We start from the raw sequence: 57671 nt of genomic DNA on the forward strand, positions 1-57671 counted from the left end.
AAAAAAAGTGGTGTTATTCGATGTTGAAAAACCACAAACAAAACCTGAGCTATTAGTAAATGAACCTGGTTTTGAGTTTTGGTTTAAACAAGACAACACATTTAGAGTAGCAAAAGGTCATTTTTACTTAGCAATGGACTCAGACTTTGCAGTAAAAGATGTAAAGCACATGGCATTAACACGTTTATTTACAGATTTATTTATGGATAGTGTTGGTGAGCAATTTTATCCTGCAGAGCTTGCTGGCTTAAGCTATCACTTAACCTCACACCAAGGTGGATTAACGCTGCATACTGCTGGGCTATCTTCTAGCCAGCTTGAGTTAGTAGATCAACTCATCGATGCGCTTTTCAATGTCGAAATTTGTGCCAAACGTTTTGCAGAATATAAAAAGCAACTAGTAAGGCATTGGCGTAACAGTAATCAAAATAAACCCGTTAGTGAGCTCTTTAGTATTTTAAGTGCCAAAATTATGCCTTGGAACCCGCAACCAAGGGAACTTGCATCTGCATTAAAAAATACAAGCTTTCAGCAATTTAACGAATTTAGACGCGACTTTTTTAAAGCTCTCCATGTTGAGTCGTTTTTACATGGTAATTGGCAACAAAATGACGCGCTTGAGTTTCAGAAAAAAGTAGCGGGTCATTTAAAAAATGCGACAACAATTGATGATTTAAGACGCCCCCTCTTTGAAATAAATAAAGTAACACGTTATGAGTTAGAGCTTCCTTGTAGTGACCATGCAATGGTTATTTATTACCAAGCAAAAACAGGAGACGTAACCGAAAAAGTAAAAATGATGGCGCTTAATCATTTAATGAACCAAGACTACTTTAACGAACTGCGAACAACTCAGCAGCTAGGCTATTTAGTGGGTGCCGGATATGCACCTTTTAATACTCGAGCGGGTATTGCCTTTTACGTACAATCACCTAAGTTTGATGCTAAAACATTAATACATAGGCATAACAGATTTATTAATCAATATTTAAATAATATAGATAAGCTTGATGAAGAAAATTGGCAACAACAAAAACACGGGTTAACTACACATATAGCCGAAAAAGATAAAAATTTACGTCTGCGCTCTCAACGTCTATGGCTTGCTATAGGTAATAGAGATCATGAATTTAATATGCAACAAAGATTACTTAATGCATTAAATGAGTTAACGCTCCAAGATCTAAAAAAATATGCACTCAACCTTTTTGATGAGAACCGGTCAAGATATGAACTACTAAGTTCAGCTAAAGTTAATAAGCAACAAAATACGCAGATTTATTCGCATTCCCTTTGACTCTTGATCAGCCTTGTTTTAAATTATCATTTGTAAATTTGAAGTAATAAAAAATGATAAAAATAATAATAAAAATAAGTTTGTCACTTATATTACTTGCTTGCTCATTTAAGCTTTATGCTTTTGAGTTATCATTTAATTACGACTCCGATACAATACTAATACTAGCAAGTGCAGTAATTGCACTTGCTTTGCCCTACCTGCTATTTGTGATCCATAAACTGAGGCGATCTCGTCGTCAGTTAAGCTTGTCTGAAAAACGCTTAAAAAGCACCGTTGAAGGCAGCGGCGATACCCTTTGGGATTGGAATATAAAAACAGGTGAAGTCATTCGTATTAATGATAAATACATGATGAATTCGACTACTCTAATTGGTTTTCCACCTAATAAAAGCCTTATTCACCCTCATGATTTAATGAATGTTGAGCACTTACTTAAAAAGCATTTTGCCGAGAAAACCGTTTTTTTTGAAGCAACTTATCGAATTAAAGACACATTTGGGCGTTGGCATTGGGTACTCGACCGCGGAAAAATAATTGAAAAAGATGCCAACTTATCACCACTTCGAATGACTGGCACTGTACGCGATATATCACAATTAAAGTCGACAGAAGAGCGCCTAAATTTATTTGCTAAATGTGTCGAATCCCTTACTGATGCCTTAGCCATTTATGATAAAAACTTTAAATTAATAGATATAAACCCAAGCTTTTTAACATTGTTTGGCGGCGTGCGTGAGCAATACCTTAATAAAGATTTTAACCTTCCTGGTTACGATCAGAGTTACGTAAATAATATTATAGAAATAGTTAAACAAACCGACCATATTCAACAAGAAGTTAAACTGCGTAATAGCGAACGAGTGTTGTTACCTATTGAAATATCTATTGATGAAATTAAAAACGATCAAAACCAAATTACTAACTACGTTATTGTTTACTCAGATTTAACCGAGCGTAAAAAAGCAGAGTCACAATTACACAATCTATCTAACCGCGATCGTACAACTAGCTTACCTAATCGTAATTTATTTTTTACTGATTTACATAAACTCGTTAAGCTTAACTCCCACCATGCGTTGTTAGTGTTCGACCTAGATAATTTTAAAAAAATAAACGATTCTTTAGGGCACCAGCTAGGCGATAGCTTACTTGCCAAGCTCGCTATGCGCTTAAATAAGCTAACCCGAGAGAACGATGTATTTTATCGTTTAGGGGGCGATGAGTTTGCTTTGGTGATGTCTGACACTAACGACATACACGTGATAACACGTATGGCAAAACAATTTTTAGCGGCTATTGCTACACCGTTTAAAATGGCTGGTCACGAACTCGCAATTACCTCAAGTGTCGGTATTGTACTGTTTCCCGAAGACGGTAACACCCCAGAGTTACTTTTAAAAAACGCTGACACTGCTATGTATCATGCTAAAAAGAAAGGTAATAGCTACTTATTCTTTAACGATACAATGAATCGCCAAGCGGTTAAGCGCCTACAAATAGAAAACTTAATGCGCTTTGGTTTAAAACGAGATCATTTTGAAGTTTATTATCAACCTAAAATGAATATTCGAACCGGTAAATTAACGGGTATGGAGGCATTAGTACGCTTTATTACCCCTAAAAAAGACATTATAAGTCCAGGTATATTTATTCCCATAGCAGAGGAAACCGGACAAATAATCGAAATAGGTGAAGTGGTATTAAATAAAGCATGTAGAGACGTTAAAGAGTGGCTTNTAGCCGTTAATTTATCCGCAAAACAATTTAGCCTACCGGATTTAACTTCTCGTATTGACGTTATTTTACAAAAAAACGAATTACCTTCGTACTTTCTAGAACTTGAAATAACCGAAGGCACTGTAATGGATGACCCTAAAGAAGCCATTGCAATTATGCGCTCGTTAAGTGCCCGAGGAATTCATCTTGCTATGGACGATTTTGGTACTGGCTATTCCTCTTTGGCGTATCTAAAACAATTTCCACTGAACACGCTAAAAGTGGATAAAGCGTTTATTGATGATATGAAAAATGAACGCGGTCGTAATATGGTTGACTCAATTGTCACGATTGCACATAACCTTGATTTACATGTAGTAGCTGAAGGCGTTGAGCAAGCAAGCCAAATTGAAATACTTAAAAAGCTTAACTGCGAAACCGTGCAAGGCTATTACTATTCCAAGCCGTTATCTAAAAAAGAATTTACCGAGTTTTTAAAACAGCAACAAAGTAAAGCAGCGCCAAGCTTAATTAGAATTACTAACAATGCAGCATCAATAAATTAAAAATGCCAAATACATTCTTTTAATACTCAGCGACGCTTTAATAATACCGATGCGTTAAATTAGTTCTCTATTATTGCAATGAGAAGATAACTCCTAAACGAGACGAAATTGTGAAATATCGTTGTCACCACTAATTGTTCCCTAAATTGATCTACTTCCTGCCCCCATACTAACGAATTAAATAACTAACTAACTTCGTTATAAATTATTTAACTCGCTAATATAATCATGTTTTTTATAATATTAATATAATTATAACAAAGCATTATGCTTATTTTCAGGCAATTAATAAAATAGTAATGGTGGCTTAGTATACAAAAAAACAAACTATTGTTATTATGTACCTAGCCTATGGTCACAGAGCTATTTAGGTAAGGAATTTAAAGATAATATAGGAAATAGTAATGTCTGAAGGTACAGAAAATATATATGAAGCACCCGAGTCAAATCTTTCACAAGATAATGATTCAAAAAACAAACCTATACTAGAATTTGAACGTTTTTCTGCTTGGGGAGTGTTTTTCTTAACCCTTATTACACTTGGAATTTATGGTGTATATTGGTTATATTCACGAATTAACAAAGCAAATACACTAGCAAAAAACAAAGTAAATAAAAACCTTTTATATGGTTACTTAGCTATGTACGTGATTAACTTCGCGCTTTCATTTGCAACCATTCCACCTATGCTATCAATAGTTATTTCGTTAACATCGATGGTTTTAGGTCTTGTTGTTATATTTAGTCTTCGCTCATCATTTATTGAGCTAATAAACGAAGGAAGTAAAGAGCCGGTTAAATTAGGTGGTATATTAACCGTCTTCTTTAACATCATTTATTTTCAATATAAAATTAATGAAGCTATAGATAATCAAAAGTAAACTTTACTTTTTACCTTGAATATCAAAAAGGCATTAATTTTAATGCCTTTTTTGTTTTTTAACGTTTATAAGACACCAGAGTGCTTAACATTTAAATACGTATTAATAACGTTAGGCAAAAGCTGTTCAGGTTTACTATCAATTGCAATAACGCCTTCTTTACGTATCTTTGCCATACTTTTTTTGTGTGAATTTAACATACCTAACGCTGCACAATGCTTTGTCGCATCTCGGCTTTCTAAAATCGGTTCTTCAATAACCTCATTTAATGCACGGTTATCAATATTAATCAACGCGACTAAATGATGCCTTTGTAATAGTTTTATCGCAGGTAATATTTCATCAAAACCTTGCTCATCAAGTGTTGTAACTAGCAGTACAAGTGAGCGTTTACTGCGTTTAGTTATTAACTTATTAGCAGCAACTATGTAATCGCTGCTACTTTGGTCAGGATATAGGTCATAAAAATGATTCATGATCCTAGACACATTTTGAGATCCCTTCACATCTGGCAACCACCGAACCTCTTGGTTAAAGCTTTGCATGCTAAACCAATCACCCTGCTTCAAAACTCTATGGGCAAGCAGAAGTAATGCATTAAGTGCATGGTCAAAATGGTTTCCTTGCACAGCTTCAATATTCATTTTCTTAGAGGCGTCCAACATCACCACTACATGTTGATTTTGCTCTTCTTGATACTCTCGTGAAATTAATTTGCGCTTTTTACTTGTAGCCTGCCAATCTATTTGACGAACACTATCACCTTGACGGTACTCTCTGAGCTGATGAAATTCGATGCCTGAACCGCGTTTTTTTGTGAGCTTAAGACCATTAATTGATTTCTTACTTATCCCGTTTAAATATTGATGTGGTCCCATAGCACTAAAGTCAGGATAAACCTTAAGTGAAATAGCTTGCTCTATTAACCAACTCGTTTGCCAAAACCCGAAAGGTGAATCAACTCTAAGCTCTACGCTATTTAAAGCCGCATTTCCTCGATGATGGGCTCTTAGCCTAAAAGACAAACGTGCTTTTTCATTACTTGCCAACTCGACTCTTTTTACAGGGTTTTCTAACTCAATAAAATTACTTAAGTGTAAACTCACATCCGTTTTTAACGTTTGTTTTGTATTGTTGAAAAGAAACAGTTCAGCCATTTGCCAGCGTGATAGAGCCATATTTTGACTTGTCTGAACTGTTAGTTCAATATCACGAGAAAAAACGGTTAAAACAAGATCAAGTAATATTGATGCTGCAACTCCAGCGAGTACCACAGTAATAAGCATATCGCTCAGTGTGAGTAATGCACCCACTAATACGAATACAACTAAACAAAAAATTAGTTTAACGCATCTTTTTGCTGGGCGAAGCTTAGTGCGGATCATGAACGCGGCGCTTCAATACTAGCTAAAATAGAGTCTATAATCTGCTCATGCAAAACGTCTTCCAGTTCTAGATCAGCCGACAAAATTAAACGATGACGTAGAATATTAGGAGCAACGAGCTTAATATCGTCTGGGATAACAAAATCTCGATCATTAATTAAAGCGGTAACTTTCGCTGCTTTAATTATATTAATTGAAGCTCGAAGACCGGCGCCATGAATAACCCCTTGCCAAGTACGCGTACTGCGAACAATATCAACAACATAATTTATTATTTTTTCATCCACCAAAATTGAGGCACATAACTGTTTTATTTCTATAATTTCATCCCCAGATAAAACAGCGGGTAAATTATCCACACTCGATTCATTTGAAATAATTTGAGTATTCAATTTAAGTAATGCTATCTCGGCTTCATAAGAAGGAAAGTCTAATTCAACCTTCATCATGAAACGGTCTAACTCAGCTTCAGGTAGTGGGTAAGTACCTTCTTGATCTAACGGATTTTGTGTTGCTAAAACCATAAAAGGTGATGATATCTTTAAAGACTCACCATCTAACGTTATCTGTTGTTCTTGCATAACTTCAAGTAACGCAGATTGAGTTTTTGCTGGTGCTCTGTTTATTTCGTCCGCCAATAGAATATTAGTAAACGCAGGCCCTTTCTTAATTGTAAACTCGCCTGATTTCATATCATATAAGCTATTACCAAGTACGTCTGAAGGCATTAAGTCTGGTGTAAATTGTACTCGAGAAAAAGAAACGTTGAGGCTTTTAGCCAACGCTCTTACAAGCAAGGTTTTACCCAACCCCGGCACCCCCTCTAGTAACACATGCCCTCCAGCAAACAACACTGTTAATACATCTTCGACAATTTCATCTTGCCCAACTAAAACACGAGAAATATTTGCTTTTACCTGCTTTATTGCTGATGACGCTTCAGTTAAGCCTATTAGTCCTGAGGCTGATTCACTTGTCATAGGGCATTCCTTAATTGTTTAAATCGCTTAATATATTCAGTTCGTTGTTGTTCTGATTCTGGAAGTTGGCTAGACAACAATTGAGTGACGTTTTGTTGATTAAAGCTAGTTAGCTGTGCAATTGTATTTACTTGCTGTTCATTTGTGAGCTTTTTAAAATTAGGTACTCTGAGCTCTACTTGACTGTAAAAATCGCGGTGTAAAGCATCAATAAGTATTTTTTCATGTCCATGCCCAATTAAAAAATTAGCCACTGCTTGAATATGGTTGTTAAAGCTCGCTTTAATTAAAGTATCAGGTGAATAAGCTTGACCAATACGGCTACTTACATACCAAACCCAAAGAACGATTAGCACAAACAACGTCATGACCAACTGCCAACTCCAGCCCCAAAGCTTTGCAAACCAGTTTGAATAACTTAAATAGGGAATATAAGTTATGTTACTCGCATCACCTGCAAGCCAAAGTAACAAACTACCATGGTCTAAATATCTAAGATTATTATTTGTAAATGGTGCTAATGAGGGTAATACAGTAACTCGGCCATCACCTAAATTCATATCGCAAATAACAACCTGCTCTGCGTCATTTTTAACTTCTCTTGCGGGGCAATTCTCTATACTGTACTTCTCACTTATTTTAAGCGTAAGAATATTGTCTGAATTAAGCGCTAAATCAGTATTTTTATTAGGTTGAGTATTTGTTGAAAACGAAAGTGTAGCTTCATTCTCTTTCACATTAATAGTAATACCTAATGCTTGAAATAAAGTACTGTTATCAATACCCAGTACATTGCGTTGGGAGGATAAAACATAGACTAATTCCCCTCCCCCCCTAATCCAAGTTAATAACTGCTGATTAAGTTCATAGGATTCGCTCAACGCAGCTTCGTCTATAATCAGTTTTGTACCTTCATTAATTGTTAACGCCCCTGCATCGGCTTCAGCGGCAAACTGCTTATATTTAAACCAACTTATTTCATGTCGATCTAATAATCGCTGCGCCATTGTAAAACTATCTTTAGCAACACTAGGGTGAAAACCAACTTCAACTTCTTGCTCTTGCCAGTTCAGCGAAAACAGCGTTTTCGCCACCAAGGCAATTAAAATAACAACAACACCTATAACAACTATAACTGGGCGTTTCATGATGTAGGCTCCTGAGCATCCTTGCTTTGTAACGAATTAATTGCATCAACTAATTCATCAAAATCAAATTCAGCATCTTGGTGTGCCCAAGCCACCCGTACCCAACACTTAAACAAGCGTTCAAAAACAACTTGCTGTGATACTGGTATTTGTTTATTAATGGCTTTTAGGCACTCTTTTTCAGTCATGGAATGATGGAGAACTATATTGTGCTTTTCTTGTAACCAAATAAGAGAAAATTGCAGCAAGTAAGCAAGCGTCAGCCTTATATTTCCTTCTTCATAAGCTTGTTTAGCTGCCAACATAAGATCGCTGGGTGTGTCAGCCTGTTTTATATCTGTAAATAAGGTAGGTATTACATGCTTGACGCCTTTATTAATTTTTTCTGTTGATTCTCTATTTTTAAAAAAACCTTTATGTTTATAAGCATAATAAACAAGTAACAGAGCTAATCCACCGACTAAAAACCAGGCAAAATAACCCAGTCCTAATCCTATCCAACTAAAAAAAACTAAAAACGGTGATGTAGAGTTATCCTCGTCGTTCTCTTTAAGTTCTTCAAAATCGGGGAACCAAGTAGTCTTCTTCTCAATTACATCTTTTTCTGCGTATAAAGAAGTTACTTCATCTTTAATAGTTTCTTTATCAATCGCTTGAGCATACGTTTTAGGTGTAGCTGTTATAAATAAAGCACTAATTAACAGGCACAATACAGGTAATATATTTGTAAGCCGTGAGCGCATATTTTTAAACTTCAGCTCTAAATCCCAGCCCTCTAACTCTATGCGCCGGTGTAGATACGCTAAAAAGCCTCCCGTTACAAACAAAGGAGCAATTAACGAAATACTTATAATATAGATAAAATTAAAAGAGATACTTACCCATGTAGGATCACTTTGAAATTGATACAACTGGTCCTCTAATGAAAAGGAATCAGGTGTTAAAGCAATTACTAGCCCAGTAATACCAGTCATTAAAATTAGTTCTAAATGAACACAAAATAACATCCATAGGGTTTGCTTAGGTTTATTTGACGAAAAAAGTAGCATCTTACGCGCTTTTTTACGCTCACCACTTAAGTTTTCAAGCTGCTCAACTGGTGCCAATAAAGCCCTATTTGGGCTTAAGCGCAAAAAGGTAAGGTGTGTTAAAGCATTTACTAGCGATAACTTAAAAATGGCTTTAATGCTAGAGCGAATACTTGCACGTTGGTTAAATATAACCTTCGAGAGATAATCTAATAAAGGTCGCTCGAAAAGAGGTTTGAGCCACCACACTATAAATACAGACCAAGACCAGCCAAGCAATAGACCAAATATGAAAAAAAATGGGAAAACTAAAGTAAAATAAATGCTAAATAATGCGACAAAATTCTTTTTTGTTAGCAAAATAGCTAAATCAAATACTTCATAAGATGAACGACTACGGGGATTAAAGTCCAGGCGATTAAGTTCCATAGCGCATTCCTTTATACAGTCGATAAATCACGTATGACCAACAAATTGCGCCCGTAGCAAACTTAAACTCATAAGCGATGTCTCGTGGAGACCAAAATGCTTCAATAAACGCTGCTAACACTAGCATTAAAAAAGCACCAACAATTAAAGGCAAGGCTTTTTGCGCAGCATTCTTAATCGCATAACTGCGTGTATATTGTCCTGGATTTAATAAACCGTAACCTATCTGGCACCCCGCTGCCGACGCAACTATAATTGCAGTAAGCTCAAACGAGCCATGAGTAACCACAAATGAGAAAAAAGGTCCTGAAAAACCAATATTTATAATATGGGCTGCAATAGTCCCAAAATAAAAACTGTTAAATAACAAGGCAAATACTGCACCGACGCAAAACAATACCCCCCCAGCAAACATCTGAAAAGCGATGCCTATATTGTTATAAATATAAACACCAAACATCATCACATCTTGACCACCGCTTCGCTCTTGTGATTGTACAGTACCACTGGGATCATACATTTTTTCAATTTCAAGTACGGTACTTTGCCCCAAAAATGTATATACGGCATCAGGGTCTAACCAAACCCAAATAAAAGCGATTAATGCAAAAGAAAAAAAGGCAACTAAGTTAATAGCTAGCATCAAGCGGTTTTCATATAATGCTCTAGGAAAGCTATTGCGTACTAAATAAAGTATTTCTCTAAATTGATTTTTAGGGGTTTGATAGAGTCTTTTTTGCCCTTGATGTACTAAACGATTTAGCCGCTCAACCAACATCGGACTGTAGTGACGAGTACGAGCAATAGCGAGATCATTGCATATCTTTCGATATAATTTAGGAAAATGTAAGGGAAGGTTGATTTTATCGTCAAGCTTACACAAAGCCTCAAACTCATTCCACTGCTTATCACTATTATTAACAAACTGGTTTTGCTTCATTTATAATCCTTATACAGAAGCTTTATCATGTGATTCAGCGCTATTATTTGTTACATGCCCTGAAAAGTAACGTGCATAATTAAGTAGCTTTATTTCACTTTGATTATTATCACAATTCATTACTTGCGATAAAATAGCAGCAAGTTCGATGCGACGCTCACTTGATAATGTATTACTGCGCTCAGCATATGTTAAAATAGCCAATTGCTCTTGTGTCGTAAAAACTAAAGTCGGTACTTCGCTAATTCCACTGGGCAATATAGGGCGTTCTAAAAACGCTTCATCATAAACAATTATGGTTCCTGCAGCCCAGTCTCCTATTCGCTTAAAGCGCTCATTGAAAGCCATCACTAACAAGCCAAAAAAATACCCGAAAGGGAGCATATCAGCAGGTCGCAATAAATTGCGTACAACAATTTGAGAAAAGCTGGCTGGTAAACCATTATCTTGAACAACGCGAATATTGAGCCGTTTTTTGCCTGGAGTTTGACCTGAACGCGCCTCGAAATAGATATTGTAGCCCCATGAAACCACAAAAAAAGTGATAAGTGCCAGCCCTTCACCAACCGCGCCTAAGAGCCCAAAAAAGAGTGATAATAAAGTAATTATGATAGCGCGAATTGCGAAGTCAATCATATAAGCATAGCTACGCGCTACTAACCCTACAGGAGTTAGCGCTATTTCAACTCCTTCTGGTAAATGAATATAACTTTTATTTTCTAATGCTTGATCTTCCATTGAACCTGCTAAGAATTATCGTTAAACCGAATTAGCACACATCTCTATAAGATAAATATGCATCTGGCTTCATATTGTTTATTATTCAATCTAAATAATTGTACCTATTAGCTTACTTTAAAGTAAATTACATCGATAGGTTTAATCATTAAAATAGTCAATTTGCCTGACCATTAATAAAATGGCCAACTCAAAGTTGACCATTTTCAAATAATTAATTGAGTTTAAATTTATTTTTCAGCTCGACCCATAAATTTATGCTCAACCGTATTAATACGAATACGATCGCCTGTTGAAATATGCTCAGGTACCGAAATATTCAAACCAGTCGACATACGTGCTGGTTTTGAGCGAGCACTTGCAGACGCGCCTTTAATAGATGGGTCTGTTTCTTCAACAACAAGCTCAACACTTGACGGTAAGTCAAGACCAACTGGTGCGCCGTCAATTACAATAACGTGAACACCTTGCGTTTCTTCATTAACGAATTGAATTTCTTCGCTAATGGCTTCTTTATTTAGATTGTATGGTGTGTAATCTTCATTATCCATGAACACATATTCATCACCATCAACATAAGAAAGCATTACTTCACGTCGCGTTAAATCAGCAAGCGTTAACATGTCACTGTCTTTAAAGGTTTCGTCTACTTTACCACCTGTTACTACATCGTATAAACGCATGCGGTACAAGCTACCACCAGCACGACCTTGCGGTACTGATCGTACGATATCCTTTACAACTAACACGCGACCATTAAAATCAATGGCAGTACCCTTTTTAACATCACTCGCCTTTGGCATGTGGAAATTCCTATTATTTTTTTGATTGCCAGAAACATACCACGAACTGGACTTTGTTCAACAAAAAAGTTACTTCAAACCTCGTTATACATTGTATTAACTTGTAAAATTATAATTTAGACTAAAATACATATAATCAAATGTGTAAAAAACTGCTATTGTAGCTTAACCGAGTATGACTTCAAGGAATGGATCATGGACCAAATAAATGTACATGAGTATTTAATTAAAAAACCACTTGTTCAGGTTACTAAACCGTTTGCTCAAGAGGTTGATGTTTATAAAGTGAATCATAAAATGTTTGCTACCCTTGCTATTGGCAATGATGGCGAAACAAATGATGATGGAGAGACTATTTGGTGGCTTAATTTAAAGTGCGATCCCGATGAAGCACTTTCATTACGCGATACTTTTCCTGCGGTGATTCCAGGCTACCATATGAATAAACGTTTATGGAACACAGTCATTTTAGATGGCTCAATTCCTCAAGGCGAAATTGAACGTATGATTGATAATTCGTTCAATTTAGTAGTAGAAAACATGCCAGAAAAAGACCGTAAAACAATAGAACAGCACTTGTAAACGCCTATTACTATTTGGGCTAGTACGCTAGCCCAATTAAATTACACCTTGAGTGTATAAATAAGGTCGTCATATAATTCATTATTAATTGTATGCACCTGAAATAGCGTGTCGGTAAGTGTTAATCCGCACTTGCTAAGTACATTTTCGGAGCCCTTATTACCGCGAGTAACTACCCCTTTAAACTGTGTAATACCGCATTGCTTCCACGCCCACTCTATAACCGCTCTTAATGACTCAGTCGCATAACCTTTACCAAAATATGAGGGTAAAAATAAATACCCTAACTCAGCTGTAATTCCATCATACGTAAAACCGCTAACACCAATTACTTGCTCGGTTTCATTATTTATAACAGCTAAACATAACGGGTGCTGTTCACTCGGATACCATGCTGGTAAACGCTGCTCAAACCGCTGCCTAACAAATACTTCCTTTGGCTCATCAAAACAATGTAAAAGTACTTTAGGCTCTCGATGGAGCTGTAAAAAAATAGCCCAATCGACTTCATTGATTTGACGCATACTTAATCGTTCTGTAAATAACTGCATATACCCTTTACCTTCCAGAAAACTTAAATAACCTGAAACACCATAACAACGAGGCTTTACAAATTCCAAGCAAAAAAATACCGCTTACTTAGCAAGTGAGCGGTATTTTAGTAATTAGTTTATAAAAACTTATTACGCTTTGTATTTACTCATAACTAAAGTGGCGTTTGTGCCACCAAAGCCAAAGCTATTTGACATAACTGTATTTATTTCAACATCACGACGTTCAGTCACAATATCAAGACCAGCAGCTTGTTCATCTAACTCATCAATATTAATTGAAGGTGCTACAAAGCTGTGCTCTAGCATCAATAATGAGAAAATAGCTTCGTGAACACCAGCAGCACCAAGTGCATGCCCTGTCATTGCTTTAGTTGCACTGATCATTGGTGACTTACCACCAAATACTTCTTGAATCGCGCCTAACTCTTTAACATCGCCTACAGGTGTTGATGTGCCATGCGTATTTAAGTAATCAATGCTGTCTACATCTTTCATAGCTTGGCGCATACAACGTGCTGCACCTTCGCCTGATGGAGCAACCATATCGTAGCCATCAGATGTTGCACCGTAACCAACAATTTCGCCGTAGATGTGAGCGCCACGAGCAAGTGCATGCTCAAGCTCTTCAACCACAACAATACCGCCACCGCCAGAAATTACAAAACCGTCGCGATTTGCATCATACGTACGAGATGCTTTTTCTGGTGTTTCGTTATACTTAGTAGAAAGTGCGCCCATAGCGTCAAATTCCATTGCAAGTGTCCAGTGTAGTTCTTCACCGCCACCAGCAAATACAACGTCTTGTTTACCAAGTTGAATTTGCTCTACCGCGTTACCAATACAATGCGCCGATGTAGCACATGCAGAGCTAATTGAGTAGTTAACGCCTTTAATTTTAAATGGTGTTGCTAAACATGCAGACGTGGTGCTTGCCATAGTACGCGGTACCATATAAGGACCTACGCGTTTAACGCCTTTTTCACGTAAAATATCTGCAGCTTCTACTTGCCATTTAGACGAACCACCGCCAGAACCAACAATAATACCAGTGCGCTCATTTGATACTTGGTCGTCAGACAAACCTGAGTCTTCAATTGCTTGCGTCATTGAAATATAAGAATAGGCAGCAGCATCACCCATAAAGCGCATTGCTTTACGGTCAACATGCGCTTTAACATCAATATCAATTTTTCCTGATACGTTACTGCGTAACTTATAATCAGCAAATTCTTGGTTAAAAGCGATACCACTTTTGCCAGTTTTTAACGATTCTAATACTTCTTCTTTGTTGTTACCAATGCTTGATACAACACCAATACCTGTAATTACAGCTCTTCTCATGGGTAATTCCCTTAGCTTAATACTAAATTGTGTTCTATTTTACGCGAATTTAATCACCTAAGTGGTCCGCTTTCTAGCGTACACTTGTACTCTGAACTGCTAGCTTATAAATAACGCCGGACTATTTCAAAGAAAACGCGTAAAATAATTAAAAAATATTATTTGTAAAATTTAATTAATCATGATCAAAAACGCTCAAACACACACTAATCACTTTAGTAAACCTGTTACTAATGATCTTGATTCTGCTTCTTTTTATGATAGTGACGCCTTAGTCAAATCTCATAATGTATTGTATGAGCAAAACAATATAGACACACGATTACAAAATCATGACCAACCATATTTTGTCGTTGCCGAAACCTGTTTTAATAACGGTTTAAATTTTTTAAATGTATGGCAACGCTTTACTGACCACCTTGCACGGCAACAAGTTCAAAATCAATTAGATAAAGGTGTTAAGCGACTACATTTCATCTCTTTTGACACCTGTGCGCTAACTGTAGCTGACTTATCAAAAATATTAAAAATGCATCCAGCAATCAATAGTTTAAGTAAGCAACTAATTGAGCAATACCCTATTAACTTAGAAGGCTGCCATCGCCTAGAATTTAATAATGGCCTTGTTGTACTCGATTTATACTTTGGAGAAATAACCAATTTAATCAAAGTAATGAGTTATCCAAAAATAGGTATTGTTGATGCTTGGTTTTTAAATAATTCATCTACAAACACCATACCAAAGCACTATCAGCAGAGCTTATTTAACGCCATTACCGATATAACAAAAACGGGCGCAACAATAGCCACATACGAAACAACTGAATGCCTTAACAATGAACTAGTTAAAGCCGGTTTTACAATACAAAAAGTAAAAGATTTTGCTTCTACAAAAAATGAAATATTAGTAGGTACGCTTAATAAAGCCAATAATATACAATCGGCTCCAGATTACTTTAGCCACGGCAACAGTTCACTTAAAAGTGTAGCGGTTATTGGCGGCGGCATTGCTAGTAGTTGTATTTTATATAGCTTGGCAAAGCGTGGGATCGAAAGCCAATTATTTTGTCAAGACTCAAAACCAGCAATGGGCGCATCGCATAACGTACAAGGTGCTATATATCCACATTTACAAGCTAAAAACTCGCCACACAGCGAATTATTTGCTCACAGTTTTTTATATGCTAAAAGGCTCTATAACCACTTACTCAATACTGGTTTTAGCTTTGATTACGATTGGTGCGGCGTATTGCAGCATGCAGTTAAGCAACCCCTAGCCGATAAACATCAAAATTTAGCACAAAAGCAATTATGGCCAAAATCGCTTATGCGAAACGTAACCGCGCAACAAGGTGACGAAATTGCAGGTATAAATACGGGTTACTCTGGTGTTTATTTTGAACAAGGTGGCTGGGTAAACCCACCGCAATTAGTAAATGCGATGCTAAATGCGGCAAACAACTTAACGCCATTTAAAAGCTCGTTTAATTGTAATATTGAACAGCTAGAAAAAACCGATGACGGCTGGTTTTTATCAACTAATGGTGAACGGCTAGGTCCTTTTAGTGATGTAATTATTTGTGCAGGCGAGCACAGTGACGCATTTGAGCAAACAAAATCACTACCCATTGTAGGCGTACGAGGTCAAGTGTCGCATGTTCAAGCAAGTGAGCAATCTCGCAAACTAAAAACAGTGCTTTGCCATAAAGGTTATTTTACCCCAGCTTATTTAGACCATCACTGTATGGGTGCCACATTTGAAAAAAACAGTAAAAGCCGACAAGTTACCGAACAAGACAACATCACCAACAAAGAACAACTTCTGAGCTTTTATGATCAAAGCGAGTTTGCCACCAGCTTAGGTAACATAACGTCGGCAAAGGCCGCTGTACGCTGCAGCTTTATTGACCACTTGCCAATGGCTGGAGAATGGGCGCAACAGAGTGATTATATAACTGCTTTTGCTAATTTACGTTTAGGTAAACGTTATCAGTATCAACCGCTAAATAAACCACAGCAAGGGCTACATATTTTTACCGGTTTTGGAGCACGCGCATTATGTAGTGCGCCACTTAGCAGTGAGCACTTAATAAGCAGTTTAAATAACGAGCCTCGCCCATTAAGCGAACGGGTAAGCCAAGCTATACACCCTGCACGCTTTATAGTGCGAAATTTAATGCGAAATAAAATTTAAATGACATTTATGCAGGTTAAATTAATCACCTATAACTTTAACCTGCATGTAAATTGAATAAATAAAATTATTTAGAATTAGATAATCGTTCAACTAATTCAACACGGCGATTTAGTTCACGCCCTAAATCATTTTTGTTAGTTGCCACTGGTGAGTAAGGACCCGCGCCTTGAGCTAATAACCTTGCTTTAGCTACCCCATAATCAGTAATTAATGCGTTAACAACTGCATCAGCACGACGCTTTGAAAGGTTTAAATTATAATCAGGTGAGCCCTTATCGTCAGTATGACCAACAACATATAAACTCAATTTTTTATTTTTTTTCATTACTTCAGCTATAATATTTAACGCCTGTTCAGATTCAGCTTTAATAGTGGCTTTATCATAATCAAATAAAACACCGTAAATAGACGCCTTACCTTTTTGCTCTAACTGCTCAAGTACTTTATCACTGTTCATTTTTATTAAGCCTGTCACTAAGGGCTCTGTACGAGCAACAACAAGCTGAATACGAGATTCTCCTTGGTAATTACCTATAAAAAAAGCAACGTAAGTAGTTTGCTCATTTACAGTGTTTTTCATAACTTGATATCTAGGTGATCGAAAGTAATTACTAACAGATTTAATTGCCAGCTTATCGCCTAATGCTTGAATCTCTGCTCTTTTTTTACCGCATTCATCTTTTTGACAAGAAAATACGGTTTCAAAACCTTCTTTGGTTAAAGCGCTCACATAGTTATGATAAATTTTTAGCGTCGATACTTTATTCGTAATATAAGTAATTCGCGTTAAATCTCCTGTAACATCAAGCATAGGAAAAGCATTCGTTTTTTTATCAGACTTGCCAATTGGGATACTAAACTCCTCATAATCAACATTTTGATAATCCTCAATATAACTCCCCAGATAACGACTTAATAAGGGATGATCTACTGAGCCCCTTAAATCTTTTTTTGTAGCTTTTACTATTTTATTGTCTTGGGTTTTAAATGCCTTAATGTCTGCTTTAACCAACCCCGTTTCAATTTCTTTTATATCTACCGTTGTTAACAACACTTTCGTCGTATTTTGATATTGACCCACAAACAATGAAACTGCAGCATTAGGTTCATCACTTTTTGTAGCATAAATATAGTATGGCTTTCTGTAATTATTATGAACTTCAAAGTAGCTAGATTTTTCAGCTAATAGTTTATATTCACGCTTGGCGTAACAATCGTTTAAAGAGCATGTATACAAAACTTTAAATCCAGCATCACTTAAAGCGCTTTTGTAGTTTTCCATTACCTTTAAAGAAGCAACATTTTTTACTTGATAAGAAAAATGACTTACATCACCAATAAATGTTTTATATTCAAACTGCTGAGATTTTTTTAGTGCAGGGTTAAAGGCTGATACAAGTTGTGTTTCTTCGCCCGCTAAAGTGACTTTCCTTTCTAGCTTTGCATCGGGGTAAGCCGATAATAATGGTTTTGCTTGCAGATTAAACATGCAGCACAGGTAGGTAGTACAAAGTAAAAGTACTTTGATAGTATTATTTTTCATGGAAATTCCTTTTAAAGTATTAGTTCACGTTAGCACTATGCCTAATCAGCAAACTTAATTCAACGCTCCTTGTTTTTATATTGCATAACTTCATTAGTCTTTAAATATACAGGAAAATAGGGATGCTAATGTTTTGTAATGCACCACCTAACAGTAAGCAGTTTAAATAATAAATCCCCTCTTTAGCGAACGCGTAAGCCAAGCTATACACCCTGCACGCTTTATAGTACGAGATTTAATGCGAAATAAAATTTAAATGACATAAATGCTTATTCCAGTAAAATAGGCATCAATAAAGGAAATTATTATAAAAAGGACTCTCATGAAAATTTTAATTGTTTTAATCACATTACTATCCACTATATCGTTCAATGCGCTAAGCCAAAACGTAACCGAAATTCCGCTTCCTGAAGAATTTGTTATAACAATGGATGTTACTGATGAGTACCCAATGATCCGCACTGGTTACTTAACTGATTCAATTGACACTATTACTGGCTTTTATAAAGAAAAGTTAGGAGAGCCTTTAAAAAACACGGGTAACAGCACTCATCACACTCTTTTTTATAACTACAAAGAGCATAAAATAAAAATTAGTTTGTACCACCACAATTATGTGACTGAAGTTAGTATTATAATTGAATAAAAAGTTCTAAAAAACAGTAAATAAAAAATTATTTTAATACCCTGTTAAGTATCTATTTTTATATAAGGTGTTTTTTAAATTAATCTATCTAAACAGATTTTTTACCCTTTAAAAATAAATTAGCACCCCAAAGTCTTGTTATACGAAACATTAATATTCAATCTCTTTTAAGAAGGAATTAATTATGAACAAGACTCTAATTATTGGTTCAAGCGGTCAAATTGGTAAAATGACAACAGAACTATTGCTTAAAAACGAGCAGAATGTAGTTGCTCTTGTACGTGATAAAAGTAAGTTAAGTGACTTAGAAAGCCCCTTTTTAAATATTGTAGAGCAAGACCTTGAAGGTGATTTTAGTAATGCGCTAAGTGGCTGTGACCAAGTTATTTTTGCAGCGGGTTCTGGTGGAAACACGGGTGATGATAAAACTGTTTTAATTGATTTATGGGCTGCCACAAAAGCAGCTAATTATGCAAAAGAGCACAACATTCAACATTTTATTATGGTGAGCTCTATTGGTGCAGACGATCCAGATTCAATTACCGGCGATTTAAAGCCTTACTTAGTTGCCAAGCATATGGCTGATCAGCATTTAATTAATAGTGGATTAAATTATACAATTGTTCGCCCAGGGACACTTACTAACGACAAAGCTTCATTAGAAGTAACAACAGAGCGCCCTAAAGATCGAGATAAAGCTAAAATAAGCCGTGAAAACGTAGCAAATGGATTGCTGCACATAGCAACCAACAGCCCAAGCAGCAGCCGTATATTTGAACTATTTGATGGCGACAAGCCAGTTAAAGCTGCCGTTAAATAAGCTGATGGAAGCTAAATAAAACTGCTAGTTAATGCAAAGGAATGCTTTGCATTAACCTAGTACTACACCAATACCCTGCCAAGCTAACTGTAATGCGAGTAGTGTCAAAATAAATTTAAAAACACGCTTAAATTTATCTGCTGGCATACTGTGTAATAACTTAATTCCTAACCACGTCCCCACTGCACCACTCAAAACCATTGCACTAATTAAAGGTAACCATTGCCAAAAACTAAAACCAACCGCCCCATATATAATCGCTTTAAGTAGATGTTGAACAGACATAATACTAGAAAATGTTGCTGTATATTTTAACTTGCTATAGTCACTAACATACAAACAACTGCCAACTAACGGACCACTCGCCCCTGCAAACATACAAATAAAAGTAGTCACTAACCCTGCCCCAAAACGCCAGATAATTGAGTCGGTTTTAATTACAGGTTTTTTACCCCAGAGTAAATAAATAACAAAAATACCAACAATCAACTTCATTACATCAAGCTTTATATCGGTCATTACAAGGCTTGATAATAAAGCACCTGCTATACCTCCAAATGTAAAATAAACAAACATACTTTTATCTATATGCTTAAAGCTCAATAATAAACGGTTTGTATTTGAACCTAACTGCACCAAACCGTGCACAGGCACAACAACCGACATAGGCATTACTGATGCCATAACGACCAACAACATCAAACCACCACCAGCCCCAAACGCAGCCGATATAAAAGAAGTAACGCCAGAGAGAATAATAAGGAGCAAGGCAAATAGTGGCGAAATTAAATCACTAGTAAATAAATCCATGTTTAAACCTTAATTTAATAGAACCACAATAATGAAGATTAATAATAACTCGGTCTACCGCTATTTTTTTAAGCTTATTGTTATTATTGGTAACGACCGCTTTTGCACTGCGTAATGTTTCTTAATTCTTGCACTTTGTTTGCACATTTAACAAATATTATACATTCAACTTAATTTATTTGGATTTACCCCATGCTTAAACCAATACCACACTTATTAAAAGCATTAACAGTATGCTTTATTACAATAGGTTTAGTTGCCTGTAATAGCGACAGCGAAGAGGTAATAATAGAAGAAGACAGCATTGTTGTTGATGACAGTTCAAGCGATTCAGACACAACAACCGAAACCATTGTAGAGGTAGATCCATTTAACTTTGAAAGTGGCGCACTCGTTTCATCAATCACAACCGAAACATGTACATTAAGTAATGGCGATGAAGCATCTTGTTATCGAATTGATATTGCTGGAGCACCTTCAAATTATGAAATTAGTTCGTTTTGCCCTAAAAATATTACCTCAACCGCTGATGAAGCTGGCATTTGGTTTGACGGAAGCGGTGAAGTTTATGATATTACTGGTGACTTTATTTTAAGCCTACCTACGCTATATAACGACAGTAATTGGAAGTTATATGACGAAAGTACTGGTTTGGTTAATATAACCGACACAGAGGAATCATGTGAAGGCGCCGCCAGACCAGACGTAGAAGAGCAATACCAAAACCACTGTGTTGAATGCTCAATAGACTATGTTAATGGTGGTATATCTGCATCATTTTTAATTCCTATAACGCCGATTGCCGCAGCGCAAACAATTAATGTGGGTCGAGTTAATATTGGTTTAGCACTTAATGGTGTTGAACTAGCAGCACCAGCACCCGTTGACGCTATTTTAAGTGCTTATACCATTGCAGCATTTGACGATTGCGCGGGTCATATAAACTTAAATGAAGGTTATCACTATCACGGCGAAGCCGGATGCAGTCAAACTCAAATTCAATCAGATGGTCATTCTGCAATGATGGGCTACGCGCTTGATGGATATGGCATATTTGGAATGCTAGATGATACAAATACAGAGCCTACAGATTTAGACTCGTGCCGTGGACATACAGATGAAACACGTGGTTATCACTATCATGCAGCGAGCGTATCAGAAAACATGTTTATTGGCTGCTTTAGAGGTGAAATTGCACTTACCGAAGATGAAACAGGACCACGATAACAATGAAAAAAATTAACTTTATAAAGTCACTTCTTGCTGGGATATTTATTAGCACTTCATTTTTTGCATTGAGCCATGCAGGACACGGCAGTAATGCCCCATGGGAAGCATGTGCAGACAAAAAACTTAACGACGATTGTACATATTCAATACATCATCAAAAAGCAACTGGCACTTGCCAAGCCATGAATGAAGTACTTATGTGTGTACGTAATCAACCTCTTGAAAATATAATAGAAAAAGCGACACAAAAGCCAGGTGAAAATAAAAGTGAATCAATTTTGCTTATCAAACAATAAGTAAAATAGTATTAGCTACACGTTAAAAGCCTTAACTATAGTATGTTAAGGCTTTTTATCTAAAATGATTAGCGGGAGTAGTAGAAACCCCTTTATTTATCTGTTAAATTATTTAGTTAAATAATAATAATAACGAGATCCCGTAAAACGGGACCGGCACGTCAGGGAAATAACGTGAGCACAACGTTCAAAATAGTTTTTAGTGGGCAACTAAATGATGATGCCGACATATCAAATGTTCAAAGCAAACTCAGTGAGTTTTTGAGTATTCCTCATTATATTGTCATAAAGTTATTTGATGGAAAAGCCTATGCTTTAGTAAAAAACTTAACGAGTATTGATGCTGTAAAAACAGAATCAAAACTTAAAGCCTTCGGTTTAATAACTAAAGTAGAACCGCAATTCCCAAGTGTGATCCCAACTGAAAAAAACACTGACAGTAAACAAATCATTCTTCATAAAGCGTCTGTTGATAGTGACAATTTAAATCGTGAAAAAACAGATAGTGAACAACATAATCAACAAACAAATTCAGTAATTAAAGAGCCAATATCAAATACGGTTGCAGCAACAAATACTAAAAACAAATGGCTTACTCGTACACTAAAAACGTCGCTTTATATTAACTACATCATACTTTTTATTTTAGTAATAAGTTCTATAGTCATCGCTTCAAAACTTATTACCAGTAACTTAGCTACAAAAAACAGTTCAAATGAAACAATCGAAAATTTTAGCTATACCCGTTATAAGCAATACTTAAACTACCAAAGCATTGCACCTGTTAATAACAACAGTGACGAGAAAATAAAAACAGATCAGCAGAAAATAAACGATTACTTTATTTTATTTTCACATTCAATAAATAACTACGCAGACACCGTTGGACAATTAAATATTGAAGCTATGGGTGGCGACAAACTAAAACAGCATTTACAAGAAATAGACGATTTAGGCCCGCAGTTTATGTTTTGGCAGCAGTTAACACGCTTAGCAAAAAACTTAAATGATGATGCACTGTACATGAGCCAATTTGAAAAAACAGATCCCGCTCAAATCCAATGGATAAATGCGATTGACTGGATAAGCCAGAGCTACATAAGACAAAATCAAGATAAAAGCCAAAACCTCACACAACAAGCAGAACCTTTGCCCGTTGCTTTACAGAACAACAGTACCCTTACACTCAACTTAGTATTATTAATTACTTTAATGTCGTTTTTAACGCTGCTAATTATTTTATTAAAAGGTAAATTGCGAAGAATTTCATATAACTAAATATAAGAATGGAATGGCTTATTAGAGCCACGTGTCTGTAGTGGTACAGTCAAAGTAGTCAATACCCGAAGAATATGAGCATGCAACCATTTTTAATGTAGAGTACTTCTTGTCGGTACATACCGGCATCTTTTACTAAGCATTTCATCATTAACAAATGGGCATCTAACAGGTGTTTACCGTTAGCAGCTTGCCATTGAGTTAAAGCTTCATATGTACTAATTGCATTATGCGCTTCTTGGACTTTTTTAGGTGGAGCTATAACCCGTTTACCATTTAGTATTACGGTTATTTGTTGTTGCGTGAGCGTACTCGCCACTATAGCAAGTGAGACTTGAACAGTGCGCATACGGTTTATTTTACGCAAGCGTAATAGTTTATCTTGCTCTTGCTGTATAGATAGCCACCCTATTAGCTCACTAATTTTGGCAACTAAAGTTAGTATTTTATTGGTAAGAGTAAAAGGCGGGTGTATTTAGGCATTATTTATACTTATTCACCTGAAGTTGATATTTTATAACAACTCTAAGCTAGCATCTAAAATTTTGATTTGTATAGTAAAACGACAGTTTAAATCGTTTTCATAAAAAAACCCGTTTATCTGAGTTATCAAATAAACGGGTTAATTATGGTTTTAAGATAACGAGTCTAAAAACCTTTATTGGTGGAGCTGGGGGGATTTGAACCCCCGTCCGAAAAGCCTCGACCGTCGGTACTACATGCTTAGTATTGTCATTTAATTAACCTTTAAGTCCCGGACAAACACGGTAAGTAAAGGCGAGGCCGCTTGGTTTTAGCGCTTCAACCCCGGCCAGGGTTTCCGTCGCGATCAGGTGTTAGGGTGACACTCCAAAATCTAGTCCACAAGAATACGTAGAAGGAGCGCTAGCGAGCCTAAGCTGCTAGAGAGTAGTTATCGTCGTTTGCGATTACTTTAGGTTGCGGCTGTTTAACGAGGCAAACCGCACCTCGACATGCACCTTGGGCGTCTTGAATTCCGTCGAATCCTAATCAGCCCCTGAATCAGTAAACTCATTCAGAGCGTGCAAGCAGTATAACCGAGTAACGTCCTGATACTCAAGGGGTAAGCCACTTTTATTTTATTGATTGATATTAACTGAGCAGTAAATATCCATTAACGTATAAATAGCAAAGCAATTGAACAACATTTGCTTAACATAGCCACTTAGTTATGCTCAAATAGGGAGTTGCTTTTTTAATGGCAGGTAGAACTTTTGTCTTAAAGCAACAGGGGTAATATAAAAATAATAACAGGCATATTAAGTAGGGAATAAATAAATGTCGGTTTTTTCATTTGATCAAAAATCGGGGGACTTGTCTTTAATACAACATCCTGTCGATAGTGGTTTTCCGGTAAATGGTACACAATTGATTGAGTTACTAGAGCAATCGCCTTATTGTGAATTTGAAGTTATTTCGGTCAATATCGGAAAGCTTTTTGCCCAAAGTAAAAACTATCAAGAAGAGTCATTGATTATTGCCAAAGCCGTTAAAGCATCAATAATTATTAATGTTGATGAAAAAAACATGATAGCGCAAGCAACTATTATCACTGCAAAAGGCGGTGCTTTACTCTCAATGGAGGATGCCCAAAAAGCACTTGCTGATACAGGTGTTAAAAAAGGTATTAGCCCTCGTGCATTAGATACATTTTTAGGGCAACAATTTGAGCAGCCAGCTGGTAGCTCTTACAGTGCTGTAATAGCCCATGGGCGTAATCCTAAAAAAGGCAGCGATGCCAAATTTGTTCGTTTATGCTCAACGGCCCAAGACCGAGTACTCAGCCCTCAAGCTAAAGAAGGCGGCAAGGTTGATATGAAAAACCTTGGTGCAATTATTACAGTAAAACCAGGTGCACCTCTTATGCAACGTGTAGCAGCTACTCTTGGAGAGGATGGGTATACTGTATTTGGTGATTTAATTCCCGCAAGCCCAGGCAATGAACTACAATTACAGCCATTCGAAGGTACCAAAATAGATCCAAATAACCCAAACATGCTGATAGCCGATTGCAAGGGCGTTCCTGTTGCACTTCCTCGTGGAATGCGTGTTGATGATGTTTTATGTTTTGATAATATTGATGTGAGTACAGGTCATGTTGATTTTGATGGCAGTGTAATTATCAGCGGCGATATAAAAGATGGTATGCGTGTTAAGGCAAATGGCGATATCACAGTTTTGGGATTTGTTGAATCAGGTATTATTGAAAGTAAAAGTGCTGTAACTATTATGCAAGGTGCAATTGGTCGTAAGCGTGAAAACGAAGAGGTATTTACATGTTTTATTACCGCTCAGCGAACAATTTCGATTGGTTATGCTCAATATTGCCAAATAAAAACAGAACAGGATTTACTTATAGAACGTCAATCTCTGCATTGTGATTTAAGTGCAAAACGATTAATACGTGTAGGAAAAGCAAATAATCCGCGTGGTAAAATTATTGGCGGTAATATTTTAGATGCCATGCATATAGAACTTGGTGAACTAGGTGCTCCTGCTGGTACTAAAACACGTGTTTTTTTGGCTCAGCATTGGTACGAACTTCGTCAAAAACAAACTCAAATTGCTGATTTTGAAAAAGTACTCGCGAATAAATCTACTGCCCTAGAGCTCGCGCGAGTAAAAGCGAATAAAATACAAGTTCCTGCTCAACGTCAGCTTTTTTTAGATAAAATAATTGCTAATGAGCACCATATACAAACTCGTTCAACTCAAGTAAAAAAACAAAAATCACTGATTAAACAAAAAATGACTCAGTTATTAGCCACCAGTCGTTTAAAAGTGAATGAACAGATGCATCCGGGCGTGGAGCTTAAAATAGCGAAAGAATCAAAGCAGTTTTCGCGTATTTATCCGCCCCATTTAGTAAAACTAAGTGAAGGTAAAATTACTCAGTCGTTTTAGCATCGTCGCCATTAATATCGTCAGCTTCTAGTTCTGCGTCATTATCTTCTAGTGGCGCTAATGGCCAACCACCAAGTTGCTGCCAACGATTTACGATTAAACAATAAAGTTCAGCTGTACGCTCTGTATCGTAAAGCGCCGAATGAGCTTGGCTATTATCAAATTCAATACCCGCTGCACGACAAGCTTTTGCCAATACTGTTTGTCCTAATGCTAATCCTGCAAGTGTGGTTGTATCAAAGCTTACAAATGGATGAAATGGCGTGCGCTTAATATTATTACGCTCTATTGCAGCATTTAAAAAGCCATGATCAAATGCGGCATTGTGCGCCACAATTACAGAGCGCTGACATCCGGCTGCTTTTTGTGCTTTACGCACAACTTTACAAATATCTTTAATAACTTCATCTTCAGGTAAGGCACCGCGCAATGGCGAGAATGGGTCTATACCATTAAACTCTATAGCAGCTTGCTCTATATTAGCGCCTTCGAAAGGTTCTACATGAAAATGCACGGTATGATCTATGCTAAGCAACCCTTCGTCATCCATTTTTAAAACAGAAACAGCAATTTCTAATAAAGCATCGGTGTTTTTGTTAAAACCTGCGGTTTCAACATCAATAACCACTGGAAAAAAGCCGCGAAAGCGTTTTGCGAAAAGTGTTTGCTCAGTATTTGCCATAGTATTCTTGGTTTGTAGGTATAAGCCCTCTATTATGTCAAAAGTGAGGGCCTTTCGGCTAGTAGCTTGCAAGATTAATTACACCTAAAATTATAGGCATGTAATTTGCTTTAAATTCATAGCTAGCTAAGCGTAATTTACTTTTAATAGTAATTATGCTGCATTTTGCCAAATTATTGGCATGCCTGATTTATTGGAGAGTACCCCATGACTTTTAAGTTGTTATTTATTAGCCTAAGTATAACCGGTGCACTGTTAAACGGTAGCGCCGACGCTGCTATGCGCCAATACACTGCAAACCAAGACAACTCTAATTGGGACTTAGTTAAAACAACGCGCTTACAATGCCAATTAAATCATGAAGTTCCATATTATGGTGAAGCCATTTTTAAAGCTTCAGCAAGTAAAAACAAAAACCTAACCTTTAATTTAGATATGGTTGTACGCCCAGATAATTACGCTATTGCTGGTTTAAAAGCAGTTCCACCGTCTTGGCGAGCAGGCTTACCGGCCCGTGATATTGCTAACATGAAACTACTTAAAAAGTTTGACGGTGAACTTGGCAACAAAACAGCTTGGGAAATGCTAACCGAACTAGAAAAGGGCTACTACCCTACTTTTTACTATCAAGACTGGCAAAACAGTGCCGATAAAATTGCCGTTGGTATATCGAGCGTTAATTTTAAACAAGCTTATTGGGCGTTTTTACAGTGTCGGGATGAGTTACTTCCCTATAGCTTCGAAGATATTTCATTTACTGTTATGAACTATCAATCGAACAGCAGTAAATTAACTAAGTCATCTCAACAACGTTTAAATAAAATTGCTGAATATTTAAAAAATGACGCAAGTATTGAATCTATTAGTATTGATTCATATACCGATAGCTACGGTGGACGTTGGAATAACTTAGATCTTTCGCGCAAGCGTGCTAAAACAATAAAAGATTACATGGTGAGTTTGGGTGTAGATGAAGCAAAAGTTCAAACAACTGGTTTAGGCGAAAAACGCTTTGTAGATACCAACGACAATATTTTAGGTCGCGACAAAAACCGCCGTTTAATTATTCAAATAGCTAAAATGTAATACTGAAGGGCATTTAGCCCTTAATGTTTAATTTATTTCGCTTAAAAAATTTATCACCAAATTGAAATACACCTAAGCTAATTAAAATAATAACAGCACCAATAATTAGCTCCTTACTAAGTGATTCGTTATTAAGCAAAGCACCCAAGCCTAAAGCAAAACTTGGCGTAATAAGTGTAGTAAGCGATACCGTACTAGCATTTAGGTTTTGCAATACATGAAAGTAAGCTAAAGCCCCTATTAGCGACCCAAATATACCCAAGTAACCAATAGCCCATAAAGACTTAGCACTCCAACTATCTATATGTAATTCACCATCAAGCAACCACCAAGCCATAAAAAATAAGGGAGTTACAAAAACTAAAGCACCAAATGTGGTCGCCATAGGATGAATTGCTATTTGTACACGTTTTATCATCACGCCACTTAAACTAAAAAAACACACAGCCATAAACACATACAGTAAGCCTAGCCCTTGAGTTTGTGAGTTTTGTACTTGGTTATAACTTACAAAATATAAGCCGATTAAAGCGCACGCTAACGAAGCTAACTTAATTGGACTAAATTTAGGTTCATTTAATAACTGTTGAGCAAGCAACCCCGACAAAATAGGCGCCAAGCCAAACATAAGCGAAATAATACCTGAAGGGACTGTTTTAGCTGCCATATAACTCAGTAACATGCCGCCAAAAATACCTATACTCGAATAAAAATAAAGTAGGCATGCATTTTTACTCCAAGGCACTCTAATGTTTGTAATGGCAACAATTAAGCCACCCAAAAACAATCCCACCAGCATACGCATTAATACAGCAAGCGTTGGCGATACAGTTTCACTACTCCATACAATACCCAGCGGAGTAGTAGACCATATAAGAACCATTAAAAAATACGATACTTTAATTGGCACGCGCCATTCCTTGCTAAGTAATTAAAATAAATGATGTTAAATTATACATTTAAAATGCTGATTGATACTTACTTAATCACTTTTTAATATGTTAAAAAACAGTTTTAAATTAGAAGCTGCGGTTTAATTGCAGTATTTTATTACAAAACTATTTAAGTTTTGGCAAACTAGTTATATCGTGCATATCTCTCACGATTTATCAGGATTATTAAGTGCTTAAAAATAAAACAATAGGTAGCATGTTAATTGTTGCAGGAACAACCATTGGTGCAGGCATGTTGGCACTTCCAATCGCTTCTGCGGGCTTAGGCTTTACTACTGCGCTTATACTCATTGTGGGAAGTTGGATGCTAATGACCTACACAGCATTGCTTATGTTAGAACTACACCAATATGCACCACGCGATGCAACTTTAAATACCTTAGCAAAGTTATGGCTTGGCAAACGTGGGCAATATATTGCTAACTTTTCGATGGTATTTTTATTTTATGCTCTATGCGCTGCTTATATTGCAGGTGGAGGCACGCAACTACAAGAGAGAATAAATACTGGCTTTAATGTAAGTATAGCTCCACAATTTGGCTCAATTTTACTAGCAATTGTAATTGCGAGTGTAGTAACACTTGGCACAAGTAAGGTGGATCAATTTAATAGAGTGCTTTTTACTATAAAAATGATTGTATTAGGCAGCCTGTTTTATATGCTATCGCCGTATGTGCAAAGTACGCATTTATTAGAAATGCCTGTAGAGCAAGGTTTAATTCTCTCGGCTATTCCGGTTATATTTACCTCGTTTGGTTTTCATGGATCTATTCCTTCTATTGTTAAGTACGTAGGTCTTGAAATAAAAGTACTACGTAATGTAATGATTGCAGGTGCTGCATTACCATTGGTGATTTATATTTTTTGGCAGTTATTAAGCCAAGGAGTTATGAGCCAAGAGGATTTACTTAACAGTGAAGGACTCAGTGGATTTGTTGCAAGTGTTGCGAGTATTGCTCATAGCCCTAATGTGGCAATTGCCGTTAAACTCTTTGCAGACTTAGCGCTCGCAACTTCATTTTTAGGTGTGAGTTTGGGTTTATTCGACTTTTTTGCTGATGCCTTTAAAAAAGGTGATAACAAAACAGACCGTATTAAAACTGCATTAATTACCTTTATCCCACCTCTCGGTTTTGCAATATTTTATCCTCAAGGATTTATTATGGCACTGGGATACGCTGCAATTGCATTAGTAGTACTTGCGATATTCTTACCTGTGGCAATGGTTTATAAACAACGAGCTTCATCAGAAAAAACAGGTTATAAAGTAAAAAGCGGGAATATAGGGCTTGGTATAGCCGCTGTATGCGGTATAACAATTATTGCTGCGCAGTTTATGCAAATGGCTGGGCTTATTCCTGCAATTGGTTAGAAGTAGTTTCTCTTTATTTAAATTTCGCTAAAAAAAACCGCACATCATTATTAATGATGTGCGGTTTTTTTATTAACTGCGTTTATTTACAAACGTCAGCTACAGCATTCGAAAAGTATTCAATATTTGATTTACTAACACCAGCTACATTTACACGGCTAGAACCAACAATATAAATACCGTATTCTTTTTGTAGGCGAGCAATTTGCTCTTTATTAATACCTAAGAAAGAAAACATACCATTTTGACGCTCAATGAATGAGAAGTCTTGAGCAATATCTTTAGTTGCTAAGCTTTCTTTAATTAAAGTACGTAGACCATTTATGCGACTACGCATTTCATCAAGCTCTGAATGCCACATTTGTGTAAGCTCAGTGCTACTTAAAATAGTATTAACAATATCTGCACCATGCGCTGGTGGCATTGAGTAAATACTACGTACAACACTTAACATTACCGAGTTTGAAATATCAGCTGTCGCACTGTCTTTTGCAATAAGTGAACATGCACCAATACGCTCGCGGTACAAACCAAAGTTTTTAGAGCATGAAGAACAAATAATGAGTTCTTCTACTGCATCGGCTAAAATACGTAAGCCACGTGCATCTTCTTCAAGTGAAGCACCAAAGCCTTGGTATGCAATATCAACAAGTGGTGTAAAGCCCACTTCTTTTGCAAGTTCAGCAACTGTGTTCCACTGTGTTTCGTTTAAATCCATACCGCTTGGGTTATGACAACACGCATGTAGTAAAACCACATCACCTTTTGGCACTTTTTGAAGTGTGTTTATCATTTCGTCAAACAGTAAGTCTTTATTCTCGTAATCGTAATATGGGTATTCTTTTACCGTTAAGCCAGCAGCTTCAAATAAGCTAATATGATTAGCCCACGTTGGATTAGTTACCCACACTGTAGCATCTTTATTACAGCGCTTAATAAACTCAGCGGCAACGCGAAGTGCACCAGTACCACCAGGAGCTTGTGCTGTACGCACTCGATTAGCTAATAATGCTTTATGCTCGCCAAGTAACAGGCTTTCCATTTTTTGACAATAATCTAAATTACCCGCTAAACCAATGTAAGATTTGCTAGTTTCGTTTTCAAGGCGAAACGCTTCAGCTTTTTTAACCGATTTTAATACCGGCGTATTGCCTTGCTCATCTTTGTAAACACCTACACCTAAGTCAATTTTATTAGGGTTGGTATCTTGTTTATAGGCCGCCATAAGGCCAAGAATAGGATCTGTTGGTAATGGTTTTAATACTGAAAACATTGGCTATCTCTTATCGTTATTTAGGGGTTAGCTGTTGGTTTAAGCTTAACATAAAAGCACATCATATTGACTAGTGTTATTTACACTAGAAAGTGAGGAATTTTAATACAGCATGCAATTAATATCGCTAGAGACTTTTCATCAAAAAAGTCATTTTTAAATGCCTCTGCATCAACAATCCCTACACATTCGTTATGTGAATCAAAAAGGGGTAAGCATACTTCTGACTTAACTTTTGGATCGCACGTATAGTATTCGCCACCTTGAGCTAAATATTGCTCAACATTATTAATAACACGCCCTGTGTTTGATAAAGCAACTTGAACATTATTACTACCCGCTGCAAATGCTTCAGTTAAAGGAAATAAAGGACGACTTGGCACGCCATGATAAGCCAACTTTAATAACTGCTTACCATCGCTTGTGTTTGTTGACTGATATATTCCATACCAATCAACACCTGTTTGTTGTTCAATGTAATTAACTATGTTTTGTAAGTTAGCAAGCTTAGCTTGTGTTGCCTCATCTTTTTTTACATAGTCAGTTAACTTAAATGGTTCATCTTGAAGGTAACCAAATAAACTACACGCCCCTCCCTCTCCTAATTCAGGAATTTGATACTGCCAGCGAACTTCTGACAAAGATGAGCTTGCAAGGTATTGCTCAAGCTTTTCGAGCTCAGTTACAATTAGGTTTGAGTCAACACTAAGTTGTGCTTTTTGTAGGTAAGAAGAAATCATTTAGCCATCCATACATCTAAAGTTTCAAGAATAATAGCATGGATATTTTTAGAGAGCTAGAGCATGTCGAGCTTTCAGGATCAGAATTTATTATATTTAGAGTAATTAAATAATGGCGAGTAATTTGTAACCTAATGCATAATTAAAAGGGAGTAAAAAAGCCATGCTCGTAAGAAAAGTCTTTAAACAGTCGCTGTATTCTTTATGTGGCGCTTTTGTCTCTTTATAAGGAGCTTACATACCCCTTGCTGTACAAAAGCATATAACTATTAAGTAGACTACGAAACACTAACTTCTCTAACTCCTCTAACTTAGCTTGTAACACATTTCCACTTGATTTCCACTGGCGTTATACGTCACTTTTTCTGCAATTTCCTCTAATAACGAAACCCCTCTACCAAACTCATTATTGCTACTTGAAGACTCGTCTGGTTTACTGTTAAACCCTCGTCCTGAATCGCAAATAATAAAATATAAACTCAGTGTGTCTGGGCAATAACGCATATCAATAATAATCATTGCGTCAGCTAATGAGGCGAGTGCTTTTTCTCGCATTTCATAGTATTTGAAAAAACCATCATCTTGTTGTTTAATATTCGAATCTAGCCCCAAGACGCCATGATCAAGCGCATTATTATAAGCTTCCGAGAGAAGTAAAAATATATTTGAACGATGTGCATTTAACCCCCCTACACTACTTAAAATATTAACCACATCATAAACAGGATCCGTTTGCTTTATTTGTTTGGCGTTTAAACTTAGTGATAAATTAAATGCCAATGTAGAAAAAGCTTCTCGTGCTTTTTCTTCTGGTGCTAAAGGTAAACAATTAAGCAAAACAATACTTACATCATCTTGCTGCTCGCTTCCATCTGCAAACTGGTTAAGATTATCTACAATGTTTTCACAGCTAATCATTGTTTTGCTTTTTAATATTTGTAAAAAACGCTCTTCGCCAAAAAAAACGTCATCTTTGTTGCTTGTTTCTATAATTCCATCAGTTGCCAATGCCAAACGCATTTCTTGATTTGTTTCAAAGTGAATTACTTCATACTCAAACTCATGCTCATCTAAAATCCCCAATGCCATATGTTGAGATTCTAATGTTTGCTTTACATTACCTTCTCTATCAATTAAATAAGCATCCGGCAACCCACCTAACCATGCTGATATACTTTTACCTGAAGCACTAAGCTCTACAATTGTTGCAGCGCAAAACATATGTCCTGGTAACAAGTTATATAAAAGGATGTTTATTTCGCTGGCAATATCATTCACTGCCATGCCTTTTTGTACCATTGTATAAAACACGCGAGACGCAGGCAACGCACCTATCGCTGCAGCAAGACCATGACCTGTAAAATCACCAAGCATGCAATACAAGTTACCTATTGGGCTTTGTGCGACTAAAAACATGTCTCCGTTAAACATAGAAGCTGGTGATAAATTAAAATCGAGATGCTCTTTGAACTTTCCTTGATTTTCTAATGAATTATTAAAAATATGTTCAATAATTTCATGTTCACGCTCGGTTTGATTATGATGATATTCAAGCAGCTTTTTTTGCTCATTCGCTTTTTTACTTAGCTCGCGAGTACGACTGTGGGCTTTGATTTTTGCATATAAAATGACTTTTTCAAAAGGCTTACGAATAAAGTCATCACCACCAACCTCCAAACAACGCTCAAAACTAGCTTGATCATCTAATGATGTAATAAAAATAATGGGTAGATATACTTCACTAAAGTATTTCTTTATTTTTTGTGCTGTTTCAAACCCATCCATTACAGGCATTAATACATCGAGTAAAACAATATCTATAGGCTCTTTCTCAAGTACCTTTAAAGCCTCGAGACCATTATAAGCCATAGATATTTTATACCCTTCAAGCTCTAGCATTTTGCTTAGCAAAATGCGGTTAAGCGCCTGATCATCTACAATTAGCACATGCATCATTAGGAAATATCAAATTTTTTATCAAAACGTGAAATCTGTAATATTTTCCTAAGTTGTGGTTGGCAGTTACTTATTTCAATTGTGCTAACTTGGCTCTCTATCGTTTTTTTCATATTTAGTAACATGCCAAGCGCTGAGCTATCCATGTATTCTGTTTCTCTTAAATCAATAACTACCTTAACTGTGCTTTTACTTATTTGCGCGTATGCCTGGCGAAAAGACTGCACTAAATTAAAATCAAACTTACCTTTAATTTGGATTGTTAACGTAGTGCCATCAACTGATTCATTTTTAGTTAAACTCATATACGGTTCCTAATAATATTTCCTTTGAACTAAATATAACCTGTTAAAAGTAATTAGCAAAAATAAAAACACACAAGCGCAAATTTGCTATCATTTACGGCATTGTTTAATTCATTTTATCTATACAGGTTAGGTATGAGTGATAGTCAGTTAGTATATTCAACGGATATGGGTCGTATAACCCAGCCAAAACCAGAAAAAGAAGTGTCTGGTAAAATTTTTAAAGACGGTTTTGTACGTATTGAACGTCAAACAAAAGGTCGTAAGGGTAAAGGTGTTATGCTGGTTGTAGGTATAGAACCAAAGGAACATGATTTAAAAAAATTGGCCAAAACAATTAAAAGCAAAATGGGTCAAGGCGGCGCTGTTAAAGAGGGCGTAATTGAAGTTCAAGGTGATGACCGAGATAAATTAAAAGCGATTTTAGAAAGCTTAAAATTTAAAGTGAAAATTGCGGGAGGTTAATCCCGCAATTTCTATATTTATGAAAAAGTGAGGGGATCACCTAATTTTTCAAACAGGTGTGGTAAATCACTTTCAGGAATTGGCCTGCTAAAATAGTAACCCTGCACAATGAAACAATTATTATTTTGCAAAAACTGTACCTGCTCTATCGTCTCAACACCTTCAGCAACTACGTCTAATTTTAATTTTTGTGCCATAGCAATTATAGCCGCTGTAATTTCCATATCGTTACTGTCTTCTGGTATATCTTTTACAAATGAGCGGTCAATTTTTAATATATCAACGGGGAATCGTTTCAAATAACTTAATGATGAGTAACCGGTTCCAAAGTCATCTATAGAGATTGAAATACCTAACGCTTTAAGTTCATGTAATTGCGTTATAGCAGCCTCTACATTACCCATTAGCATGCTTTCAGTAAGCTCTAAATGAATCCGCTTAGCTGATACACCTGATCTAATAATCATTTTACTTAGTGTTGGAACTAAGCTTGCGTCTTTAAATTGGCGTGCAGATAAATTAACTGAAATATTATTTTCTCGTCCTTGCTCTTTCAGCCTGGCGGCAAAATTACATGACTCTTGTAATACCCATTCACCTAACTCAACAATTAAACCTGTTGCTTCTGCAATCGGAATAAATTTAGTTGGGCAAATAACGCCTTCGGTTGGATGAAACCATCTTAATAACGCTTCATAACCCACTACATTATTATTACGACTATCAACCTGAGGCTGATAATAAACAACAAACTGTTTTTCTTTTAAGCCTTGTCGAAGTTCATTTTCGATAAACAACCGCTCATTAGCGGCTGCATTAAGTTCTTGGCTATAAAAATGGAATGTATTACGCCCTTTTGCTTTTGCTTCGTACATCGCTAAATCAGCATGTTTTAATAGCTGGTCTTCTTCAAGGCTATCGTAAGGAGCCATTGTTATACCTATACTTGCACTCACAATAACTTCATTGCTACCAAGCTTAATTGGAACATTTAACGTTTTTTGAATTGTATTCGCGACATCTGTTGCGTGTGTTTGATTTTCTATTCCACTGAGTAAAACCGCAAATTCGTCTCCACCCAAACGTGCAATGGTATCTTCAGCTCTAAGGCGTTTTTTCAGCCTGTTAGCAACTTCGACTAATAGTTGATCGCCAGCATCATGTCCAAGCGTGTCATTTATGCGTTTGAATTCATCCAAATCAAAATAAAACAGCGCAAAGGCATAATGCCCTCGCTCTGCAAGTGCCATTGATTTGCGTAATTGCATTCTAAAAAATGTTCTGTTTGCTAAACCCGTTAACGTATCAAAGTATGCAAGTTGCTCCATTTTACGTTGGCTTTCTTTTACAAACGAAATATCTTGTGCAGAAGCTACATAACTCGTTATTTTACCGTCATCTTCATGAATTGGAGATACACTAAGCGATACCCATATAGGCTGTTTATCTAACCCTTGAATAAGTGTATCGCCTCGCCAATAATTTCTACTGCGTAAATCAATATCTATATCGTCAACTAAAATAGCCATTTCTGTCGCTATAATGTTTAGCAAAGGCGCTCTGTTAAAGTGTTTTTCTGGAAAACCAGTCATTTCAAGCATTTTAGGGTTTACATACTCAATAATAAAGTTTTCGTCTGTTATCACCACCCCAGTACCCGAAAAGGCAACTGCTTTAGATAGACGATTTGCCGCTTTTTCAGCAATTTCTTTTTCAGTAATACGTTGATTTAAACCATTTATAAGTTTACGAATTTCTACAGTCATGTCTCTAAATGAGCCATTAAGAGTACCAATCTCATCTTTATTTTCTGGTGGAAATTCAATTTGTAACTGCCCTTGACCAAAGCTTGTAACTGCATAAACCAAGGTATGAAGCCTGCGAAGTACAAGTTGATAAAGCGCTTGATGTAGTAACAAAGCAACTAAAATTGCATATAAAATAAAAAGTCCAAAAAACTTCAGCTTCAAATCTTGTAAAGCAGATAGTGTAGAAGAACGCTTTTTATAAACACCTATATACCAATCTAAATCGTCAATTTTACGAATATTAATAATATGTGCCTCATCATTTTCTTTAAATGAATTGGCGTATTCAGGAAGATGCATTTTTATTGCTTCATTAATGATTGACTGTAGCTCATCATTAACAAAATCCTTTGAATTAAGTGCTTTGCCTTTAACACCATAACTTGTTAATAGTTCAGGGGTTATATCTGGATGTGCTAACACTTGACCTTTACTATCAAATACCAGCAGATGCTTTTCTTTATCACCAACAGGCAAATGAGATATCAAAGTATTAAGTGCTATATCGTTACCCGTTACACCTAATAATTCGTTATCAACATAAACAGGAACAAGTAAGCTAATTACCCACTTATGCCACACTTTATCAAAATACACTTGCGACCACTTAGGTTCGCGAGTTGAAGTACTCTCACCTGTTGCATAGTTAAAACTAGAACCGCTTTTAAATTTATATCCCGCAGGTGTATTTAATGCCCAATCGGGTGGCGATATGCGAATAAAATTGTCTTGTGTAATAAGGTAAAAATTAAAAAAGTCGTGTACTAAGGTCGGTGCAATTATTCGCCATAACGACTCTGAATCATTTATTAACTGTTTATAAAATGGTGAATAGTTTTCTTGAGGTAGGTAGGCAGCAGATAAACCGTCTGGTGATGCGCTTCTAATTGAACCATCGTTATTAAATTGTAACTGCGCTTTGTTTTTAAGGTCAATTGATTGTTGTTTTGAAAAAAGTTGTTCTGTTACTACGTTGTTAGCCTGCTGAGCAATGTTTTCTTTTGTTTTAATACGTTCATTAAATTGGTTTATTAATAAATCAGTAGAGCTTTTTAGCACTTCGTGCTCTTCAAATACGAGTTGCTTTTCTTCTGATTTAAGCATTAAAGCAGCAGCACACACACCCGCAATCAAACAAATTGCAGAAATAAGCAGCGATAATTTTACACTTAAAGAATTCAATCCAAAACGCGATGGAGGGCGTCGATACACCACAGGCGAACCTTATTATTAGTAATTGTTATTATTTGAGTTTGTAGTTAGGAAATATACCAGATCCAGACCTTAATTATAAATTTTTTGTTAACTTTTTAAAAAATCACACTCGTTAAAAAATAAATATGACTTAACGTATTATTTAAGTACAAACTCTTTATTGACATTACTTGCAACTCTACATACATTGCTACGATGAATATTATTTACTCAAACACATTTTTTTCGTTTTTTAGCTTCTTTATATAAAAGAGGCTGATCTGTTTGTGAGATAAAATCAATCGAATAGTAAAGCCTCCCAACTGGGAGGCTTTTTTGTTTTTGCTGTGTAATCACGGCTTATTTTTTGGAATGAGGAAACCAAAATGACAAATGATGTATTAAATACCCTAAGACACGATATAAATGAGATAGACTCCGACCTGCTTGTGTTATTAGCTAAACGTCGCCGGATTAGTCACGGTGTGGTTGAATACAAAATTGCCAATAACAAACCAATTCGCGATGAAGCACGTGAACTTGCATTATTAGAAAAGCTAATTGGCTACGGTAAATCACTTGGTTTAGATGCTTACTACGTAAACAATGTTTTTCAAACTATTTTGGAAGACTCTGTTTTACATCAACAAGCTATGCTGCAAAAAAACTTAAACCCAGATGCGCTTACTGAAACCCATCGTGTTACTTATTTAGGCGGTCAAGGTTCATATAGTCAATTAGCATGTCACAAATATTTTAGCCGTCGCCCAGGAAAACTCATTGAAATTGGCTGTACCTCGTTTGACGAAATAACGAGTAAAGTAGAGAACGGTCAAGCTGACTTTGGGTTACTTCCTATCGAAAATACAAGCTCAGGTAGTATCAATGAAGTATTTGATTTATTACAACATGCTCAAGTTTCGATTGTAGGTGAAGTAACTCATAGTGTTGAACACTGCCTACTAACGGTACCAAACACAGAGCTAAGTCAACTTACTAAAATATTCGCTCACCCTCAGCCGTTTGCGCAATGTAGCCGTTTTTTACAAGGGCTTGGCGATTTACAACACGAAACCTGCGACTCAACATCAAGCGCACTACAGTCGGCATTAACTACACCAAATAGTGCAGCAATTGGCTCAGCACAGGCTGGTAAAAACGTAGGGTTAGAAGTAATTAAGTCAAACCTTGCGAATCAAAGTGAAAATCATAGTCGCTTTATTGTTGTTTCTCGTAAGCCTTTACAAGTTTCAAATCAGATACCAACTAAAACAAGTTTAATTATGTCAACAAAGCAACAAGCTGGTTCATTGGCTGATGCCTTAATGATTTTTAAACAGCACAAAATAAACTTGGTTAAGCTTGAGTCTCGTCCAATGCCAGGTAACCCATGGGAAGAAGTGTTTTATGTGGACTTAGAAGCAAACCTAGCCGATAGCCAAGTAAAAGAAGCCCTAGAAGAGCTAAAAGAATACACGCAATACGTTCGTATACTTGGGTGTTACCAGAGTGAATCACTCCAAGCAGTTAGCGTTAATACTTAGAATCTATATAGCATTGCCGCATACTAAAAAGGTCTATTTGTAATAAATAGACCTTTTTAATAACTCAAACGAGTTAGCTATATTATTAGCTTACCTGTTTAATCAAGCACTTTTGCATCATTAGCTTTATTTAATAGGCTTCTGCTTTGTGTTAAAAAGTGCTCAGTTGAATCTGAAAAATATACCTTAGCGTCAGCAAAAGCATCAATAAGTGCACTTTTATCTCCTGCTTTTAGTTTATCCAGCGTTTGTGCAAATGTGTCTTGGTATTGCGCGAGTAAATTTTCCACATCATCAAATTGCGCCAACATAATATCTGAATACAGCTCTGGAGATTGAGCAAACAAACGCCCTACCATCATTAATTCAAGCTGATAAATTGGTGACGAACAGCTGCGTAACTCTTCTAGTGTATGGCTTTGCTTTGCTAAAAACTGTCCGTAAACAAACGTTGTTAAATGGCGCATTACTTGGATTATTTGCATTGCTTCATCGTGTTTTTTTGCATTCAGCTCTACAAGTTGGCAACCCCATACCTGTAACTGATTTAATAATCCTTTAGCTGCGCTAGGGTCTCGTCCTTCACAAACCACTACAGTTTGTTTTACCCAATGTGAAATATCTGGACCAAACATAGGATGAAGTCCTACGACGGGACCACTATGTGCTGCTTTTAATGCTTTTATTGGTGCTTGTTTAACCGATGTAATATCTACTAATAGACAATCATCGTCGAGTTTAGGTAAATCGTTAACCACTTTTTCTAATGAGTTAATTGGCACACTAATTAAAACAAGCTTTGCACCTTTTAAAATATCTACTGCTTGTGATTGATTATGTTTATCGAGGGATTTTACTTCATAACCAGAACGCTCAAATTGTTTAGCAAACAATTTACCCATAACACCTTCCCCACCAACAATAACAATTGGTGAAAGATCACATGCAACACAAGCAAGTTTAGACTGTTGATTTTGATACGCTTCGCGCATCATTCGTCTAAGTATATCTTCAACTAAATCGGGGCTTACATTTTGATTTATTGCTTCTTGGCGTCTTGCTGCTAATAACTGAGCTTCTCGCTCTGGATCATGCAATGGCGCACCCGTTTGTTGTTTAAATGCACCTATTTTTTGAGTGATTCCATTACGTCTTGCAAGTAAGGCAACCAGTTGAGTATCGCATTCATCTATACCATCTCTTAACTGGGCTAAATCTATAATATCTGCCACGTTCTTGTCCCACCTTAAAACATTAAATCGTAAATTTAAATTTACATATAAGTAAACTAATCAATACGATAAATACTAACAGGATACGTTAGCTGTTAAAAGAGCAGATCTAGTTTAGTAAACAAAAAGTGAGGTAAAAAGGCAAAGCCGTATTTAATGGATGTTATTACTTATAATTCTAATTAAATTGAAATATTGGCTCTACAGATTAAAGCTTACAACCTTTAAGTAGTTTTATATAAAGCAGGTATATTTTGGGCTCTACACCTCTTAAATCATAACTAGATACTTATGATGTTATTAGGTTGAGTAAATAAGTGACTTTTAATGCGGTGTGCTATTTAATTGTTTAGAACATCTAATGCAGGAATAAAACTGGTATTAAATACAACTAATATAAATACAGTTTAATGTGACTACTTTATTAATTATAAATTTATTTATAAAAACCAAAACGGGCTGCATCCCAAAGGATGCAACCCGTTTTTTTGCGTTGATAAATAACGCGTATTAGTTAAGCTTTTCTCTAATACGTGCAGATTTACCAGAACGCTCACGTAGATAGTAAAGCTTAGCACGGCGAACTGCACCGCGACGCTTAACTGTTACGCTATCAATAAGAGGGCTGTGCGTTTGGAATACACGCTCAACGCCTTCACCGTTCGAAATTTTACGAACTGTGAATGCTGAGTGAAGACCACGATTACGCTTAGCGATTACAACACCTTCAAAGGCCTGTAGACGCTCTTTTGCACCTTCTTTTACTTTTACCTGTACAACCACTGTATCACCAGGGCCAAATGCAGGTACGTCTGTTTTAAGCTGCTCATCTTCAAGCGCTTTAATAATATTTTGGTTTACTTTTGCCATTATGTTTCTCACTTTCCTAGGTGTAACTGTCTTCTAGCCACAAGCTTTTTGGTACTCTTGCTGAAATTTCGCGAGTAATACCGCTTGCTCCTCAGTCAGAGCTAGGTTATGCAACAAGTCAGGACGTCGTAGCCAAGTTCTGCCTAATGACTGCATAAGCCGCCATTTTGCTATCTCTTGGTGGTTTCCACTGAGCAATACAGCAGGCACCTGTTTGTCGTCCAATGTTTCTGGTCGTGTATAGTGTGGACAATCTAACAAGCCATCCGAAAATGAATCTTGTTCTGCTGACTGGTTATGACCTAACACACCTGGCACCAATCGCGCTACTGCGTCAATTAATGTCATGGCAGGTAGTTCACCACCACTCAAAATAAAATCACCAATTGACCATTCTTCGTCAACGTATGACTCTATTATTCTCTCATCTATACCTTCATAGCGACCGGCAATCAAAATCAGTTTTTTAGAGTTAGCGAGTTCGCTAGCGCCTTGCTGATCAAGTTTGCGCCCTTGCGGGGACATATAAATTACTTTAGCACCATCACCAGCTGCTTTTTTAGCTTCGGCAATCGCTTTTTTTAATGGCTCAACCATCATTAACATACCAGGTCCGCCCCCGTAAGGACGGTCATCTACGGTTCTATGCTTATCTAAAGCGTAGTCTCGTGGATTCCAGCAGTTAAAATCAATTAAGCCATTTTTTACTGCGCGACCGGTAACACCTTGGTCTGTAATAGCGTCAAACATGTCTGGAAAAAGGCTTATCACCCCTACCCATAATGAACTAGTTTGTGTCATTAAAAACCAGGATCCCAGTCTACGGTAATTTCTCTTGCGTCGTATTTAACTTCTTTAATAACTGAATCAGTTAAAAAAGGAATCAAACGCTCAGCTTGACCAAATGCGTCTTTACTGTTTGCTTTCACAACCAGTACGTCATTTGATCCTGTCTCCATCAGGTCATCAACAATGCCTAAGCTATAACCTTTATCGGTTACAACAGACATGCCAATGAGATCTCGCCAATAGAACTCACCTTGCGGGAGTTCTGGTAAATGCGCTGCATCCATTGAGATTTCAGCATGGGTATAAGCCATTGCTTCGTCTCGGTCGTTTACCTGCGCAAATTTAGCGATAAAGCCTTTGTTGTGGCGACGCCAGTCGACCACTTCTAAGGACTGCCATTTACCTTGCTGCCCTATCAACCACGGGCTGAAATCGAAGATCCCTACGGGATCATCAGTAAATGAATGTACCTTAAGCCAGCCCTTTATACCATATGGGGCACCGAGCTTTCCTACGACAATGATTGATGAGGTGTTCTCTTGACTCATGGTTACACTTACGCCTATTAAGCCGCTTTACGAGCGTCTTTTACTAACTTAGCTACGCGATCTGAAAGAGATGCGCCCTGACCTACCCAGTGTTCAACACGTGGTAAATCTAAACGAATTTTTTCTTCTTGACCTGAAGCAATTGGGTTAAAAAAGCCTACTTTCTCGATGAAGCGACCGTCACGCGAGAAACGGCTATCCGCAACCACAATTTGATAGAAAGGGCGTTTTTTAGCGCCACCACGTTGCAAACGAATAGTTACCATACCGTCCTCTATAAAGATTGACTGTTTTCATTAATAAGATTTACTCCCCAGAATGGGGAGCTGGGGAATTGTACGAGTTTTTGGCAATAACGCAAGTAAGAAGTGAACCTAAAAGGCAGTTTAGTAGGTTAAACCGTGATCTCAACGATAAATAAGGGTTAAAGGTGTATTACATGCATAATTTATTCAACAAAAAAGGAGCTATTTGCTCCTTTAAATATGATTCGCTATTATTTTAAAAAGTAACTTAATGGTACTTTTTAAAATTTAGGACCACCGCCACCCATCATTCCAGGTGGTAACATGCCTTTCATACCACGCATCATTTTGGTCATGCCGCCTTTACCTTTCATTTTTTTCATCATTTTTTGCATTTGCGTAAATTGCTTAAGCAACTTATTAATCTCTTGTACTTGTGTACCAGAGCCTGCTGCAATACGTTTTTTACGCGAACCTTTAATGATTTCTGGGCGAGCACGTTCTTTTTTAGTCATCGAGCTAATAATGGCTTCCATTTGAATAAATGTTTTATCGCCCATTTGACCTTTAACTGCATCTGGTAAGTTAGACATACCTGGAAGCTTATCGAGCATAGACATCATGCCACCCATGCTTTTCATTTGCTTTAATTGATCAGCAAAATCATCAAGGGTAAACCCTGCACCTTTAAATACTTTTTCAGCAACTCTGGCAGCTTGCTCTTTATCTACTTTCATCTCGACTTCTTCGATTAATGAAAGTACATCACCCATGCCTAAAATACGCGACGCTATACGGTCTGGATGGAAAGGTTCTAGTGCATCAGTACGCTCACCAACACCCATGAACTTAATAGGCTTACCCGTAATGTGACGAATAGATAAAGCAGCACCACCACGTGCATCACCATCGGTTTTTGTTAATATAACACCGGTAAGTGGTAATGCTTCGTCAAATGCTTTTGCTGTATTTGCCGCATCTTGACCTGTCATTGCATCAACAACGAACAAGGTCTCAATTGGATTGATTGCTTTGTGAAGATCTTTAATCTCGTCCATCATGTCGCTATCAACATGTAAACGACCGGCTGTATCAACTAATACAACATCAATAAATTTCTTTTTCGCATGAGATATTGCTGCTGTAGCAATATCTACTGGCTTTTGCGATATATCACTTGGGAAAAAATCAACACCAACTTCTTCTGCAAGTGTTTCTAACTGTTTGATTGCCGCTGGACGGTACACGTCGGCGCTCACTACAAGTACAGATTTTTTCTTACGTTCTTTTAAAAACTTCGCTAGTTTAGCTACGCTGGTTGTTTTACCCGCGCCTTGTAAACCTGCCATCATAACAACAGCTGGCGGCTGTGCATTTAGGCTTAGCTCTTCATTAGCCTCACCCATGGCTTTTTCGAGTTCTTCACGTACTATTTTTACAAATACTTGGCCAGGGCTTAGGCTTTTTGTAACTTCTACACCTACAGCACGCTCTTTAACTTGTTTTACAAAATCGCGTACAACAGGCAACGCCACATCGGCTTCTAAAAAAGCCATACGCACTTCACGAAGAGTGTCTTTAATATTATCTTCAGTCAGGCGGCCACGACCACTGATATTTTTTAAGGTTTTACCTAATCGTTCTTGGAGGTTCTCAAACATGAATCGGTTCCGATAAGACGTTATATCAAACCTAATCAAAGGTCTTTATATGCAGACACTTAATTGATGAGATTGATATTATTAAATTTGAATTAAAAACAGTATACCGTAAATGGTGCCGGACAATACAGTGTTCAAGTGCTGCTAGTTGAGTTTCTTTTTTTAAGGTCTATCCATTTGCTTTGCTATAAAATACAATGGTTGTATAACAACAAGATTTTTTTGACTCAAATTAAGTGGCCCAAGCACAATGCTGATTATTAGTTTAACTATTATTGCCAGTTTATTTTATGTGTTAGCAACGTCTCACGTGCTATCGCGACTGTTTCATAAACAAGGTCCTAGCCAAAAAGTAACTGTAATACTAAGTACGGTTGCAATAGTGGCGCATATGCTGTTGTTGGTAAATTCTGTATTTCGTTCCGACGGTCAAGATTTAAGTATTGTTAATGTGGCTTTATTAACCTGTTGGGTCATTGTTGTATCAGTTACAACCGTCTCGTTAAAGTTTCCGGCTACGTTACTGTTGCCTGTGGTATATGCTTTTGCAGCTCTGTTAAGTATTGCCAGCTTATTTATTCCTCACCATATTTTATTGCAAAGTATTAACGTTGAAGTAGGTCTCGTTACTCATATTTCATTATCTTTACTTGCTTACTGTATTTTAATCATCGCTACTTTATATGGTGTACAGTTTTACTTTATTGATAAGCGCTTAAAACGTAAAGACCTTGCTATAGTACATAGTCATCTACCTCCACTAATGGTAGTTGAGCGCCAGTTATATCAATTACTTAATTTGGGCACTATATTGCTCACCTTAGCATTGTTGTCAGGGTTTATATTTCTTGATGGAATGTTTGCAAAAGAGTTTATACACAAAACGATATTGTCATTAATTGCATGGGCAATTTTTGCCATTGCTGCATTAGGACATATGAAACAAGGATGGAGAGGAAAACCGGTCGTTATTACCATCATGGTCGCAGCATTTATCCTCACACTTGCTTATTTTGGTAGCCGTTTCATACAAGAAGTAGTACTTAATAAGTTTTAACTTGACTCTGCTTGCTCACTCTAGCTTAATACGCATTGATTTATAAGAAAAGGATCCATCGTTGGACGACATATCGACAAGTACCCTGTTTATCATCTTAGGTTTATTGGTGCTTTTTTCTGCTTATTTTTCGGGTTCAGAAACCGGAATCATGTCAATCAATCGTATACGTCTGCGACATCTTGCTAAACAAGATCATCGTGCAGCTAAACGAGTCAGTAAACTACTTAGCCGTCCGGATAGGCTTATAGGTTTAATATTAATTGGTAACAACTTAGTCAATATTGCTGCAGCTCAAGTAGCTACTATTATTGGTATTCGTTTGTATGGTGATTTAGGTATTGCTATTGCGACCGGGGTATTAACTCTCGTTATACTTATATTTGCTGAGGTAACACCAAAAACACTTGCAGCTTTGTACCCTGAAAAGGTGGCATTTCCAAGCTCTGTTGTTTTAAAAGGTCTATTAAAAATATTATTCCCATTTGTGCTTATTATTAACTGGTTAACGAATGGTTTATTACGATTGTTTGGTATAACAACAGCACAAATAGAAGAGCACAGCTTAAGTAAAGAAGAATTAAAAACAGTGGTTAACGAATCAGGTGCCCTACTTCCTGCTCGCCATCAAAGCATGCTAACTTCGATTTTAGATTTAGAACAAGTAACCGTTGAAGATATTATGATCCCGCGTAATGAAATTGTGGCGATAGATATTAACGATGAATGGAAATTAATTAGCAGACAACTTACATACTCACAACACACTCGTGTATTACTCTACCGAGATAATATTGATGATGCTGTAGGTTTCATTCACTCACGCGACGCACTTCGTTTACTTACAAAAGAGCAATTTGATAAGCCTTCGTTACTACGTGCCGTACGTGAGATTTACTTTATCCCAGAAGGTACGTCACTAAACACCCAGCTATTAAAGTTTCAACAATCCAAAGAACGTATTGGCTTAGTTGTTGATGAATATGGTGACATTCAAGGTCTTGTAACACTCGAAGATATTTTGGAAGAAGTGGTAGGCGATTTCACAACAACGCAAACACGTACACCTAGTGAAGAAGTTACAACTCAAACAGATGGTTCGTGTATTGTTGATGGCGGTGCAAACGTTCGTGATTTAAATAAAGAGATGGGCTGGGATTTCCCACTTGATGGGCCTAAAACACTTAGCGGACTAATTATTGAATACCTAGAAAACATCCCTGATGCTAATATCAGTTTACGTATTGCGGGTTATCCTGTTGAAGTACTCGAAGTAAAAGAGAACATGATAAAACAAGTTAAAATACTGCCCAATAAACGAAAGCATTAAAACTAAAAAAGGAGCCCAATGGCTCCTTTTTTACTAACAGCTATTTATAAAGCTAACTAAATAAACGCTCTAACCAACCTTTATCTAATGATTCCTCACAACGCTTAAGCTGCGCTCCATAACGACTTGCACGATGTTTAACTTTATTAGCAACGCTCATCAACCATTTTTTCTTTTTATATGTACCACGTTTATATCCGCCCCACCCTTCATGATAATTAAGGTATTGCGAGTAAGCATCCCATTTAGAAACTGCATTTACTTTATGCGTTTTATAAACAAACCATGCCATAAAGTCTATTGCATCATCAAAATCGTCTCTGTCGGCACCATTGTTACCTGTTTCGCGAATATAGTCTGACCATGTGGGTGTTTTTGCCTGTGAGTAACCATAAGCATCACTTGCGCGTCCTGTTGGTATTATCCATAAAAAATACTCCATTGGTGGTGCGGCATCATGTCTAAACGAGCTTTCTTGATACATCATGCTCATAAGTACGTGCTTAGGTGAACCCCACTTTTCTTGGGCGTTTTTTGCATCAAAGTACCAGCTAGATTTTTCTTCAAAAATCTTACAAATATCATCAGGTTGCTTAGGAGGAGCTGTAGCACAACCGGCTAAAGTGAGAGCTAGAGATAAAATAATTGCATTTTTTTTCATATTTTTTAGATCTCACTGAACTTTTATAAAAAGTGTGGGTCTGATTTCATAATGCAGCAGTACAGCATTGTTTCATCCCTGAAGAATATTTACGCAGCCATCTTGGGCTGCGTTTTTTTTGCTTTGAACTTAATTAGCGTTTAAATTATTTACGACTAAAGTACGTATCTAAGAATGCTGTAAACGATTGTGTGTCTGCTTGCTCAATTGCTACTTGCGCCTCATTCGATTTAACTACTTGCTGTTCAAGCCATGGTTTTAAAAACTCACTATAATCAGCTTCTTGATGGCTTTGCTTGTACTTATTAGCTAATGCTAATGCAAAGTGCCCATTATCTAAACCAGATTCTTTTAGCTCACTAACATAACGACCAGAATAAGTGAGTACAGGATTATGTATCCACGTTGCCATTCGCTCTATCGTACTTGAATAATAAGTAACGCCATAAGCGCTATCCATCCATTTAGCTACATCGCGCAGTTGATCAAATATTTCATCACCCCACGATTGAAGGCTACGAGGTTGGTCATTAAAATTCAGCATCAAGCCTTCTTCTCGACCTTGATTTACAACGGTATCAAGATTTTCAGTACTGCGCGCTTGTTCTTTCCAATCCATTGGCATTGAATCTTTTAATAAACAATACGTTAAGAATACATCCAAAAAGTGAATTTGCTCTATATCAATACCAACTTCGCTAAACGGGTTTACGTCTAATGCACGAATTTCAACGTACTCAATACCGGCTCTAAGTAATGCGTCTGTAGGTGTTTCACCATTTTTTGCATTTCGCTTAGGGCGAACTGGTGAGTAAAATTCATTCTCTATTTGCAGAATGTTTTTATTAAGCTGTTTAGGGTTAGCACTAGTATAGTCATCAATATCACCATAAATTTCTGAAGGTGTATTAATTGCTTTTTTTAGCCCAACTACATATTCATCAAGCGAGTTGTACATTACACGCAATGAAGATTGAGCACTATTTGTATAACCTAAATTACCCAGTCGTAGAGCTGTGCCTACTTCTAAATAAAGGGTACCTTTACCGAGCTTTTTAAATGGCAGATCGGTTTTTCGACCTTGTAAAAATGAGTTACATAACGCTGGTGATGCACCAAATAAATAGCTAATCAGCCATAATTCGCGTTTAAAATTACGAATAAGGCCCAAGTAACCGTCTGAAATGAAATCTTGTAATGTTGCGTCACTTTTCTTTAATGAATGCAGCGATTGCCACAACGTTTCTGGAAATGAAATATTAAAATGTACGCCAGCAATTGCCTGCATCATACTACCGTAGCGATTTTTTAAACCTTCGCGGTATAGTGTTTTCATTTTACCTGTATTAGAACTACCAAATTGAGCTAATACTATGTCATCTTGATGCTCTATAAAGCACGGCATACTGATAGGCCAAAGTAACTCATCACCCATTTTTTCAAGAGTAAACTTTTGCAGGTCTTTTAATTGCTTAATAGTTTGTGTAGATGATTCACTAACAGGAGTAATAAATTCAAGTAAAGACTCGGAGAAATCTGTTGTGATATGCCCATTAGTTAATGCACTTCCCACCCCTTTCGGATGCCCTTGAGCAGAAATAGCCCCACTGCCTTGTATTCTTAGCGACTCTCGCTCAATGCCACGTTTAATGCCTTTAACTGCGTATTGGTGCTCATCTGCTGATAACGCGTTAAGTGCGTTTGTTAGATCATGTGTTGTCAAAAAATGCTTCCTCGGGCCACGTGGCTTAATCATAGGGTTATGGGGGCTAATCACTTATTACTCAAGATTAAATTGCTAAGAACAATGTAATTTTTTTGATTAATAGCTGCATGCCCTGCTTTGAACATAAGCTGATACGACCAACATCATACTATAGACCGTAATCTTGCCATTGCTCTTAACATTATACAATTGCTTTGCGCGTGTAATTTATTAAATACTTAATCTGCGGCATACATAAGTATTAAATTCAGTAAACCAATAGACCGACCTTTATATAAAAAAGATTCATGACACTTTCAACTAATCAGAGTTTATTATCAAAACACTTGATATAGATCATAAAAATGTAAAGTTTTAATTGTAAGTACTTATAGAGCAGCCCATTTTTTTGCTTTGTACTTAGTAAACAATATAATAGCGCCAACTATAAAGGATGGCAGTAAATACAGTGAGCAGTAATAAAAGCTTAAAAAATGAAGAGGTTCTCTTTGATGAATCACAACAACTCGTCTCAACAACCGATCTTAAAGGTGTAATTACTTACGTAAACCATGAATTTTGCGATATTGCAGGATATAGCGCACAAGAACTCATTGGAGAAAACCACAGTATTGTGCGCCATCCTGACATGCCCAAAGCTGCATTTAAAGAAATGTGGGCTACCTTAAAACAAGGTCATTCTTGGCGTGGAATGGTAAAAAACCGCTGCAAAGACGGACGCTATTATTGGGTTGATGCATTCGTAACGCCTATTTTTGAGCATGGTCAATTAATTGGTTATCAATCAGTAAGAACTAAAGCGAGTCAGCAACTAAAACAACATGCGCAAACTCTTTATAATAAATTAAATAAAGGTAAGTCATTATATAATTTTCGAGAAAGAACACATGTAAGGCAAAGCATTACTATTATTGGCATATTAATTTGGTTGATCGCAATTGCTCTATTAAGCTCTTTGGCTATAGCACTAATTAATTTATTAGTTTGCATTTTTGTTATTACATTTAATTACGATGAATTGATTGAAACCCCTAAAATATTAAAAAAGCAAAAAGCTAAATCTGATTCAGTTTCGCGCTATATATACAGCGGAAGTAATCCTCATAGTATCAGTGACTATAGGGAGCAAATGCTTAGTGCCAAATTACGAACTGTGCTTGGTCGCGTGCAAGATTCAACACTGAGCTTTAATAATATTGCGACACACTTGGATGAGCAATCAACATTAACTGAAAAAGGCATTGCTTCACAAAGTGAACGCCTAGAACAAATAGCGTCAGCTATGGCACAGATGAGTTCAACAATTGGCGAAATATCTAATAACACTCATCACACTGCTGATAAAGTAAATGTTACACATAAAAGTTGCTCTAATATAAAACAGCATATAGCTGATAACAGCTCAATGGTGTCTGATTTAGCCAGTCAGGTAGATCAAGCGGCTACAACCGCAAGTAGCCTAGCGTCAGAAGCTGATAAAATAGGTCAGGTAATGAGTGAAATTGAAGGCATTGCCGATCAAACTAACTTACTCGCACTAAATGCTGCAATTGAGGCTGCTCGTGCTGGCGAACATGGTCGTGGCTTTGCCGTCGTTGCAGATGAAGTTAGAGCTTTATCATCAAGAACTCAAAATGCTACTGCACAAATTCATAGTTCCATTAAAGAAATTCAAAGTACTTTATTTGATTGGTCTAAAATAATGCAGAACACAAAAAATCAAGCTGATAATTGTGTAAGTACAACAACTCAAACTCAAGTTGCACTTGACGATATTTTTATTCAGATAAGTGAAATATCACAGCTTGCCACTCAAATATCGACTGCTGCAGAACAACAGCAGGTGGTTAGTAGCGACATTGGCGCTAATGTTACACAAATCAAAGAACTTGGTGACAGTAATTTAAGCCTAAGCTTTAATGTGGCTAAAGGGTCGGCTGAACTTGTTGAAGGCTCTCGTAAAGTAAATGATTTACTACTGACCTTTAGAGTTTAATAAACATTAAAAAGCCGCTATTTTTAGCGGCTTTTCGTTTAAACGACTTGGTTAATAGCTATCGGCTGGCAAATAGTAATCCATTATCATCTGCGTCAATAGCAATAACGCTACCTGGTAAATAATCACCATTGAGTAGCTTTTGTGCTAACGGGTTTTCAATCGTTTGCTGAATAGCACGCTTAAGTGGGCGAGCACCATAAACGGGATCAAAACCACTCGCTGCAATTCGCTCAAGTGCCGCATCACTAATATCGAGCAAGTACCCCATCTCAGTTAACCGCTCACGTAACTTCATCAGTTGAATATCAGCAATCTCTTTTATGTGATTGTTTGCTAATGGATGGAAAACCACGGTTTCGTCAATACGGTTAATAAATTCAGGTCTAAATTCGTTTATTAATACTTCCATCACTTTTGTTTTAAGCGTTGCATAATCATTATTACCCGCTTGTTCTTGAATGATGTCTGAGCCTAAATTTGAAGTCATAATAATAACTGTATTTTTAAAGTCGACAGTCCGACCTTGTCCATCAGTTAAACGACCATCGTCTAATACTTGCAGTAAAATATTAAAAACATCAGGATGTGCTTTTTCTATTTCATCAAGCAAAATGACTGAATAAGGTTTGCGACGAACTGCTTCGGTTAAATAACCGCCTTCTTCGTAACCAACGTAACCTGGAGGCGCACCAACTAAACGTGCAACCGAATGTTTTTCCATAAATTCAGACATATCGATGCGTACCATCGCATCTTCAGTATCAAACATAAAACCAGCTAAAGCTTTAGTCAGCTCTGTTTTACCCACCCCTGTTGGGCCTAAAAACAAAAATGAACCAATAGGACGATTAGGATCAGCAAGCCCGGCACGTGAGCGTCGTATTGCGTTAGAAACGGCAACAACAGCTTCATCTTGACCAATAACTTTACTGTGCAGCTGATCTTCCATTTGCAATAGTTTTTCGCGCTCACCTTGCAGCATACGTGCAACAGGAATACCAGTCCAACGCGATAGTATTTCAGCTATTTCGTCTTCACCCACTTGGTTTTTAAGTAAGGTCATTTCTTGCATTTCGGCTTGTGAAGCCAAATCGAGCTTACGCTCCAATTCAGGAATTCGACCATATTGTAGCTCTGACATACGTTGTAAATCGCTTGCTCTGCGTGCTACATCTAAATCTAGCCTTGCTTGCTCAAGCTCAGCTTTAATAACTTGAGTGCCTTGCAATGAAGCCTTCTCTGCATTCCATACTTCGTCAAGCTCACGGTATTCCATTTCAAGGTCGGCAATTAACTCTTGCATTTCGCTACGACGTTTTTGACTCGCTTCGTCTTTTTCTTTAGCGAGTGCGTTATCTTCAAGTTTTAATTGAATGATACGGCGCTCGAGCTTATCTAAAGACTCTGGTTTAGAGTCTATTTGTAAGCGAATAGATGAACCAGCCTCGTCAATTAAATCAATCGCTTTGTCAGGTAACTGACGGTCACTAATGTAACNGCCACAATAGCAGGATCGGTAATTTCTACTGAATGGTGTAGCTCGTAACGCTCTTTTAGCCCTCGCAAAATTGCAATGGTATCTTCAACTGAAGGTTCTTCAATTAATACCTTTTGAAAACGTCGCTCTAGTGCTGCGTCCTTCTCTATATATTTACGGTATTCATCAAGAGTTGTTGCACCTACGCAATGTAACTCACCGCGTGCTAGAGCTGGCTTTAACATATTGCCGGCATCCATTGCCCCTTCGCTTTTACCTGCGCCAACAATCGTATGAATTTCGTCAATAAATAAAATCACTTGGCCTTCTTCTTTCGCCAGTTCATTCAATACTGATTTTAAACGCTCTTCAAACTCGCCACGGTATTTTGCACCGGCAACTAATGCACCTAAATCGAGTGATAGTACGCGTTTGTTTTTTAGACCTTCAGGTACTTCCCCATTAATAATACGTTGTGCTAACCCTTCTGCAATCGCTGTTTTACCAACACCAGGTTCACCTATTAATACCGGATTATTTTTAGTTCGACGCTGTAAAACTTGAATTGTTCGGCGAATTTCATCATCACGTCCAATAACAGGGTCTAACTTCCCCTGCTCTGCGCGCTCAGTCAAATCTATAGTAAATTTTTCAAGTGCTTGACGTGTTTCTTCTGCATTTGGGTCATCTACCTTTTGACCACCACGAATCGCCTTAATCGCGCTCTCAATTTTAGTGGAGGTAATATTTAATGATCTGAATATATTACCAAGCGGACCTTTATCATCGCACGCAGCAAGAACAAACAGTTCACTTGATATATATTTGTCTTTGCGTTTTTGAGCGTATTTATCACATAAATTGATAAGTGAAGCCATATTATTCGACAACTGCACATCGCCGCCGACTCCCTCTACCTTAAAAAGCTTTTCTATTTCTTGTGATAATTTAGTATTGAGTTCATCAGCACTAACACCTGTTTGGGCAAACAACGCGCGCACACTTGAGCCACTTTGCTGAAGTAGTGAGTACATTAAATGAACTGGTTCTATAAATTGATGATCGCGGCCAAGAGCCAAAGATTGCGCATCAGAAAGCGCAGATTGAAATTTACTTGTAAATCGATCTAAACGCATTGGGGTTTACCTATTTAATAAATAACGAATTACTTAATTAATGGGTATGTTTAGGTGTTTGTTCAAGGTGCTGGAGAAAATATAATCAGTATAACGAAAAATTACTTGCGCCAGATCAAAGTTCCCATACGTCCGGTTTGTCCGTCTCTCCTATAAGAAAAAAACAACTGATGCTGAGAAACAGTGCAATACTCTCCTCCAGTAATATTTTTAATTCCTAATTGGTTTAATAAAATGCGTGCTATAGCATAAATATCAGCTAGAAACTTCTGATTAGCTTGTGGTTTAAAAGCAACTTCGAATAAAGGGCTTTTTGCCTTAAATAGTTCAAAAACATCTGCCCCCACTTCAAATTGGCTAGGACCAATGGCTGGGCCTAACCATGCATTAATATGCTCACATTTAGCACTAAAACAATTAAATGTATTTTCAATTATTCCCCGCTCCAAACCTCGCCATCCACCATGAATAGCAGCTACTTCTTTACCATCATTACTGGCAAGTAAAATAGGTAAACAATCAGCGGTCATAATTGCTAAAGGTTGGTTAGAGAGTTTTGTGTAAAGTGCATCGCCTGTATGAGTTGCAGTGTAATCAAACGACTCATCGACAATTAATACATCTGCACTGTGAACTTGGTCTATCCACACAGCTTGTTTTGGAATAAAGGTATTTAATAAAGAGCGATTTTTTAAAACATTTTGTGGGTTATCACCAACGTGGAGCCCTAAGTTTAAACTTTTAAACGGTCCCTCTGAAACGCCACCTTCACATGTGGTACTTAACGTACCCACATTGTGAAGATTTTGCCATGTTGCTGACAACAACTGCATTAATAATCGATATTAGGATTGGCTTTCGTATCTTCACGAAGTGCAAGTGTCATCGCTACCATATCATCTGGTATAGGTGCTTGCCATGTCATCATTTCACCTGTAATTGGGTGAGCAATACTTAATTTTACTGCATGTAATGCTTGGCGTCTAAAGCTGCGAAGTAACTCAAACAACTCAGGTGTTGCACCTTTGGGTGGGCGCGGACGACCTCCATACGATTGATCACCAATTAGCGGATGATTCAAATGAGCCATATGCACTCGAATTTGGTGTGTACGACCAGTCTCTAAACGTAAGCGCAAACGCGTGTGAGCGCGAAACTTTTCAGCTACTCGATAATGTGTAATTGCAGGCTTACCCATTTCATGCACTGCCATATGAGTACGTTGAGTAGGATGACGACCAATTGGTTTTTCAACCATACCACCGGCAGTCATTGTTCCATTGCAAAGTGCTTCATATTCACGCGTAAAGTTTTCGCGTTTTTGTAACGCAGTCACTAAATGTGTTTGCGCCGGAATTGTTTTAGCTACAACCATTAATCCAGTCGTATCTTTATCAAGTCTGTGAACAATACCTGCACGCGGTACATTAATAATTTCTGGGTAATAATGTAAAAGCGCATTTAGCACTGTTCCATTTGGATTACCTGCACCAGGGTGAACTACTAAACCCATTGGCTTATTAATAACTAAAATATCATCGTCTTCATAAACGATGTTTAATTTGATATCTTGTGCTTCATATTCACGTGGGGCTTCAATTGTTGTCTCAATATTAAGAAGCTCACCACCAAGTAACTTGGCACGTGGAGTGTTTAACATTTCACCATCAACGGTTACTTTATCATCCAAAATCCACGTTTTTATACGTGAACGTGAATAATCAGGGAACAATTGTGCTAATACTTGGTCTAGACGTTTACCACCTAAGTCTGTTGAGACTTCGGCTTGAAGAGAAATTTTCTCTGACATTAGTAACTTTACCCAATTTACCAGTGCAAGCTTTGCTCGACTGGGTTAGAATCGCTTTTAATAAAAGCATAATATAATACGCATAGTTTACTCGGTTTTACCGACTTGGCCTAGCCGAAGACATCGAAGGTAACAAATAAAATGATAAATAAAATAGGGAAACGTGCATTTGCCATTGTTTTTTCAGTTTCTGTACTTAGTTTAGGTGCTTGTTCATCAGCACCTGACCAAGAAGATATTCAACGCGTACCAAATCGCTCTGCACAAGCTTTGTATGAAGACGCAAAAGAAACATTAGATTCTGGTTTATACGCACGCGCAATTGAACTTTTAAGTGCAATAGACTCTCGTTACCCATTTGGACCGTTCTCTAAGCAAGTACAAATGGATTTAGTGTATGCACATTACCAATCAGGAAATACTGAGCAAGCATTAGCGACAGTAGACCGTTTTATACGTCTAAATCCAAATCATAAAGATTTGGATTACATGTATTACATGCGTGGCTTAGTAAATATTAAAGCTGATAAAAATGCATTCCAAGAATACTTTGGTGTAGATAGAGCTGATAGAGATGCAAACCGTACACGTGTTGCATTTACTGATTTATCAACTCTTGTTAAGCGTTTTCCTAAAAGCGATTACGCACCTGAGGCAAAACGTCGTTTAGTTTGGCTTTTAAATCGAATGGCACGTTATGAGCTAAAAGTAGCAACCTATTATTATGAACGTGAAGCTTATTTAGCTGCAGCTAACCGTGGTAAGTTTGTTGTTGAGCATTATTCGCAAAGTAGTTACTTAGACCCAGCACTAGATATGATGGTAAAAAGCTACGATAAGTTAGGCTTAACCGAGCTAAGCGAACACGCAAAACAAACACGAAGACTAAATAATAGAAAATAATAAACTAAAAAGGCGCTTGTTAAACAAGCGCCTTTTTACTATCTAGAATGTATGAGTAAATAACTCACAATTTAAATAGCCTCTTCGTCTTCTTCTGCTGTACGAATACGTATTACGCGCTCTACATCAGTGACGAATATTTTACCATCGCCAATTTTTCCTGTTTGTGCTGTTTTTACAATCACTTCAATTGCACGCTCAACATCTTCATCACTTAGTACAATATCTAATTTCACCTTTGGTAAAAAATCGACCATGTACTCAGCACCACGATATAGCTCTGTATGACCTTTTTGACGTCCAAAACCTTTAACTTCGCTTACAGTCATGCCGTTAATGCCGACTTCAGATAATGCTTCACGAACATCGTCTAATTTAAAAGGTTTGATGATGGCTTCTATTTTTTTCATATTAATTACTTTCTAAAGCTTCAGTTGTCTCGATTTTAGACAATCATAAGGCTCATAGCAAACAAAGCAATTGAATTGCGGTGATAAAACAATCAGTCATGGTATAATTATCACCATAAAAATAACTATACTTAAATTACTGCAGCAAATGAGAATAAATATGAAAAATAAACACAATGGATTTACTATTTTAGAACTTATGGTAACTGTTGCTATCGTTGGTATCGTTGCTTCTATCGCTATTTGGAATAGCAGCGACATGTTAGAAGAAAACCGTGCTGAAAACTTTTTATTAGAATTAAA

At 37.0% G+C, this 57671-nt stretch carries 50 protein-coding genes, 1 other RNA gene and 1 pseudogene (2 of these 52 cut by a window edge); 20 read left to right on the forward strand and 32 right to left on the reverse strand.

Annotated features, from left to right (window positions below; translation table 11 throughout):
• From L647_RS0104750 to L647_RS0104760, 3 genes are all read left to right on the forward strand, one after another.
• Nucleotides 1-1297, forward strand: the 3' portion of a protein-coding gene (locus L647_RS0104750; protein WP_024610166.1) for an insulinase family protein. Its footprint begins 1427 nt before the window's first position; only the last 1297 of its 2724 coding nucleotides appear in the window; its start codon lies off the left edge, out of view; it ends in the stop codon at nt 1295-1297.
• Between the two features lie 53 nt (nt 1298-1350).
• A complete protein-coding gene (locus L647_RS0104755) occupies nt 1351-3582 on the forward strand; it encodes an EAL domain-containing protein (protein ID WP_024610167.1) in 2232 nt (743 codons plus the stop codon).
• Between the two features lie 404 nt (nt 3583-3986).
• Nucleotides 3987-4463 carry a DUF4234 domain-containing protein gene (locus L647_RS0104760; protein WP_024610168.1) on the forward strand — a complete coding sequence of 159 codons (477 nt, stop codon included), beginning with the start codon at nt 3987-3989 and terminating at the stop codon, nt 4461-4463.
• Nucleotides 4464-4528: 65 nt separating this feature from the next.
• Here the strand turns inward: L647_RS0104760 and L647_RS0104765 are convergent, their stop codons facing one another.
• The 7 genes from L647_RS0104765 to yeiP all read right to left on the reverse strand — a co-directional run bounded on the left by L647_RS0104765 (nt 4529) and on the right by yeiP (nt 11914).
• Entirely contained in the window at nt 4529-5848 is a 1320-nt protein-coding gene (locus L647_RS0104765) for a DUF58 domain-containing protein (RefSeq protein WP_024610169.1), read from the reverse strand.
• Nucleotides 5845-6828 carry a MoxR family ATPase gene (locus L647_RS0104770; protein ID WP_024610170.1) on the reverse strand — a complete coding sequence of 328 codons (984 nt, stop codon included), beginning with the start codon at nt 6826-6828 and terminating at the stop codon, nt 5845-5847. The genes L647_RS0104765 and L647_RS0104770 overlap by 4 nt, the downstream gene beginning before the upstream one ends.
• Entirely contained in the window at nt 6825-7976 is a 1152-nt protein-coding gene (locus L647_RS0104775; RefSeq protein WP_024610171.1) for a DUF4350 domain-containing protein, read from the reverse strand. The genes L647_RS0104770 and L647_RS0104775 overlap by 4 nt, the downstream gene beginning before the upstream one ends.
• Complete coding sequence (locus L647_RS0104780) at nt 7973-9433, reverse strand: hypothetical protein (protein ID WP_024610172.1); 1461 nt, start codon at nt 9431-9433, stop codon at nt 7973-7975. The genes L647_RS0104775 and L647_RS0104780 overlap by 4 nt, the downstream gene beginning before the upstream one ends.
• Nucleotides 9423-10373 (reverse strand): stage II sporulation protein M, encoded by a 951-nt coding sequence (locus L647_RS0104785; RefSeq protein ID WP_024610173.1) that lies wholly within the window; start codon nt 10371-10373, stop codon nt 9423-9425. The genes L647_RS0104780 and L647_RS0104785 overlap by 11 nt, the downstream gene beginning before the upstream one ends.
• 9 nt (nt 10374-10382) lie before the next feature.
• Nucleotides 10383-11111 (reverse strand): RDD family protein, encoded by a 729-nt coding sequence (locus L647_RS0104790; protein WP_024610174.1) that lies wholly within the window; start codon nt 11109-11111, stop codon nt 10383-10385.
• 230 nt (nt 11112-11341) lie between these two features.
• Complete coding sequence (gene yeiP / locus L647_RS0104795) at nt 11342-11914, reverse strand: elongation factor P-like protein YeiP (protein WP_008168547.1); 573 nt, start codon at nt 11912-11914, stop codon at nt 11342-11344.
• A gap of 195 nt (nt 11915-12109) precedes the next feature.
• Here yeiP and L647_RS0104800 point away from each other — a divergent pair, with 195 nt between their 5' ends.
• A complete protein-coding gene (locus L647_RS0104800; RefSeq protein ID WP_024610175.1) occupies nt 12110-12496 on the forward strand; it encodes an MmcQ/YjbR family DNA-binding protein in 387 nt (128 codons plus the stop codon).
• 41 nt (nt 12497-12537) lie between these two features.
• On the opposite strand, the gene L647_RS0104805 is transcribed toward L647_RS0104800, so the two are convergent.
• Nucleotides 12538-13047 (reverse strand): GNAT family N-acetyltransferase, encoded by a 510-nt coding sequence (locus tag L647_RS0104805; RefSeq protein WP_024610176.1) that lies wholly within the window; start codon nt 13045-13047, stop codon nt 12538-12540.
• A gap of 132 nt (nt 13048-13179) precedes the next feature.
• Nucleotides 13180-14391, reverse strand: coding sequence for a beta-ketoacyl-ACP synthase I (fabB, locus tag L647_RS0104810; RefSeq protein ID WP_024610177.1), 1212 nt, complete (start codon nt 14389-14391; stop codon nt 13180-13182).
• Nucleotides 14392-14572: 181 nt separating this feature from the next.
• Between fabB and mnmC the strand changes: the two genes are divergently transcribed.
• Nucleotides 14573-16585, forward strand: coding sequence for an FAD-dependent 5-carboxymethylaminomethyl-2-thiouridine(34) oxidoreductase MnmC (gene mnmC / locus L647_RS0104815; protein ID WP_024610178.1), 2013 nt, complete (start codon nt 14573-14575; stop codon nt 16583-16585).
• A 67-nt stretch (nt 16586-16652) separates the two neighbouring features.
• On the opposite strand, the gene L647_RS0104820 is transcribed toward mnmC, so the two are convergent.
• Nucleotides 16653-18131, reverse strand: coding sequence for an OmpA family protein (locus tag L647_RS0104820; RefSeq protein ID WP_024610179.1), 1479 nt, complete (start codon nt 18129-18131; stop codon nt 16653-16655).
• Between the two features lie 322 nt (nt 18132-18453).
• On the opposite strand from L647_RS0104820, the gene L647_RS0104825 reads away from it, so the two are divergent.
• Together L647_RS0104825 and L647_RS0104830 are read left to right on the forward strand one after the other, a co-directional pair.
• Nucleotides 18454-18777 carry a hypothetical protein gene (locus tag L647_RS0104825; protein WP_024610180.1) on the forward strand — a complete coding sequence of 108 codons (324 nt, stop codon included), beginning with the start codon at nt 18454-18456 and terminating at the stop codon, nt 18775-18777.
• A 184-nt stretch (nt 18778-18961) separates the two neighbouring features.
• Nucleotides 18962-19597, forward strand: coding sequence for an SDR family oxidoreductase (locus tag L647_RS0104830; protein WP_024610181.1), 636 nt, complete (start codon nt 18962-18964; stop codon nt 19595-19597).
• A gap of 51 nt (nt 19598-19648) precedes the next feature.
• Here L647_RS0104830 and L647_RS0104835 read toward each other — a convergent pair whose 3' ends face one another.
• Nucleotides 19649-20407 carry a sulfite exporter TauE/SafE family protein gene (locus L647_RS0104835; RefSeq protein WP_024610182.1) on the reverse strand — a complete coding sequence of 253 codons (759 nt, stop codon included), beginning with the start codon at nt 20405-20407 and terminating at the stop codon, nt 19649-19651.
• 192 nt (nt 20408-20599) lie between these two features.
• Between L647_RS0104835 and L647_RS0104840 the strand changes: the two genes are divergently transcribed.
• The 3 genes from L647_RS0104840 (at nt 20600) to L647_RS0104850 (ending at nt 23211) form a co-directional block, all read left to right on the forward strand.
• On the forward strand, nt 20600-21634 hold the full coding sequence (locus tag L647_RS0104840; protein WP_024610183.1) for a YHYH protein: 1035 nt from the start codon (nt 20600-20602) through the stop codon (nt 21632-21634).
• 2 nt (nt 21635-21636) lie between these two features.
• Nucleotides 21637-21933: a hypothetical protein gene (locus tag L647_RS0104845; RefSeq protein ID WP_024610184.1), complete on the forward strand. Its 297-nt coding sequence runs from the start codon at nt 21637-21639 to the stop codon at nt 21931-21933.
• A gap of 174 nt (nt 21934-22107) precedes the next feature.
• Nucleotides 22108-23211: a hypothetical protein gene (locus tag L647_RS0104850; RefSeq protein ID WP_024610185.1), complete on the forward strand. Its 1104-nt coding sequence runs from the start codon at nt 22108-22110 to the stop codon at nt 23209-23211.
• A 58-nt stretch (nt 23212-23269) separates the two neighbouring features.
• Here the strand turns inward: L647_RS0104850 and L647_RS0104855 are convergent, their stop codons facing one another.
• Nucleotides 23270-23560 (reverse strand): hypothetical protein, encoded by a 291-nt coding sequence (locus tag L647_RS0104855; RefSeq protein ID WP_024610186.1) that lies wholly within the window; start codon nt 23558-23560, stop codon nt 23270-23272.
• A 313-nt stretch (nt 23561-23873) separates the two neighbouring features.
• Nucleotides 23874-24230: a transfer-messenger RNA gene (ssrA, locus tag L647_RS1000000125165) on the reverse strand.
• A gap of 280 nt (nt 24231-24510) precedes the next feature.
• On the opposite strand from ssrA, the gene L647_RS0104860 reads away from it, so the two are divergent.
• Entirely contained in the window at nt 24511-26136 is a 1626-nt protein-coding gene (locus L647_RS0104860; RefSeq protein ID WP_024610187.1) for a FapA family protein, read from the forward strand.
• Here L647_RS0104860 and rnt read toward each other — a convergent pair.
• Nucleotides 26120-26818 carry a ribonuclease T gene (rnt, locus tag L647_RS0104865; RefSeq protein WP_024610188.1) on the reverse strand — a complete coding sequence of 233 codons (699 nt, stop codon included), beginning with the start codon at nt 26816-26818 and terminating at the stop codon, nt 26120-26122. The genes L647_RS0104860 and rnt overlap by 17 nt on opposite strands.
• Before the next feature lie 207 nt (nt 26819-27025).
• Between rnt and L647_RS0104875 the strand changes: the two genes are divergently transcribed.
• The gene (locus tag L647_RS0104875; protein ID WP_024610189.1) at nt 27026-27904 is read left to right on the forward strand and encodes an OmpA family protein; all 879 of its coding nucleotides are present in this window, start codon (nt 27026-27028) and stop codon (nt 27902-27904) included.
• Between the two features lie 13 nt (nt 27905-27917).
• Here L647_RS0104875 and L647_RS0104880 read toward each other — a convergent pair whose 3' ends face one another.
• A complete protein-coding gene (locus tag L647_RS0104880; protein WP_024610190.1) occupies nt 27918-28814 on the reverse strand; it encodes a DMT family transporter in 897 nt (298 codons plus the stop codon).
• Between the two features lie 212 nt (nt 28815-29026).
• Here L647_RS0104880 and tyrP point away from each other — a divergent pair, with 212 nt between their 5' ends.
• Complete coding sequence (gene tyrP, locus L647_RS0104885) at nt 29027-30229, forward strand: tyrosine transporter TyrP (RefSeq protein ID WP_024610191.1); 1203 nt, start codon at nt 29027-29029, stop codon at nt 30227-30229.
• Nucleotides 30230-30311: 82 nt separating this feature from the next.
• Here the strand turns inward: tyrP and L647_RS0104890 are convergent, their stop codons facing one another.
• The 4 genes from L647_RS0104890 to L647_RS0104905 all read right to left on the reverse strand — a co-directional run bounded on the left by L647_RS0104890 (nt 30312) and on the right by L647_RS0104905 (nt 34503).
• Entirely contained in the window at nt 30312-31502 is a 1191-nt protein-coding gene (locus tag L647_RS0104890; RefSeq protein ID WP_024610192.1) for an amino acid aminotransferase, read from the reverse strand.
• A gap of 80 nt (nt 31503-31582) precedes the next feature.
• Nucleotides 31583-32242 carry a GAF domain-containing protein gene (locus L647_RS0104895; protein ID WP_024610193.1) on the reverse strand — a complete coding sequence of 220 codons (660 nt, stop codon included), beginning with the start codon at nt 32240-32242 and terminating at the stop codon, nt 31583-31585.
• 306 nt (nt 32243-32548) lie between these two features.
• Nucleotides 32549-34198: a SpoIIE family protein phosphatase gene (locus tag L647_RS0104900; protein ID WP_024610194.1), complete on the reverse strand. Its 1650-nt coding sequence runs from the start codon at nt 34196-34198 to the stop codon at nt 32549-32551.
• Nucleotides 34198-34503, reverse strand: coding sequence for an STAS domain-containing protein (locus L647_RS0104905; RefSeq protein WP_024610195.1), 306 nt, complete (start codon nt 34501-34503; stop codon nt 34198-34200). Before L647_RS0104905 ends, L647_RS0104900 begins: the two co-directional genes overlap by 1 nt.
• A gap of 135 nt (nt 34504-34638) precedes the next feature.
• Here L647_RS0104905 and L647_RS0104910 point away from each other — a divergent pair, with 135 nt between their 5' ends.
• Complete coding sequence (locus tag L647_RS0104910) at nt 34639-34968, forward strand: translation initiation factor (RefSeq protein WP_024610196.1); 330 nt, start codon at nt 34639-34641, stop codon at nt 34966-34968.
• 17 nt (nt 34969-34985) lie between these two features.
• Here the strand turns inward: L647_RS0104910 and L647_RS0104915 are convergent, their stop codons facing one another.
• A complete protein-coding gene (locus L647_RS0104915; RefSeq protein WP_024610197.1) occupies nt 34986-37991 on the reverse strand; it encodes an EAL domain-containing protein in 3006 nt (1001 codons plus the stop codon).
• Between the two features lie 365 nt (nt 37992-38356).
• Here L647_RS0104915 and L647_RS0104920 point away from each other — a divergent pair, with 365 nt between their 5' ends.
• Nucleotides 38357-39514 carry a chorismate mutase gene (locus L647_RS0104920; protein WP_024610198.1) on the forward strand — a complete coding sequence of 386 codons (1158 nt, stop codon included), beginning with the start codon at nt 38357-38359 and terminating at the stop codon, nt 39512-39514.
• Between the two features lie 98 nt (nt 39515-39612).
• Here the strand turns inward: L647_RS0104920 and tyrA are convergent, their stop codons facing one another.
• The 6 genes from tyrA to ffh form a co-directional block, all read right to left on the reverse strand.
• Nucleotides 39613-40746: a bifunctional chorismate mutase/prephenate dehydrogenase gene (gene tyrA, locus L647_RS0104925; RefSeq protein ID WP_024610199.1), complete on the reverse strand. Its 1134-nt coding sequence runs from the start codon at nt 40744-40746 to the stop codon at nt 39613-39615.
• Between the two features lie 510 nt (nt 40747-41256).
• A complete protein-coding gene (gene rplS / locus L647_RS0104930) occupies nt 41257-41616 on the reverse strand; it encodes a 50S ribosomal protein L19 (RefSeq protein WP_007581406.1) in 360 nt (119 codons plus the stop codon).
• Between the two features lie 33 nt (nt 41617-41649).
• Complete coding sequence (gene trmD, locus L647_RS0104935) at nt 41650-42417, reverse strand: tRNA (guanosine(37)-N1)-methyltransferase TrmD (RefSeq protein WP_007581405.1); 768 nt, start codon at nt 42415-42417, stop codon at nt 41650-41652.
• The gene (gene rimM, locus L647_RS0104940; RefSeq protein ID WP_010554631.1) at nt 42417-42953 is read right to left on the reverse strand and encodes a ribosome maturation factor RimM; all 537 of its coding nucleotides are present in this window, start codon (nt 42951-42953) and stop codon (nt 42417-42419) included. The genes trmD and rimM overlap by 1 nt, the downstream gene beginning before the upstream one ends.
• A 17-nt stretch (nt 42954-42970) precedes the next feature.
• Entirely contained in the window at nt 42971-43219 is a 249-nt protein-coding gene (rpsP, locus tag L647_RS0104945; protein ID WP_002962192.1) for a 30S ribosomal protein S16, read from the reverse strand.
• A 260-nt stretch (nt 43220-43479) separates the two neighbouring features.
• Entirely contained in the window at nt 43480-44859 is a 1380-nt protein-coding gene (gene ffh, locus L647_RS0104950) for a signal recognition particle protein (RefSeq protein WP_024610200.1), read from the reverse strand.
• 250 nt (nt 44860-45109) lie between these two features.
• Here ffh and ccsA point away from each other — a divergent pair, with 250 nt between their 5' ends.
• On the forward strand, nt 45110-45916 hold the full coding sequence (gene ccsA, locus L647_RS0104955) for a cytochrome c biogenesis protein CcsA (protein WP_024610201.1): 807 nt from the start codon (nt 45110-45112) through the stop codon (nt 45914-45916).
• Nucleotides 45917-45977: 61 nt separating this feature from the next.
• Entirely contained in the window at nt 45978-47246 is a 1269-nt protein-coding gene (locus L647_RS0104960; RefSeq protein ID WP_024610202.1) for a CNNM domain-containing protein, read from the forward strand.
• A 52-nt stretch (nt 47247-47298) separates the two neighbouring features.
• Here the strand turns inward: L647_RS0104960 and L647_RS0104965 are convergent, their stop codons facing one another.
• Complete coding sequence (locus tag L647_RS0104965) at nt 47299-47907, reverse strand: hypothetical protein (protein WP_024610203.1); 609 nt, start codon at nt 47905-47907, stop codon at nt 47299-47301.
• A 145-nt stretch (nt 47908-48052) separates the two neighbouring features.
• Nucleotides 48053-49630: a glutamate--cysteine ligase gene (gene gshA / locus L647_RS0104970; protein WP_024610204.1), complete on the reverse strand. Its 1578-nt coding sequence runs from the start codon at nt 49628-49630 to the stop codon at nt 48053-48055.
• 451 nt (nt 49631-50081) lie between these two features.
• Here gshA and L647_RS0104975 point away from each other — a divergent pair, with 451 nt between their 5' ends.
• Nucleotides 50082-51629, forward strand: a complete 1548-nt coding sequence (locus L647_RS0104975; protein WP_024610205.1) for a PAS domain-containing methyl-accepting chemotaxis protein — start codon at nt 50082-50084, stop codon at nt 51627-51629.
• Between the two features lie 58 nt (nt 51630-51687).
• Here the strand turns inward: L647_RS0104975 and clpB are convergent.
• The 3 genes and pseudogenes from clpB to rluD all read right to left on the reverse strand — a co-directional run bounded on the left by clpB (nt 51688) and on the right by rluD (nt 56055).
• A pseudogene (clpB, locus tag L647_RS01000000123670) lies at nt 51688-54245 on the reverse strand (ATP-dependent chaperone ClpB).
• Between the two features lie 101 nt (nt 54246-54346).
• Nucleotides 54347-55078, reverse strand: a complete 732-nt coding sequence (pgeF, locus tag L647_RS0104985) for a peptidoglycan editing factor PgeF (RefSeq protein ID WP_024610206.1) — start codon at nt 55076-55078, stop codon at nt 54347-54349.
• Nucleotides 55078-56055: a 23S rRNA pseudouridine(1911/1915/1917) synthase RluD gene (gene rluD / locus L647_RS0104990; protein WP_024610207.1), complete on the reverse strand. Its 978-nt coding sequence runs from the start codon at nt 56053-56055 to the stop codon at nt 55078-55080. The genes pgeF and rluD overlap by 1 nt, the downstream gene beginning before the upstream one ends.
• Before the next feature lie 141 nt (nt 56056-56196).
• On the opposite strand from rluD, the gene L647_RS0104995 reads away from it, so the two are divergent.
• Nucleotides 56197-56958: an outer membrane protein assembly factor BamD gene (locus L647_RS0104995; RefSeq protein ID WP_024610208.1), complete on the forward strand. Its 762-nt coding sequence runs from the start codon at nt 56197-56199 to the stop codon at nt 56956-56958.
• 71 nt (nt 56959-57029) lie between these two features.
• Here L647_RS0104995 and glnB read toward each other — a convergent pair whose 3' ends face one another.
• A complete protein-coding gene (glnB, locus tag L647_RS0105000; protein WP_024610209.1) occupies nt 57030-57368 on the reverse strand; it encodes a nitrogen regulatory protein P-II in 339 nt (112 codons plus the stop codon).
• Nucleotides 57369-57528: 160 nt separating this feature from the next.
• Here glnB and L647_RS0105005 point away from each other — a divergent pair, with 160 nt between their 5' ends.
• Nucleotides 57529-57671 carry the start of a GspH/FimT family pseudopilin gene (locus L647_RS0105005; RefSeq protein WP_024610210.1) on the forward strand. Its footprint extends 421 nt past the window's final position, so 143 of the gene's 564 nt are visible here — the first part of the coding sequence; the start codon lies at nt 57529-57531; its stop codon lies off the right edge, out of view.

The sequence above is a fragment of the Pseudoalteromonas sp. TB64 genome, from assembly GCF_000498095.1.
Taxonomy (GTDB): Bacteria; Pseudomonadota; Gammaproteobacteria; order Enterobacterales; family Alteromonadaceae; genus Pseudoalteromonas.

Bases quoted from the DNA above. Each gene is read 5' to 3' on its own strand.
- L647_RS0104760 (WP_024610168.1), top strand. From the start codon at position 3,987: ATGTCTGAAGGTACAGAAAATATATATGAAGCACCCGAGTCAAATCTT.
- L647_RS0104765 (WP_024610169.1), bottom strand. From the start codon at position 5,848: ATGATCCGCACTAAGCTTCGCCCAGCAAAAAGATGCGTTAAACTAATT.
- L647_RS0104770 (WP_024610170.1), bottom strand. From the start codon at position 6,828: ATGACAAGTGAATCAGCCTCAGGACTAATAGGCTTAACTGAAGCGTCA.
- L647_RS0104775 (WP_024610171.1), bottom strand. From the start codon at position 7,976: ATGAAACGCCCAGTTATAGTTGTTATAGGTGTTGTTGTTATTTTAATT.
- L647_RS0104780 (WP_024610172.1), bottom strand. From the start codon at position 9,433: ATGGAACTTAATCGCCTGGACTTTAATCCCCGTAGTCGTTCATCTTAT.
- L647_RS0104785 (WP_024610173.1), bottom strand. From the start codon at position 10,373: ATGAAGCAAAACCAGTTTGTTAATAATAGTGATAAGCAGTGGAATGAG.
- L647_RS0104790 (WP_024610174.1), bottom strand. From the start codon at position 11,111: ATGGAAGATCAAGCATTAGAAAATAAAAGTTATATTCATTTACCAGAA.
- yeiP (WP_008168547.1), bottom strand. From the start codon at position 11,914: ATGCCAAAGGCGAGTGATGTTAAAAAGGGTACTGCCATTGATTTTAAT.
- L647_RS0104800 (WP_024610175.1), top strand. From the start codon at position 12,110: ATGGACCAAATAAATGTACATGAGTATTTAATTAAAAAACCACTTGTT.
- L647_RS0104805 (WP_024610176.1), bottom strand. From the start codon at position 13,047: ATGCAGTTATTTACAGAACGATTAAGTATGCGTCAAATCAATGAAGTC.
- fabB (WP_024610177.1), bottom strand. From the start codon at position 14,391: ATGAGAAGAGCTGTAATTACAGGTATTGGTGTTGTATCAAGCATTGGT.
- mnmC (WP_024610178.1), top strand. From the start codon at position 14,573: ATGATCAAAAACGCTCAAACACACACTAATCACTTTAGTAAACCTGTT.
- L647_RS0104820 (WP_024610179.1), bottom strand. From the start codon at position 18,131: ATGAAAAATAATACTATCAAAGTACTTTTACTTTGTACTACCTACCTG.
- L647_RS0104825 (WP_024610180.1), top strand. From the start codon at position 18,454: ATGAAAATTTTAATTGTTTTAATCACATTACTATCCACTATATCGTTC.
- L647_RS0104830 (WP_024610181.1), top strand. From the start codon at position 18,962: ATGAACAAGACTCTAATTATTGGTTCAAGCGGTCAAATTGGTAAAATG.
- L647_RS0104835 (WP_024610182.1), bottom strand. From the start codon at position 20,407: ATGGATTTATTTACTAGTGATTTAATTTCGCCACTATTTGCCTTGCTC.
- L647_RS0104840 (WP_024610183.1), top strand. From the start codon at position 20,600: ATGCTTAAACCAATACCACACTTATTAAAAGCATTAACAGTATGCTTT.
- L647_RS0104845 (WP_024610184.1), top strand. From the start codon at position 21,637: ATGAAAAAAATTAACTTTATAAAGTCACTTCTTGCTGGGATATTTATT.
- L647_RS0104855 (WP_024610186.1), bottom strand. From the start codon at position 23,560: ATGCGCACTGTTCAAGTCTCACTTGCTATAGTGGCGAGTACGCTCACG.
- L647_RS0104860 (WP_024610187.1), top strand. From the start codon at position 24,511: ATGTCGGTTTTTTCATTTGATCAAAAATCGGGGGACTTGTCTTTAATA.
- rnt (WP_024610188.1), bottom strand. From the start codon at position 26,818: ATGGCAAATACTGAGCAAACACTTTTCGCAAAACGCTTTCGCGGCTTT.
- L647_RS0104875 (WP_024610189.1), top strand. From the start codon at position 27,026: ATGACTTTTAAGTTGTTATTTATTAGCCTAAGTATAACCGGTGCACTG.
- L647_RS0104890 (WP_024610192.1), bottom strand. From the start codon at position 31,502: ATGTTTTCAGTATTAAAACCATTACCAACAGATCCTATTCTTGGCCTT.
- L647_RS0104895 (WP_024610193.1), bottom strand. From the start codon at position 32,242: ATGATTTCTTCTTACCTACAAAAAGCACAACTTAGTGTTGACTCAAAC.
- L647_RS0104900 (WP_024610194.1), bottom strand. From the start codon at position 34,198: ATGATGCATGTGCTAATTGTAGATGATCAGGCGCTTAACCGCATTTTG.
- L647_RS0104905 (WP_024610195.1), bottom strand. From the start codon at position 34,503: ATGAGTTTAACTAAAAATGAATCAGTTGATGGCACTACGTTAACAATC.
- L647_RS0104910 (WP_024610196.1), top strand. From the start codon at position 34,639: ATGAGTGATAGTCAGTTAGTATATTCAACGGATATGGGTCGTATAACC.
- L647_RS0104920 (WP_024610198.1), top strand. From the start codon at position 38,357: ATGACAAATGATGTATTAAATACCCTAAGACACGATATAAATGAGATA.
- rplS (WP_007581406.1), bottom strand. From the start codon at position 41,616: ATGGCAAAAGTAAACCAAAATATTATTAAAGCGCTTGAAGATGAGCAG.
- trmD (WP_007581405.1), bottom strand. From the start codon at position 42,417: ATGACACAAACTAGTTCATTATGGGTAGGGGTGATAAGCCTTTTTCCA.
- rimM (WP_010554631.1), bottom strand. From the start codon at position 42,953: ATGAGTCAAGAGAACACCTCATCAATCATTGTCGTAGGAAAGCTCGGT.
- rpsP (WP_002962192.1), bottom strand. From the start codon at position 43,219: ATGGTAACTATTCGTTTGCAACGTGGTGGCGCTAAAAAACGCCCTTTC.
- ffh (WP_024610200.1), bottom strand. From the start codon at position 44,859: ATGTTTGAGAACCTCCAAGAACGATTAGGTAAAACCTTAAAAAATATC.
- ccsA (WP_024610201.1), top strand. From the start codon at position 45,110: ATGCTGATTATTAGTTTAACTATTATTGCCAGTTTATTTTATGTGTTA.
- L647_RS0104965 (WP_024610203.1), bottom strand. From the start codon at position 47,907: ATGAAAAAAAATGCAATTATTTTATCTCTAGCTCTCACTTTAGCCGGT.
- pgeF (WP_024610206.1), bottom strand. From the start codon at position 55,078: ATGCAGTTGTTGTCAGCAACATGGCAAAATCTTCACAATGTGGGTACG.
- rluD (WP_024610207.1), bottom strand. From the start codon at position 56,055: ATGTCAGAGAAAATTTCTCTTCAAGCCGAAGTCTCAACAGACTTAGGT.
- L647_RS0104995 (WP_024610208.1), top strand. From the start codon at position 56,197: ATGATAAATAAAATAGGGAAACGTGCATTTGCCATTGTTTTTTCAGTT.
- glnB (WP_024610209.1), bottom strand. From the start codon at position 57,368: ATGAAAAAAATAGAAGCCATCATCAAACCTTTTAAATTAGACGATGTT.